42 protein-coding genes are annotated in these 52,262 nt (G+C 52.0%); 21 read left to right on the top strand and 21 right to left on the bottom strand.

The genetic code is table 11. The annotated features are described in order from the left end of the window. Nucleotides 1–176 precede the first annotated feature (176 nt). The gene (locus ACO0LK_RS26380) at nucleotides 177–1,502 is read right to left on the bottom strand and encodes a dicarboxylate/amino acid:cation symporter (protein WP_422980456.1); all 1,326 of its coding nucleotides are present in this window, start codon (nucleotides 1,500–1,502) and stop codon (nucleotides 177–179) included. A 288-nt stretch (nucleotides 1,503–1,790) separates the two neighbouring features. Continuing rightward, nucleotides 1,791–3,248, bottom strand: coding sequence for a PLP-dependent aminotransferase family protein (locus tag ACO0LK_RS26375; protein WP_422980454.1), 1,458 nt, complete (start codon nucleotides 3,246–3,248; stop codon nucleotides 1,791–1,793). Between the two features lie 185 nt (nucleotides 3,249–3,433). Here ACO0LK_RS26375 and ACO0LK_RS26370 point away from each other — a divergent pair, with 185 nt between their 5' ends. The 5 genes from ACO0LK_RS26370 (at nucleotide 3,434) to ACO0LK_RS26350 (ending at nucleotide 5,911) form a co-directional block, all read left to right on the top strand. Next, a complete protein-coding gene (locus ACO0LK_RS26370) occupies nucleotides 3,434–3,730 on the top strand; it encodes a hypothetical protein (protein WP_422980452.1) in 297 nt (98 codons plus the stop codon). Nucleotides 3,731–3,899: 169 nt separating this feature from the next. Then, nucleotides 3,900–4,241: a YciI family protein gene (locus ACO0LK_RS26365; RefSeq protein ID WP_422980450.1), complete on the top strand. Its 342-nt coding sequence runs from the start codon at nucleotides 3,900–3,902 to the stop codon at nucleotides 4,239–4,241. Between the two features lie 128 nt (nucleotides 4,242–4,369). After that, the gene (locus tag ACO0LK_RS26360; protein WP_422980448.1) at nucleotides 4,370–4,927 is read left to right on the top strand and encodes a GNAT family N-acetyltransferase; all 558 of its coding nucleotides are present in this window, start codon (nucleotides 4,370–4,372) and stop codon (nucleotides 4,925–4,927) included. A gap of 62 nt (nucleotides 4,928–4,989) precedes the next feature. After that, a complete protein-coding gene (locus ACO0LK_RS26355) occupies nucleotides 4,990–5,490 on the top strand; it encodes a hypothetical protein (protein ID WP_422980446.1) in 501 nt (166 codons plus the stop codon). A gap of 151 nt (nucleotides 5,491–5,641) precedes the next feature. Then, nucleotides 5,642–5,911: a DUF6959 family protein gene (locus tag ACO0LK_RS26350; protein ID WP_422980444.1), complete on the top strand. Its 270-nt coding sequence runs from the start codon at nucleotides 5,642–5,644 to the stop codon at nucleotides 5,909–5,911. 79 nt (nucleotides 5,912–5,990) lie between these two features. Here ACO0LK_RS26350 and ACO0LK_RS26345 read toward each other — a convergent pair whose 3' ends face one another. Continuing rightward, nucleotides 5,991–6,848: a hypothetical protein gene (locus tag ACO0LK_RS26345; protein WP_422980443.1), complete on the bottom strand. Its 858-nt coding sequence runs from the start codon at nucleotides 6,846–6,848 to the stop codon at nucleotides 5,991–5,993. A 316-nt stretch (nucleotides 6,849–7,164) separates the two neighbouring features. Here ACO0LK_RS26345 and ACO0LK_RS26340 point away from each other — a divergent pair, with 316 nt between their 5' ends. Both ACO0LK_RS26340 and ACO0LK_RS26335 read left to right on the top strand, forming a co-directional pair. After that, complete coding sequence (locus tag ACO0LK_RS26340) at nucleotides 7,165–8,943, top strand: DUF1800 domain-containing protein (protein WP_422980441.1); 1,779 nt, start codon at nucleotides 7,165–7,167, stop codon at nucleotides 8,941–8,943. Between the two features lie 19 nt (nucleotides 8,944–8,962). Beyond that, complete coding sequence (locus tag ACO0LK_RS26335) at nucleotides 8,963–10,363, top strand: DUF1501 domain-containing protein (protein WP_422980439.1); 1,401 nt, start codon at nucleotides 8,963–8,965, stop codon at nucleotides 10,361–10,363. A gap of 62 nt (nucleotides 10,364–10,425) precedes the next feature. On the opposite strand, the gene ACO0LK_RS26330 is transcribed toward ACO0LK_RS26335, so the two are convergent. From ACO0LK_RS26330 to ACO0LK_RS26320, 3 genes are all read right to left on the bottom strand, one after another. Beyond that, nucleotides 10,426–11,022 (bottom strand): chromate transporter, encoded by a 597-nt coding sequence (locus tag ACO0LK_RS26330; RefSeq protein ID WP_422980437.1) that lies wholly within the window; start codon nucleotides 11,020–11,022, stop codon nucleotides 10,426–10,428. Beyond that, nucleotides 11,022–11,588 (bottom strand): chromate transporter, encoded by a 567-nt coding sequence (locus ACO0LK_RS26325; RefSeq protein ID WP_422980435.1) that lies wholly within the window; start codon nucleotides 11,586–11,588, stop codon nucleotides 11,022–11,024. Before ACO0LK_RS26325 ends, ACO0LK_RS26330 begins: the two co-directional genes overlap by 1 nt. A 114-nt stretch (nucleotides 11,589–11,702) precedes the next feature. Next, the gene (locus tag ACO0LK_RS26320) at nucleotides 11,703–12,191 is read right to left on the bottom strand and encodes a phage regulatory CII family protein (protein WP_422980433.1); all 489 of its coding nucleotides are present in this window, start codon (nucleotides 12,189–12,191) and stop codon (nucleotides 11,703–11,705) included. Nucleotides 12,192–12,307: 116 nt separating this feature from the next. Between ACO0LK_RS26320 and ACO0LK_RS26315 the strand changes: the two genes are divergently transcribed. The 3 genes from ACO0LK_RS26315 (at nucleotide 12,308) to ACO0LK_RS26305 (ending at nucleotide 14,959) form a co-directional block, all read left to right on the top strand. After that, on the top strand, nucleotides 12,308–13,210 hold the full coding sequence (locus ACO0LK_RS26315) for a hypothetical protein (protein ID WP_422980431.1): 903 nt from the start codon (nucleotides 12,308–12,310) through the stop codon (nucleotides 13,208–13,210). A gap of 4 nt (nucleotides 13,211–13,214) precedes the next feature. Further along, nucleotides 13,215–14,039: a DUF2491 family protein gene (locus tag ACO0LK_RS26310; RefSeq protein ID WP_422980429.1), complete on the top strand. Its 825-nt coding sequence runs from the start codon at nucleotides 13,215–13,217 to the stop codon at nucleotides 14,037–14,039. A gap of 110 nt (nucleotides 14,040–14,149) precedes the next feature. Then, complete coding sequence (locus ACO0LK_RS26305) at nucleotides 14,150–14,959, top strand: hypothetical protein (protein WP_422980427.1); 810 nt, start codon at nucleotides 14,150–14,152, stop codon at nucleotides 14,957–14,959. Between the two features lie 4 nt (nucleotides 14,960–14,963). Here the strand turns inward: ACO0LK_RS26305 and ACO0LK_RS26300 are convergent, their stop codons facing one another. After that, the gene (locus ACO0LK_RS26300) at nucleotides 14,964–15,854 is read right to left on the bottom strand and encodes a methylglyoxal synthase (protein ID WP_422980425.1); all 891 of its coding nucleotides are present in this window, start codon (nucleotides 15,852–15,854) and stop codon (nucleotides 14,964–14,966) included. A gap of 191 nt (nucleotides 15,855–16,045) precedes the next feature. On the opposite strand from ACO0LK_RS26300, the gene ACO0LK_RS26295 reads away from it, so the two are divergent. Then, nucleotides 16,046–16,807 carry a tetratricopeptide repeat protein gene (locus tag ACO0LK_RS26295; RefSeq protein WP_422980423.1) on the top strand — a complete coding sequence of 254 codons (762 nt, stop codon included), beginning with the start codon at nucleotides 16,046–16,048 and terminating at the stop codon, nucleotides 16,805–16,807. A 27-nt stretch (nucleotides 16,808–16,834) separates the two neighbouring features. On the opposite strand, the gene ACO0LK_RS26290 is transcribed toward ACO0LK_RS26295, so the two are convergent. From ACO0LK_RS26290 to ACO0LK_RS26265, 6 genes are all read right to left on the bottom strand, one after another. Beyond that, nucleotides 16,835–19,231: a sensor domain-containing protein gene (locus ACO0LK_RS26290; RefSeq protein ID WP_422980421.1), complete on the bottom strand. Its 2,397-nt coding sequence runs from the start codon at nucleotides 19,229–19,231 to the stop codon at nucleotides 16,835–16,837. Further along, nucleotides 19,228–20,508 (bottom strand): HD-GYP domain-containing protein, encoded by a 1,281-nt coding sequence (locus ACO0LK_RS26285; protein ID WP_422980419.1) that lies wholly within the window; start codon nucleotides 20,506–20,508, stop codon nucleotides 19,228–19,230. The genes ACO0LK_RS26290 and ACO0LK_RS26285 overlap by 4 nt, the downstream gene beginning before the upstream one ends. 281 nt (nucleotides 20,509–20,789) lie before the next feature. Further along, complete coding sequence (locus ACO0LK_RS26280; RefSeq protein WP_422980417.1) at nucleotides 20,790–21,275, bottom strand: YybH family protein; 486 nt, start codon at nucleotides 21,273–21,275, stop codon at nucleotides 20,790–20,792. Between the two features lie 50 nt (nucleotides 21,276–21,325). Continuing rightward, nucleotides 21,326–22,114 carry a DUF4349 domain-containing protein gene (locus ACO0LK_RS26275; protein ID WP_422980415.1) on the bottom strand — a complete coding sequence of 263 codons (789 nt, stop codon included), beginning with the start codon at nucleotides 22,112–22,114 and terminating at the stop codon, nucleotides 21,326–21,328. A gap of 9 nt (nucleotides 22,115–22,123) precedes the next feature. Then, complete coding sequence (locus ACO0LK_RS26270; RefSeq protein WP_422980413.1) at nucleotides 22,124–23,143, bottom strand: transporter; 1,020 nt, start codon at nucleotides 23,141–23,143, stop codon at nucleotides 22,124–22,126. Nucleotides 23,144–23,299: 156 nt separating this feature from the next. Continuing rightward, nucleotides 23,300–24,259: a LysR family transcriptional regulator gene (locus ACO0LK_RS26265; RefSeq protein ID WP_422980411.1), complete on the bottom strand. Its 960-nt coding sequence runs from the start codon at nucleotides 24,257–24,259 to the stop codon at nucleotides 23,300–23,302. Between the two features lie 303 nt (nucleotides 24,260–24,562). On the opposite strand from ACO0LK_RS26265, the gene ACO0LK_RS26260 reads away from it, so the two are divergent. The 3 genes from ACO0LK_RS26260 (at nucleotide 24,563) to ACO0LK_RS26250 (ending at nucleotide 29,663) form a co-directional block, all read left to right on the top strand. Next, entirely contained in the window at nucleotides 24,563–27,445 is a 2,883-nt protein-coding gene (locus ACO0LK_RS26260; protein ID WP_422980409.1) for a TonB-dependent receptor plug domain-containing protein, read from the top strand. A gap of 271 nt (nucleotides 27,446–27,716) precedes the next feature. Next, the gene (locus ACO0LK_RS26255) at nucleotides 27,717–28,016 is read left to right on the top strand and encodes a hypothetical protein (RefSeq protein WP_422980408.1); all 300 of its coding nucleotides are present in this window, start codon (nucleotides 27,717–27,719) and stop codon (nucleotides 28,014–28,016) included. A 9-nt stretch (nucleotides 28,017–28,025) separates the two neighbouring features. Further along, a complete protein-coding gene (locus tag ACO0LK_RS26250; RefSeq protein WP_422980406.1) occupies nucleotides 28,026–29,663 on the top strand; it encodes a tetratricopeptide repeat protein in 1,638 nt (545 codons plus the stop codon). Between the two features lie 80 nt (nucleotides 29,664–29,743). Here the strand turns inward: ACO0LK_RS26250 and metH are convergent, their stop codons facing one another. After that, nucleotides 29,744–33,493, bottom strand: a complete 3,750-nt coding sequence (gene metH / locus ACO0LK_RS26245; protein WP_422980404.1) for a methionine synthase — start codon at nucleotides 33,491–33,493, stop codon at nucleotides 29,744–29,746. A 528-nt stretch (nucleotides 33,494–34,021) separates the two neighbouring features. Here metH and ACO0LK_RS26240 point away from each other — a divergent pair. After that, complete coding sequence (locus ACO0LK_RS26240) at nucleotides 34,022–36,328, top strand: DUF4214 domain-containing protein (RefSeq protein ID WP_422980402.1); 2,307 nt, start codon at nucleotides 34,022–34,024, stop codon at nucleotides 36,326–36,328. A gap of 118 nt (nucleotides 36,329–36,446) precedes the next feature. Here the strand turns inward: ACO0LK_RS26240 and ACO0LK_RS26235 are convergent, their stop codons facing one another. Both ACO0LK_RS26235 and ACO0LK_RS26230 read right to left on the bottom strand, forming a co-directional pair. Then, the gene (locus tag ACO0LK_RS26235) at nucleotides 36,447–37,400 is read right to left on the bottom strand and encodes a TerC family protein (protein ID WP_422980400.1); all 954 of its coding nucleotides are present in this window, start codon (nucleotides 37,398–37,400) and stop codon (nucleotides 36,447–36,449) included. A 2-nt stretch (nucleotides 37,401–37,402) separates the two neighbouring features. Beyond that, nucleotides 37,403–38,089: a Bax inhibitor-1/YccA family protein gene (locus tag ACO0LK_RS26230; RefSeq protein ID WP_422980398.1), complete on the bottom strand. Its 687-nt coding sequence runs from the start codon at nucleotides 38,087–38,089 to the stop codon at nucleotides 37,403–37,405. A 163-nt stretch (nucleotides 38,090–38,252) separates the two neighbouring features. Between ACO0LK_RS26230 and nhaR the strand changes: the two genes are divergently transcribed. Then, a complete protein-coding gene (nhaR, locus tag ACO0LK_RS26225) occupies nucleotides 38,253–39,167 on the top strand; it encodes a transcriptional activator NhaR (protein WP_422980396.1) in 915 nt (304 codons plus the stop codon). A gap of 86 nt (nucleotides 39,168–39,253) precedes the next feature. On the opposite strand, the gene ACO0LK_RS26220 is transcribed toward nhaR, so the two are convergent. The 4 genes from ACO0LK_RS26220 to def form a co-directional block, all read right to left on the bottom strand. Continuing rightward, nucleotides 39,254–39,817, bottom strand: a complete 564-nt coding sequence (locus ACO0LK_RS26220) for a FlgO family outer membrane protein (protein ID WP_422980394.1) — start codon at nucleotides 39,815–39,817, stop codon at nucleotides 39,254–39,256. 2 nt (nucleotides 39,818–39,819) lie between these two features. After that, on the bottom strand, nucleotides 39,820–40,497 hold the full coding sequence (locus ACO0LK_RS26215) for a hypothetical protein (protein ID WP_422980392.1): 678 nt from the start codon (nucleotides 40,495–40,497) through the stop codon (nucleotides 39,820–39,822). Nucleotides 40,498–40,703: 206 nt separating this feature from the next. Further along, nucleotides 40,704–41,657, bottom strand: coding sequence for a methionyl-tRNA formyltransferase (fmt, locus tag ACO0LK_RS26210; protein ID WP_422980390.1), 954 nt, complete (start codon nucleotides 41,655–41,657; stop codon nucleotides 40,704–40,706). Continuing rightward, the gene (gene def, locus ACO0LK_RS26205; RefSeq protein WP_422980388.1) at nucleotides 41,657–42,181 is read right to left on the bottom strand and encodes a peptide deformylase; all 525 of its coding nucleotides are present in this window, start codon (nucleotides 42,179–42,181) and stop codon (nucleotides 41,657–41,659) included. The genes fmt and def overlap by 1 nt, the downstream gene beginning before the upstream one ends. A 160-nt stretch (nucleotides 42,182–42,341) precedes the next feature. Between def and ACO0LK_RS26200 the strand changes: the two genes are divergently transcribed. From ACO0LK_RS26200 to ACO0LK_RS26180, 5 genes are all read left to right on the top strand, one after another. Further along, nucleotides 42,342–43,442, top strand: a complete 1,101-nt coding sequence (locus ACO0LK_RS26200; RefSeq protein ID WP_422980386.1) for a LysM peptidoglycan-binding domain-containing protein — start codon at nucleotides 42,342–42,344, stop codon at nucleotides 43,440–43,442. Nucleotides 43,443–43,469: 27 nt separating this feature from the next. Next, nucleotides 43,470–44,558, top strand: coding sequence for a DNA-processing protein DprA (gene dprA / locus ACO0LK_RS26195; protein WP_422980384.1), 1,089 nt, complete (start codon nucleotides 43,470–43,472; stop codon nucleotides 44,556–44,558). Between the two features lie 206 nt (nucleotides 44,559–44,764). Beyond that, entirely contained in the window at nucleotides 44,765–45,229 is a 465-nt protein-coding gene (locus ACO0LK_RS26190) for a DUF494 family protein (RefSeq protein ID WP_422980382.1), read from the top strand. 167 nt (nucleotides 45,230–45,396) lie between these two features. After that, the gene (locus tag ACO0LK_RS26185) at nucleotides 45,397–47,976 is read left to right on the top strand and encodes a DNA topoisomerase III (RefSeq protein ID WP_422980380.1); all 2,580 of its coding nucleotides are present in this window, start codon (nucleotides 45,397–45,399) and stop codon (nucleotides 47,974–47,976) included. 116 nt (nucleotides 47,977–48,092) lie between these two features. Then, nucleotides 48,093–50,873, top strand: a complete 2,781-nt coding sequence (locus ACO0LK_RS26180; protein WP_422980378.1) for a DUF1631 family protein — start codon at nucleotides 48,093–48,095, stop codon at nucleotides 50,871–50,873. A gap of 26 nt (nucleotides 50,874–50,899) precedes the next feature. Here ACO0LK_RS26180 and ACO0LK_RS26175 read toward each other — a convergent pair whose 3' ends face one another. After that, nucleotides 50,900–51,820: a cation diffusion facilitator family transporter gene (locus ACO0LK_RS26175; RefSeq protein ID WP_422980376.1), complete on the bottom strand. Its 921-nt coding sequence runs from the start codon at nucleotides 51,818–51,820 to the stop codon at nucleotides 50,900–50,902. Between the last annotated feature and the right edge of the window lie 442 nt (nucleotides 51,821–52,262).

Here is a 52,262-nt window from a genome sequence, read left to right as displayed (position 1 = left end):
TGCAATCACTTTATACCCTGCTTTATGAGCAAGATAATCCTGCACTACTTTTAACTTGAACTGCTCGTCGTATTTAGTCATGAAAAAACCCAAAAAGTTGGTGTCCAACTTTTTGGGTTCAGTTCACTTCAAGTCCGCTTTTTCATTGTGGCTGTTTGCGTCAATATGCGTCAATATCAACGCTGATTTGCCATGTGCAACTGTGTCTTGTCCAGCACCAGCTCAGGGTCATCGGCTTCTTCCGCCGATTCGTTGTTCAGGCGCTTTTGCATCTTCAGGATATCGACATCATTGCCCCATTTACCGACGACGATGGTGGCTACACCATTCCCGATCAGGTTGGTCAGGGCACGTGCTTCCGACATGAAACGGTCTATGCCCAGGATCAGTGCCAGGCCAGCAACCGGGATGCCACCAACAGCGGACAACGTTGCTGCCAGCACGATAAAGCCACTGCCGGTAATGCCTGCCGCACCTTTTGATGTCAGCAACAATACAGCCAGCAGGGTGACTTGCTGCATCAGGGTCATTGGTGTATCTGTAGCCTGGGCGATGAAGACGGCAGCCATGGTCAGGTAGATCGAGGTGCCATCCAGATTGAAGGAATAACCGGTAGGAATCACCAGGCCTACCACGGATTTTTTCACACCCAGATTTTCCAGCTTTGCCATCATGCGTGGCAAGACTGATTCTGAAGAAGACGTACCCAATACGATCAGCAATTCTTCCTTGATGTATTTGACAAATTTCCAGATGCTGAAACCATGTATTTTGGCGATAGTACCCAACACACCAAAGATGAAGATCAGGCAGGTAACATAGAAGGTCCCCATCAGGTAACCCAGTTGCACCAGGGAACCGACACCGTATTTACCTATCGTGAAAGCCATTGCACCGAATGCACCGATGGGCGCTGCCTTCATGATGTATCCAACGATGACGAACAGCACATGCGAGAGTTTTTCAACAAAGTCGAAAATCATTGTGCCGCGACCGCCAAAACGATGCAGTGCAAAACCAAAGAAGACCGAGATCATCAGCACTTGCAGGATTTCACCTTTGGCAAACGCATCTACCAGCGTGGTAGGAATAATCGCCATCAGAAATTCTGTCGTCGTCTGCATCTTGCCGGGACCGGCATAGGCCGTCAGCGCCTTGGTATCGAGCGTATGCACATCGATATGCATGCCGGCACCAGGTTGCACCAGGTTGACAATAATCAGGCCGACGATCAGTGCCAGGGTACTGACAACTTCAAAGTACAGCAGGGCCATGCCGCCGGTCTTGCCGACCTTCTTCATGTCTTCCATGCCGGCGATGCCGACCACGACAGTACAGAAAATGATCGGGGCGATCATCATCTTGATGAGTTTGATAAAGCCGTCACCCAGCGGCTTCATGGACGCGCCGGATTCAGGATAAAAATGGCCAAGCAACACGCCCAGAATAATGGCGGAGATGACTTGGAAATAGAGGGACTTATAGAGGGGCTGAGATTTCATCCTTGGTCTCCGTTGGATGTCATTAAATCCCGCTTTTCTGAAAAAGATTTTGGCGGGCAAGACGCGGAATTGAGTTCCGTCGATGGCGCCATTATCGAAAATGTCGCTGGGATGCACAATTGTGGCTTTCCACAGCTTCAGCCGGATGCACGAAAAAGAGGCATCCGTAAAAATTGTCACAGCACTGACTACAGCATAGTACGCAGACGGGGGTAACTCAACCGCAGGAATTGTGCGTCTGCAAGAGACCAGGTGCCCATTTAAACGCCCATTTGAGTGCCCAATAAGTCAGGCTGCAATATGCTGTTTGAGATGAGACTTGTGCTGAATGATACGCCCCAGGGTGCGCATGGCATCATCCAGGTCCTGGGTGTAGGGCATGCCGCAGTTGATGCGCAGGAAATGATCAAAACGATTTGAATTCGAATACAGCAAGCCCGGTGACACCAGAATACTTTGTTCCAGTGCAGCATCAAAAACCGCCTTGGATGAGGTGTTGGGCGGCATCTCCACCCAGATCGATACGCCACCGGCAGGCGTGTTCATGCGCGTGCCTTCGGGGAAATAGGTGGCGATGGCTTCTGCCGTCCTTTCTCTTTGCTGGGCCAGGGTGCTACGTAGTTTCCGCAGGTGGCGGTCGTAGGCAGATGACAGTATGAAGGTGGCCGCAACGATTTGCGACAATTCTTCGTTATAGCGGGTATGTGCATACTTGAGCATGTTGACGCGGGCTTGCCAGCGCCCACCCAGTATCCAGCCCACACGCAGGCCAGGTGCCAGGATCTTATGCACTGATGCGCAGAAAATCACATTACCGCTATGGTCCCAGTGCTTGAGTGCGGTCGGTATCTTGTCACCATCCACCAGCGCACTATACGAATCATCTTCAATCAGGGGAATCTGCTGCGCTTCGCACAGGGCCACCAGCCTTTGTTTGTGCTGTTCCGGCATGATACTGCCAAGCGGATTCTGCAAATGCGGTACCACCACCACCGCCTTGATATTGTCATAGGTGCGCATTGCCAGTTCCAGCGCTTCCAGTGAAATCCCGGTGCTGGGGCTGGTGGGGATTTCCAGCGCCTTCATGCCCAGGCTTTCCAGTACCTGCAACAAGCCATAAAAGGTCGGCGACTCGACAGCGATGACATCGCCAGCCTGTGCCACCGCTCGCAATGCCAGGTTCAGGGCTTCTATGCAGCCATTGGTGATCACCACTTCGTCGGCTGAAATACTGATGCCACAATCCAGCGCCCGCTTGGCCAGTGCCGCTTTCAGTTCACGGTTGCCGCCGGGTGAAATCGGTTTGGTCAATAATTCCGGATAACGCCGTAGCGTACTGACGGTCAGGCTGCGCAGTTGCTGATGTGGGTACAGTGCCGGCGCGCCAGTTGCCCGCGCCAGATTGCATTTAACTTGTCGTTGCCCTTGAGAAATGATTTCAGATACCCGCTCATGGATGCCGACAAACTGCGCCGGGTCAATCAGTTTGCCCACTGTTGGTTCCTGCGCCGGTATCAGCCGTACCCGGCGTGGCTGCCGCACGAAATAGCCGGAACGTGGACGTGCCTCCAGCCAGCCTTCGGTTTCCAGATGACGGCAAAGCTGCAATGACGTCGACAGGCTGACACCATGTACCTGCATCAGCTTGCGTACCGACGGCATGCGATCGCCCACTTTCAGCGTACCGCAACGTATCGCATTCAGGTAGTGGTCGGCCAGTTGCCGATAAAGCGGGATGGTTTGCATAGTCTCATCATGAGATGTTTAAGCCGTCGTGCACAGATACAGTTTTAGCCTATCTGCACGATAACAGATTATAAAACGAATATCTGATGCGATACAGATAGGCTTTTTCTGTGTCTGTGCGACATGCCCTTCAAGACCTATCCTGAAAGCCACATCAACCGTCTCAAGCATTCAGGAGCAGCATCATGCAATTCCACAAAATCCAGCCAGGCCAGCGCCTGCATTGTCTGTTAGTGCCCGGCAACAGCTTGCGTGTGCAATCAGGCAAGTTACAGATACAGGCAGCACCCCAGTTCCTGGAAGGCATAGCCTGGCAAGTGGATACCCTGCTTAGCGTGGGCATGTATTATCAACCGCAACATCATGGCTGGGTAGAAGTGCAGGCGCTGGAAGCGAGTGAATTGCTGATACAGCAAACCGAGCCGGCGGGATGGTTGCAGAAGTTGTCGCTGGTGTGGTGCAGGGCCTGGGTTTATGCGTAGTGAGAGTAATTCGCGAATGAAGCCCAGACAGCCTTTACGACGGATCCTAAGCACTAAAGCAGAAAAATATTTTGGATCAAATGTCGAATTTCACTCCAATCATTCGTCTATGTAATGAAGCTCTGGGTAAACGCCCTGCTGAAGTCCATTACCTTAGATTGGAGAATTCATGGCACAGTATCTGGTTGCTATTCATCACCCCGACGACTACGACCCTTGTATCGCAGAGGACGAAGCGATGTCCCGCGATATTGATGCGCTCAACGATGAGATGGTCGCTGTTGGTGTCAGAATTTTTGTTGGTGGCCTGCATCCGGCGAGCTGCGCGACCTCATTACTTGCGCTGCCTGATGGCGAGTTGTGCATTTCCAGTGGCCCGTATCTGGAGACCAGGGAGCATATGGGCGGTTTTTGGGTACTGGAAGCCACTGACATGGACGAGGCCCTGGCATGGGGTTGCAAAGCCGCTCTTGCCTGTCGGGCACCGGTCGAGGTGCGTCCGTTTTTTTGACGAAGCAACCGCCAACAGTCATGGCGAGGGCGGATTTTCTGCCCGTTACTGCACACAGACTTTATCTCAGTTCTGTCCCGTCAGGCGCGGTTATAATTTGCTGACTATTCTTCGCCTGAAAGTCTTACATGCCCGCTTTCGATCACGTCACCATCGACACCTCGCGCTTGCACTTGCGCCCCTTGTGTCTGGATGATGCTGCTGACATTTTGCGCATACGCTCCAATGCGGATGTCATGCTTTATATGAGCACGCCTCCATGGACAGACATCGCCCAGGCGATTGCCATGGTTGAGCGTGACCTGGCCGCCATGCCCAAGGGCGAATTTTTGCGTCTGGGATTGATACGCAAGACTGACCAGGCTTTCCTCGGCAGTTGTACCCTGTTCCACCTTGATGCCGGTTGTCGCCGTGCCGAAATCGGTTACGACATGGACGCTGCAGTCTGGGGCCAGGGCTACATGCATGAAGCCCTGGTCGCTTTGCTGAATTACGGTTTCAACGACATGAACCTGAACCGCGTCGAAGCCGACATAGATCCGCGTAATCTGGGTTCAGCCAAATCACTGGAAAAACTGGGCTTCATCCGCGAAGGCTTCTTGCGCGAACGCTGGATCATCGACGGCGTGGTGTCGGATACGGCGCTGTATGGTTTGCTGCGCAGTGACTGGCTGGCGCGGGGTTAAGTTTTGTCAGTTTTAACATTCACGTAGAAAACTGAGATTTTTATATCAAACCTAATTGGACGATGGCGATGCAAGCAACGATGGAGCTCAATTTTTTCGCGGCGAAGATAACGGATAGTGTAAAAAGAAAAGAATATTCTGAACTCGAAGTAATAATGCAGAGCATTTTTCTGCGAGAAAACAAGATAGTTCTTTTAGCTGGTTTATCTGATCGTTTGCCCTCCGTTGTTTTCGGGGCTTTCTTTTTATGTGGGCTGCCATATCTTCTTGAAATGCAGATAGAAGAGTACAGAAAACTGTATGACCTATCAAAAGAGCATGACATCGCGATGTATCAGATCAGCAGATTTTTGATAATTCATGGCGGTGCGAGGAAGCAAGTGCTGGAAACTTTGTGCGCAAATTATAGTGAGATTCACAGCGTAGAACAATTTAAGTATTATCTTGAAGAGATGGGGGACATGCCGCCGAATCAACTGAAAATGAATGACTTAATTTATCGAGATTATCAGGTTTCTGCGGAAAATATCAGCTTGTTTAAGGCGAAATTTTCACCTATGTAGCGACTCTTTTCAAAGCAATTCTTTGCAGGATTTTTAACCTTCCTTTAGTTATGAGTCATGCTCCCTATGAGATGGTCAACTGGCCTTTGCTACTTAAATTCAGCATGTAGAAAAACTGTCATACATTAATTTCCTCATTGAGGAAAAAGAAATGAATGAGGGCGTTTCTTTACTTAGCAAGCCGACCAATTTTTCTGTCGTGCAGCTTTTAGAAAGAAAATATCCTGGAGTAGTATTTCAGGGAGATAGCTTACACATTTTAGTCACTCGCCTGCAAAATCTGCAGCAGTTATTACATGGCAATCGTATCGACGATCTCAGTATGGAACTCAGCGAGATTTGCGAAGAAATGCTTGGTGTCTTGACGCACTATGAATCGGTGTGTAACAAACACAAAATCGCATTGCCGTACACCAAATAGAAGACTGCAGATCTGGGAGAATTACCGGGGAAATATTTTGTAGGAACTACAAAATACTAGCCCCGGCATACGACCTGTACTAAGGGAAAAACTCCTTCAACAAAAAACTTTCCAGTTCAGCGCTGTCCTCCAGGCGTGCTGATTTGCGGACGACCTGGCCCAGGCGTCTTGATTCCCAACTGAAATCGCCCTTGTATTCCATGCGTATGATTTCTATCATGCGGCGCACGACGGCCAGGTGGACGTCACCGCCCAGGCCGGCATCGACTTCGAAGAACTGTTTGCCGCCAGAGGGAATGGAGCGGGTATTCCAGCCACGGAAAGAGAAGGACGCCATCCGGGTACTGGTGCTGATCAGTTCGAATACGCCGCTGCCACCCTTGCCCTGGGCTTGCTGCATACTGCGGCGGACATTGGCTTCTGCCACTTCTTGTGGCGACATGCCGCGACCTGCCTGACGGGCACCTTCGTTTTCCTGGGCGGCGGCGGTTTCGGCGGCGCGGCGGCGTTCACGGGCAGCGTTGACCATGGCCATCATGTCCATTTCTGGTGGCGCATTGACCTGAGGTGGTGGCGGTTGCACGATGGTGGGTTCGGTGACGGCAACCACGGGCGGCAGTTTAGGCTGGGTAATGGTGTTTCTGGTTGGCGGTGTACGGCTTGGTGTTGGTTGCGCCTTCTGCTTTTTCGGCGACGTGGCTTGTTTAGGGGCCAGCGTAGTTTTGTCCATCAGCAAGACGATGGGATTGTCCGAGCCTGCATTCTCGCCCTTCTTTTTCTTGAGGACGCTCATGTTCAACAGGAAATAAAGTAAAAGCGCGTGGATGATCAATGCCAGCAGGATGCCGAACATGCTGGCGGGACGAAACCGGATGTGCAAATGAACTTCACCCGGTAGGGAAACTTCATCTTCTGGCGCTTCTATACTCAACTTCATGGGCAGTGAACCGGTATGCGGAATTTCAAGGTGGCAAGCATACCTCAAACTATGCTTAACGCCTGTAACAAAGATTGTCTACAGTGGGCTTTTCTATTTTAGACCACATGACGAAAAACGAAAGTGTAACAAATGCTGCTGTCAGTTTCATGTTTACGGCTGCTTATCGCATAAATATATGCAAAATCCTCACATCTCCTGACAACTGCTTACAAATCAGTAATGAGAGACTTGTCGGTTTCCTCTAATGTTAAAACCTGGAATTCAGTCAAGTCAGCCTGCGCAAGCCAGCCTGATTTTCAACCGGGGATAAAACATGGATGGGCAATTTACAAGTGTTAAGACAGACCGCAAGCTGGATCAGGAAACACCGGTTTATGTCAATAATGACCAGAATGGCACTAGCCACGCTGTCCTGACGGCGGCGGCCCTGGCATCCTGCGCTTTGCTGGCCGCCTGCGGTGGTGCTACTGACAGTCAGTCTGCCAATTCTGCCGCAGCAACAGCAGCAGGAGTACCACCTGTCCCACCTGCACCCCCGGTTCCATCAGCGGCTCCCGGTATCAGTATTTCTGCTGCTGAAGCGTCGCGCTTTCTGGCTCAGGCCAGCCTGGGGGCCAATCGTGAGCAGATTGCCCGCGTACAGGCGCTGGGTTTTGCGGCTTGGCTGGAAGAACAGTTCAGCCTGCCTGGTAATGGCAGCCGCTGGGATTGGCTGGTGTCCAAAGGCTTGAATGCGATCACTTATCGCAATTCCCAGGCGGGTTTTGATTCGACGGCCTGGCGCAAGCTCATCAGCTCACCTGACACCCTGCGCCAGCGTGTGACGCTGGCATTGTCAGAAATCATCGTGGTATCGATTGATGGTCTGATCGGTGGTGGCTGGAAAGCCTTTTCTGCTGCTGCCTGGCTGGACATGCTGGAAACCAATTGTTTTGGCAATTATCGCGATCTGCTGCAAATGGTGTCGACCAGCCCGGCCATGGGACAGTATCTGACTTTCCGTGGCAATACCAAATATGACCCAATCACAGGTGCACTACCAGATGAGAATTACGCGCGCGAACTGATGCAGTTGTTCAGCATCGGTTTGCTGGAACTGAACATCGACGGTACGCCACGTCTGGACAATGGCCAGCCCAAAGAAACCTATACCCTGGATGACATTACTGGCCTGGCGCGCATCTTTACCGGCTGGGATTTTGATCTGGCTGGCGGCAGGGCAGACACACCAGATTTTATGCGCCGGCCGATGATGCAGGTCGCCAGCAGACATGAAACCGGGGCTTCTACTTTTTTGAAAAATACCGTGCCCGCCGGACTTAGTGGTGCAGATGCATTGAAGGCAGCGCTGGATATTATTTTTGCGCATCCAAACGTAGCCCCTTTCATCAGCCGTCAACTGATACAAAGACTGGTGACCAGCAATCCTGCACCTGCTTATGTGGCCAGGGTGGCGGCAGTATTCAATAACGACGGTACTGGCACCAAGGGTAATCTGAAAGCAGTGATCAGCGCTATTTTGCTGGACGGCGAGGCACGTAGCAGCCTTAATCCCGGCGATGTGCAGTTTGGCAAACTGCGTGAACCCATGTTGCGTTTTCTTGGCTGGGCGCGTGCTTACAAGGCTACGGCATCGAATGACTTATGGAATCTTGGCAATACTTCAGACCCGGCGACCAAATTAGGACAAAGCCCCTTGCGGTCACCGTCGGTATTCAATTTCTTCCGGCCCGGTTATGTACCGCCAAACAGTGCGATTGCAAACGCTTCTTTGGTGGCGCCGGAGTTCCAGATCACCAATGAATCCTCGGTGGTTGGTTACGTCAATTACATGCAGCATGCAGTCAGCAATGGTGTCAGCGATGTGGATGCCGATTACAGCAGCCTGCTGCCACTGGCCGACACTGCCGGTGCGCTGCTGGATGAAATTAACCTGGTGCTGGCGTCCGGTGAATTGAGCAGCGATACCCTGCTGAGCCTGCGCTCGGCGGTGGACAGCATGCCGGCAGGAACCGATAACCGGCGCAAGCAGCGTGTGTATGCGGCGCTGACGCTGGTGCTGGCTGCGCCCGAATTCATCGTCCTTAAATAAATAGACAACAGGAATAATCATGAAAAATCCAAGCACGATGAATGCATCCCGCCGCGCTTTTTTACAGCGCGCTTCTGCCTTGTCGATAGCCGGTGTGGCTACGCCATGGGCATTGAACCTGGCTGCCATGGCCGAAGCGTCTGCCGCCAATGCCGATGACTACAAAGCCATCGTCTGTGTCTTTCTGTATGGCGGCAACGACTATGGCAATACCCTGGTGCCGTATGACAGCAGCAATTACAACGCCTATTATCAATTGCGCCCCACCCTGGCCTATAGTCGCGATCGCCTGGGTGGCACAGTACTGAACCCACTGGCTGCGCCGGTGGACAGTGCGGGTGTGAGTCACCAGTATGCGCTGGCCCCGGAACTGGCACCTTTGCTGCCGATTTTTAATGCCGGCAAGATGGGGGTGCTGCTGAATGTAGGCACGCTGGTTCAGCCTACCAGTAAACTGCAATACACCAACAAGACCGTGCCTTTGCCACCTAAGCTGTTTTCGCATAATGACCAGCAATCGGTATGGCAATCATCCGCGCCTGAGGGTGCGACATCTGGTTGGGGTGGTCGCATGGGTGATCTGTTTCAGTCGGGAAATGGCAATGCCACGTTCACCTGCGTCAACGTGTCTGGCAATGCAGTGTATTTGTCCGGCCAGACTGCGGTGCAGTATCAGGTGTCGACCAATGGGTCTGTGCCCATGAATGGTTTGCAGGCACCACTGTTTGGGTCCGCAGCTTGCTCTGCCGCCCTGCAAAACCTGGTGACGCAAAACCGTACGCATTTGTTTGAAAATGAATATACGCGGGTCAGCAAACGGTCGATTGATGCGAACGGTGTGCTGACTTCAGCTTTGGCTGGTGCACCGGCAATCACCACGCCATTTGATGAAAACAATAATCTGGCCCAGCAGTTGAAAATGGTGGCGCGCATGATTTCCTGTAACAGTGCGCTGGGTGCAAAACGCCAGGTGTTTTTTGTGTCGATGGGCGGATTCGATACGCATGACGGCCTGGTGTCGACCCATCCGGGTTTGCTCACTAGTGTGGCCGATGCCATGTCGGCTTTTTATGCGGCGACCCAGGAACTGGGCGTGGCCAACAAGGTGACCAGTTTCACGGCATCAGATTTTGGCCGCACCCTCAGTGGCAATAATGATGGTTCCGACCATGGCTGGGGTAGCATGCATCTCATGTTGGGCGGTGCGGTGAATGGCCAGCGCTATTATGGAACGGCACCCATCGTGGCAAGCAATGGGCCGGACGATGTGGGCCAGGGACGCTTGCTGCCAACAACTTCCGTCGATCAGTATGCGGCCACGCTGGGTAAATGGCTGGGGGTCTCGGACAGTGATTTGCTGATGTTGTTACCGAATCTGGTCAACTACAACGTCAGCGCACGCAACCTGGGTTTTGTGTGATTAAGCAGTAACTAATCAAGCACTAACTAAGCACTAACTAAGCAATGTAGCGGAGTGCCATTTCAGATCAGGCCAAACCAGCCAAGAATGGCACCCGCACCGAGCAGCCATAAGAGATGCAGACGGGTACGCCAGACCACGACAGTACAAACCAGCGTCAACACCCACAAGGGCCAGGCTTGCGCCGCTTTGCTGTGCGATGCTGCCATGATCCAGCCCGTGGCCAGCAACAGGCCGATGACGATGGGTGCCAGCCCCAGTTTGAATGCCCGCACACTGCGTAGTTCACGGTTGGCGTGGCCCCAACTGGCGGCCATGTAAGTCAGCGTGGTGCTGGGTAACAGGATGCCTGTCATGGTGACCAGCACGCCCAGCAAGCCAGTCCACATGCCGCCGGCATTCATGCCCACATTCCAGCCCATCAGGGCGATAAACAATACATTCGGGCCGGGCGCTGCCTGGGCTATTGATACCGATGCATTGAACTGTGCATCCGTTAGCCAGCCCTGTTGCGCCACCAGATAGCGGTGCATGTCGGGCAAGGTGGAAACGGCTCCGCCTATCGATAATAGCGATAGCATCATGTAATGCAGGAACAACTGTAACCAGTCATTCCAGTCCATGGAAATCTGCAAGACGGCGTGGGCGGTATCCGGCATTATTTCAATCTCCGGTACACCAGAGCAAAGGCCAGGCTACCCAGTACCAGCAGGACATAGGCCAGTGGCAGACGGAACAGGGCGATACCGACAAAGCAAACTGCACTGAAGGCCAGCGCTATATATTTGCCCATGGGGTTATTGTTCAATGCCGGCACCAGTTTCAATGCAGTGGCGATGATCAGGCCCGCAGTCACGGCGCTCATGCCGCGCAAGGCACCGACCACACTCGGGTATTGGGCAAACTGGGCATAGATCACCGCCAGCACCAGTACCAGCAACAGCGGGATGGACAGCATGCCGGCCAGTGCCGTCATGGCACCCGGCAAACCAAAGTGGCGGTGGCCTATCATCATGGACAGATTGACGACATTGGGGCCCGGTAATATCTGCGCCACGGCCCAGTCTTCGACGAATTCTTCTGAGGTCAGCCAGCGCTTGCGCTCCACCAGTTCACGCTGCACGATGGCGAGTACACCACCAAATCCTTGCAATGCCAGCAGAGTAAAAGAGATATACAAATCCGCAAGGGATGCGGGCCGCTGGCTCGTTGGTTCAGTGGACATGATGGTGGCAGCCTGGCGGCTGTTTTGTATTGAGGCAGGCCACTATTGTAAATCAGCAGAGGAAATGCTGCTGAGCAAAATTGTTTGCTTGCCTAAAAGACAGGTCAATCCGTACTAGTCTCTTTGCCTGTGATGTGCACGTATGCGCGCACGCCATTCACCCAGCACCGTCAACGCGCTTTGGAATTCTCTTTCTATCAGATCGGCTTCGGCATCGGTGATCACGCCATCGAGCAGGGCGGTAGATACCGCTTCGGCCACATCGCCAACACGGCTCATGACGCGGCATACGGTTTGCGACAAATCGTCTTCACTGACCTGGTCCGGTTCCGGAATGGCAAAGGCAGCCATGCCATGCCGGCTGAGCAGTGCATGCAAGGGCAGGTGGGCGTCTTTGACGCCAGCGTCGTGGCAATGCTCGACGATGATGGACAGTTCTTCAAACGATGGGTAATGCGACTCTATGCCGGGTGCCAGTTTATTGCGCAAGACATTCACCGAGACCCCCATCTTGCTGGCCAGTGCTTCCAAACCGCCAGGATATGCGCGCGCTATCTTGTACAGGGCGTCGTGCTGGTTCATATCCGAATATTTCCGTGTCATGGTGAATTCCCTAATTTATTACCGATGATCTTTGCATTTTTGCTCACTATGATGACATCCATCAAGCGATGAGGGATTGTACAGAGAGCTTAATCTTTTTTCTATAGACCAGGACCATGAACAATTTTTATCACAAGTTAATCATCATGATGGCACTGATTCTGCCCCTGATGGCCAATACGGTCAATGCGGCTGGCCGTTCCGGTGGTTCGTCTACGGGTTTCAAGGGCGGTTTCTCTTCACAAAGAAGCATGAGCAAGCCTGCACCATCGAAACCATCGAACACAGCGTTTGGCAGTTTCAACACGAGCAAACCGGCGACCAGCAGAAATTCTGATTCAGCCTTGAACCGTGACCTGCAAAAAAACCAGGCCCAGGCCAACGCCCTGAAAAGTATGGATGCGCGCAAGCAGGCCGCTACCTCGCCATCTACTCCGCCACCGCTGAACACGGCTAATGGTGCCACTAATAGTGTAGGTAACAGCGCTGGCAACAATACCAACAATAGTTTTGGCAGCAATGTCGGTAATGGTGGTGTGGGCGGCTATCAGGCCAACAACGGATTTTCCACTGCGAATACAGCCAACATGAACCGCCCTACCGGATTTAGCACTCCAGCACCTGCACCTGTGATCGTGCAGCGCAGTGGCATCGGTGGCGGAATGGCGGGTGCCTTCATGGGTTTCATGCTGGGCAGCATGATCAGTCATCCGGCGGCTGCCGAATCTGCCGGGCCACGTTCCAGCCAGCTGGAACCGATTGCTGGCCAAGGCAGTGTAGTCAGCGATGGTAGTAGCGCCAGTGGTACCAGTGGTATCAGTGATACCAGCCTGCCAGTCGCGAATGCCCAGCCTGCCAGTGTCGTACAGGAAGAAGGCACAGGCTGGAAGCTGCTGCGTCTGGCGATATGGAGCCTGATTCTGGGTGGCCTTGGTTGGCTCATTTACAAAATCTGGAGAGTTGTCAAACCAGTCCGTAAGCAGACATCTGCAGCACATTACAGTTTGGGAGGAAATTAATACCATGGCCTGGAAAGATGCATACCAATACGTAGGAAAAATTCTCGGCAGGCAGGACGCTGATCAGCAAAACCAGCAAAACCCCCAAGACAGGCATGCAGAAAGCGGCCGCCAGGATGCCGCCCTGCCCCTGGGTGCACGCCTGGGCAGCGTGGTGAATTTGCAGAAGACACCATTGATACGCGCTATCAGTCAGGGTTCGCTGATTGTCATGCCGGATGAAGCTGAAACCCGCATCGTGGCTATCAGTCGCGTGCAGTTGCCGGTCAGCGGCAAGATGTACCGCTATTACCTGAATGCCGATGCCGAAGGTGGTGAAAAATTCCTGCAATTGTATTGCGATGCCGATGACCAGTTGCAAGAGCTTTTGTATTGCAGTCACCTGACCCGCGTGATACCGGAAACGGTGGAAGACCAGCAAGCCTTCCTCGGCGAAAACGGGTCTGGCCTGGGTGACCGCAGTTATAGCCTGTGGCGTCAGCAACTGGCCGACATAGGTTGGGATGAGTCCAGTCTGGATGCTGTGTTTGCCGATGCTGACAGTTTGCTGTATGAGCGCGATATGGGTGACCCGGGGCTGGAATTTGTGGCACCTGTCAAAGGTATGGAAACCCGCATTGATGATGCCGGTGGCCAGCATGGCCTGCAACAGGAAGTGGTGTTCATGCCGTATCGCCGCAACCTGGGACCAGAGGGAGGACAGACAGAATTATTGCTGATCAGCACAGAGATATTGCGCAGCAAGGATGGCGACGCCACACAGCGCGGCATCCACGTCGATTTCATGATTGCCTTGCCGCTGGAAGCGGAAAGGCTACTGGTGCAATAGCACCGTTTTTATGCAGTACCGAACCTGAAGTAAAACCGCTGAAGTACAGCACTCACAGCACAACACTCGAAGCACAACACCGACCGCGTCACACACTGAAAGGAAGTAACATGAGTAACTTGAATGGCTGGGGCTTGACCGCACGTCTGATTTCCAAACACTTTGGTGCCCTGGGCGATAAAGTATCAGAAGCCATCGCCAATTTTGATCCGGAAACAGCAACAGAAGCCGATCGTGACCGACTGGCAGCCACCCTGCGCGAAACAGCGCAAAAACTGGCGGCAGCACGTGCCTCTTTCGACAAGGAACATGCCGATGTCGTGCGTCTGCGTGAGCTGATCGCCAATGATGAAAAAGCCTCGGCAACGCTGGCAGACCGTCTGGCAGCAGGTAAAATTTCTGAAGCAACAGTCAGCCTGTTTTGTGATGAGCTGGAAGCCAACAAGGCCCGTCTTCCTGTGGAAATGCAGGAAGAAGCCGATGCGCAGGAATACATGAACGAGTTGCAGAAAATCGTTGATGCCTTTTCCAGGCAACTGGCAGATTTTGATGCGGCGGCCAAAAAAGCTCTGCAAAATCTGGCAGCGGCAAAAGCCCAGAAAGACCTCCAGCAATTGCGGGTGGAAAGACAGGAACAACTGAGCAATCTGTCCGGTATGCAAAGTCATTCGACGGCGCTGAATGCGCTGACCCGGCGCGCCCAGAATGTCAGCAACGAAGCGGCTGGCTTGCGCATCGTCGCCGACATCACGCAAAAACCGCTGGATCAGGCAGCCGAGATCGATGCTATCCGTAAATCGGTTGCCCAGGGTGACACCAGCGGTGAAACCACGCTGGAAAGACTGAAACGTCTGTCGGGTCAGAACGCTGCTGCTGGCACTACGGCTGCTGCTACTGTCGCAACTGCTACGGCAGCCTGATCGTTCAGCCTGCCACTCTGTGGGTAAGCAAGCTGAGCCAGCGGTCCGCACCACTGACTTCACTGACAACCTGAGAAAAGTCAGTGACGGTGCGGGCTGCTCTTTCCAGTAACTGGATGTCGGCTTCATGCTGGCGTGCCACATGCGGGTCTTCCAGAAACAGGATGCGACGTATCTGGCGATCCAGCACCAGTTCTGCCAGTTGCGCGTCACCACCCAGGGGGCCGGACAAGAATGGTCGTGCCCAGTTTTTGCCAGCCTCTTTCCCCTTGATTTGTTGCGCCAGGCGGTTCAGCAAACCGCCGGTGGTGCCGGTGGCGTAGCGATAGGCAAAGCTGTCCAGCAGGGCGAAATGTTTTTCTGCCATGGCCAGCATGCTTTCTTTCATTGCATCATGGGCGATCAGGGCGATGCCTTCCTGTTCCAGTTGAAAACTGTCGTTCAGGCGGGTATCTATACTGGCTCCGGCTGCCGTGGCTTCCAGTTCCAGCCATTCGCGGGCGCTGGCCAGCGTAGCGAGAAAGGGTTTGCGATGAATGACGCACTGGCGTTTCAGCGCCTGCGCCTCGGGGAAAACAGAAGACGGATCAACCGGGTCGATCAGATAAATCACCGCATCCACCGCCCGTGCCGGATCGGTGTCGACGACACGGGACACCAGTTTCATCAAACCACCTTCCCTGCCGTAAGGAAAACGTTCTACACTGGGGCAAGCGTCCAGCAGGCCATGGGAAATGATTGCATCCAGAGTGCGGCCAACGATGACCAGTTCCGCCTGCAAATGCCTGAGTGCCGGACCAGCGCCGTGTAGTAGCTGTACCAGGGCAGAATTTGTTGCGTCCTGGTGCGAGCGGTTGGCGATTAATCCTATGCGTAGCTTTTTGGTGACGGTCACGTTGGCTATCCTTGTAAGTAAGTGCTGGCAGGGTCTCTTCGTCTGCCTAGTTTACCCTTTGTTCGCCTCTGCATACCGCAAATATGGGCTTTCTGGCTACATTTTGTTACCTATTCCAACAGTGGCGAAACACGCGAGAAATATGAGCAGCGTAGCATCGGGGTTCAGGCAATATGACAGGTGAGGACGATATGAAAAAGTGGCGACATCTGTTTGTGGTATTGACGATCATGCTGTCTTGCGCATCCGCCCTGGGTGACGATGACTTTGATGATGAAATGCAAGTTCGTCGCTGGGCCTTGCTGGGTGACACGCAGGCACAGAATATGTTGGGCCTGCTGTATCTGGACAGCGAAGAAAGCATGCAAAACCGCCAGGAAGCCGCTTACTGGCTAGAGCAGGCAGCCGATCAGGGACATGCTGGTGCTCAGGCGAACCTCGGTGTCATGTATCTGACGGGGGAAGGTGAAGAGGCTGACGAAGCCCAGGCTTTCCGCCTGTTCCGCCGGGCCGCAACACAAGGTATGGCATCTGCCCAACTGGCGCTTGGTTATATGTATGCGACCGGCAAGGGTGTCGAAGTGAATCACGAAGAAGCCGTATTCTGGTATCAACAGGCAGCCCAGCAGGGCAATGCCAGTGCCCAGCATCATCTTGCGATGGCGTATCAGGAAGGTGAAGGCGTAGATAAAAATGGCGATTTGGCGGCACACTGGGAAAGCCTGGCAGCAGATCAGGGCTTGTCTACAGCCCAGTTCCAGATGGGATTGCGCTACTTGCATGGCGACGGTGTAACGCGTGACATGATGACCGGTTATACCTATCTGTTGAAAGCCAGCATGAAGGTCGGTAGCATGGCCATGGACAGCCGTGAACTGGTCAGCAATGATCTGACTTCAGAACAAATTGCTGAGATACGTGATGATTCCCGTTACTGGAAAGCACCTTTATAAAAGAACCTATGTGTTTGAGTTGATTGCTCAGGACAGATAACGTTTTTCAAATTCCTCTGCCGATACAGCGGCAGAAAATAGATAACCCTGCATTTCATCACAAAGCATCTTTTGCAGGAAGTCGCGTTGCTCTATGGTTTCCACACCTTCTGCCAGGACGCGCAATTTCAGGGCCTGGGCCAGATGGATGATGGCTGTGACGATGGCGGCATCGCTTTCGTCGCTGGGCAAGGCATCGACAAACGAACGGTCAATTTTCAGTTTGTAGATAGGGAAACGCTTCAGGTAACTGAGGCTGGAATAGCCGGTGCCAAAATCGTCAATCGCCAGTTTTACCCCCAGGTCGGCCAGCGACTGCAATCTTTTCAGGGCTTCTTCAGCATCCCGTATCAGGATGGATTCGGTCAATTCCAGTTCTATGCATTCTGGCTTCAGGTCATTTTCCTGCAAGGCCAGGGCAATGCTTTCCACAAAATTCGATTGCTGGAATTGCAGCGCCGATACATTGATGGCGACCCGTATCTGCTTGCCATCTCTATTCCACAGCGCAGCCTGGCGGATGGCCGTTTGCATGACCCAGTTGCCGATGGGGACGATGACGCCGGATTCTTCGGCGATGGGGATGAACTGTGCGGGGCTGACTTCACCCAAATCCTTGTCGGTCCAGCGCAGCAGGGCTTCGACACCCAGCAGCCTGCCGGTTTTCAGTTCTATTTGCGGCTGGTAATGCAGACGAAACAGATTATGTTCCAGCGCCTGGCGCATGGCATGGTCCATCTTCATGCGTGACAGCAGGCCGATATTCATCTGGCGCTGGTAAAAGCGGAAGTCAGAACGGCCTCGTTCCTTGACGTAGTACATGGCGCTGTCGGCATTCTTGATCAGGTCAGCCATGCTGCTGCCATCGGCGGGGTACAGTGCGATACCGATGCTGGACGTGACGGTGAAGTTCATGCCATCCATGGAAAACGGTGCCGACAATTCATCCAGCACGCGCCGGGCACAGATCTCTGCCCCTTCGGCATCGGCTTCATGCAGCAACAGCACAAATTCATCACCACCCAGACGCGATGCCGTGTCCACCTGGCGTATGCATTTTTTTAGTCTTTCGGTGACTTGTTGCAAGACGCGGTCACCAAAAGGATGGCCTAGAGAGTCGTTGATTTGCTTGAAGTGATCAAGGTCAAGAAACAGCAGGGCAAACGTGCTGTTGTTGCGGCTGGAGATGGTGATGGATTGCTTGATGCGTTCTTGCAATAGCAGGCGGTTGGGCAGGCCGGTCAGTACATCAGAAAATGCCAGTTCCTCGATCTTTTGTTTGGCGGCATGGGTTTCTGTCCTGTCCTTGAAAAAACCGATGTAGTTCAGTGCCCTGCCCTGCATATCGACAACCCTGACCAGCGAGATCATGCACAGATAGGCGTGTCCATTCTTTCGCCTTATCCACAATTCACCTTCCCAGAAACCGAGGTTTTCCAGTTCCTTGAGCAGGTTTTCGACCTGTTCGGCATTGCCTTCTTCACAAAAGAAGTCTTTCGGCGTCTTGCCCACCATTTCCGCTTCGCTATAACTGCTCAGTCTTTCGAAGCTGGGATTGGTGGTGATGATTTTTTGTTGCGCATCGGTGATGAAGATCGCATCGGTGCTGGATTCAAAGACCTTGGCGGCCAGTTGCAGACGGGCTTCGTCGGCCAGCCTTTGGGTAATATCACGGTAGGAATAGACGCGGCCTATCGGTCGGCCCCGCGCATATTGCGGCAGGGTGACACGCTCCAGTATCTTGCCTGAACGCAGTACCAGTACATCGGTGGCTTCCATCAGCGGCGAACGGGTGATGGTGCCCAGTCTTTCGGTGTAGTGATTGGCGTCCAGCATGCATTTGTCCATCCAGGCATAGATGGCATCGTCATCACGCTGCGTCAACAAATCGTCGGGCAGGCCCCACAGTTCGGCAAACAGGTGGTTGTAACTGCGGATGGCACCGTCCAGATCAGTGACCAGGATGCCGTCTGCTGTTGATTCCAGGGTCGCCCTTAATTCTGCGATGAGTTTTTCCAATTCATTTTCCACCTGTCTCTGGCTGGAGCGATCATGGATGGCAACGACATAGATGGAACCATCCATGCCGACCTTGACCAGACTGACTCTTCTTTCCACCTGCACGATGGTTTCATCGGCACGTTGCAACAGGGTCTCTGAGTGGATGTTGTCGGACAGACCGGCGGCCACGTCTTCCCAAAAAAATACATCCTCCGGTGCCGCCGCCAGGTCTATGATGCCACGCCCGACCAGGGTGTCTGGTACCATTTTCAGCAATTGATGGACGGCGCGGTTGGCAGCGACTATGCGCAACTGTATGGGATCAACCAGCAGGATGGCTTCCAGCATGCCTTCTATCAGCGCCTGCCATTGATGGGCCTTCACGACGCCGCCTCGCTTTCGGTCTCTGGTCCCATTTCCAGACCACGCTCAAAGAAATAGCACAGGCGCTTGCGCGGTGACAGGTAGTCGTAGGCGGCTTTTGGCAATTGCAAGGGTTTCAGGCTGCGGTGTATGCACAGCGTCTTTTCGTGTTCCAGATTGATGACCAGGGCTTCTTCGCGCGGCACGGACGGGCTGTGGATGACGACCTTGGGTTTGATCGGGCGGGCAGAATTGACCGATACCACCATAGCATACCGTTCATCGGTCAGCTGTACTACGGAGCCCGGCGGGTAGATGCCCATCATGCGGATAAAGGCGGTCAGTGTGGCCGGATGAAATTGCGCTTTGCGCTGGGTGAAAATCTGTGACAGTGCTTCATGTGGCGTTACAGCCAGCGCCGGGTTGGCTGGATTGCATAAATTGTCATACAGATTCACCAGGGCCACAATACGACTGATAGGGCTGATTTTATCGCCGCTGACTTTGCGCGGATAACCGCTGCCATCGGCATATTCATGATGCTGCCCAACCAGCAGCATGGCGTTGGGTGACAGCCCCATTTTGCGCGCCAGATTCAGGCCATGCATGACATGGTCATGGTAGAGCTGGTTTTCGGCATGATTGAATTGTTCATCTTGCCAGCGCAGGCGGTCTGGTAATTCTATCTTGCCGATGTCGTGCAGGATGGCACCGATTCCCAGGTCCAGCATGTCGGCCTTGCTCAGGTGCAGTGCCCGCCCGAGCAACAGGGAAATGACGGTCACGTTGATGGAATGCAGCGAGGTTTTTTCTCCTGCTTTTTCTGACAGCAGGCGAATGGCGGCTTCATCTTCCCCCAGTATTTCTCCCAGAAAGCCCTGTATCAATTGCTCGGTCAGTTCCCTGGCCGTGACTGGCTGTGCATGGACGATATCCGTGACCTGTTTGAAGGTTTGGGCAGCGTGGGCGAATTGGCGTTCGCATACCTGTAGACTGGCTTGCTGGCTGGCCAGTAATTCCCGTCTTAGCCTGGCCGCATGGCTGGCCGCACTTTCTTGTGGACGTGGTTCAGGTGTTATGAGTGCTGTTTTGTCGCCATCGGTTTCGGGTGTACTTTTGTCCGGCGCATAGCGAATCCGCTCAAGACCCAGTGAACGTATGGTGTCGATTTGCGACTGATTGCTGATTTTGAAATTGGAAACGGGAAAAGGGTGGTCCATCCAGCCGACATCAAGATACACAAACATCCCTATGCGCAATTGGGAAAGCTCAATGAACTGTGTATGAATATCAGTCATGACGCCCGTTTCTTGATGACAGACCCTGTCATTTGATTTTTTATTCTTGCCAGACAGCTCATCTCTTGAGGTCCGGCGTCTTCACCCACTTTATATTGAACCCTCATGCAGTATAGTCATCCCTGTGCACAACATAAGTATGTAAGCATAAGTATGTAAGTTATGTATTGCACATGGTACAACAGTTTTTTGCAACAATAGCTATAAATACACCAAATTGTGGGTTTTATGCCCGAATTCCATCACATGTTGTGGATAAGTGCCGGTTTTTCCGCGATTAGTCAGGGTTTGGCGCAATCGCAGACATCATTGCCCTTGTCAAAGATGATGCGCCAGACGCCCGGGCTTTCCTGACGCCAGATGGAGGTGAAGGTGGCGACGATTTTGCCTTGCGGGTCTTTGACTGGCCCGGTACTGAGTGCCAGCTGGCCAGAATTCAGGACTTCGACGGTTTCCGGTGCCCAGGAAAAAGGCGCGGTTGAGCCTTCATAAAAGCGTTTCCAGGCGTTGGCAACTTCCTGCTTGCCATGCAGGACCTTTTTGCCTGAAAAGAATATGGTTTCTTCTGACAGAAACTGACTGAAGGCCTGGTGATCACGAACTTCCATGGTCTTGGCAAACGCGCGTTCGGTCTGCATGACCTGGCTGACCAGATCAGGAATGCTGACGGCAGCATCCGCTGCCACCGCAGCCATTGGCGTATAGGCAAGCAGTGCTGCGAAAGCCAGGTTGCTGGAAAAAAACAGGCGGGACAATATCTTGCGCATGGGATGCTCCTTCATGGAAATGAATGTGGCAGACCTGAAGACAATGGCTTTTATGGCTTGGGTGCCGTGGCTTTCTTCCTCCGCCACAACCAGCGTACTACCCAGGCGCAGAAAAACAGGACGATGGACCAGGGTAATAGATAGGCGATGCCGGTAATCGCGGCAGCGACACCCTGTGCCAGATTGCCAGCAAATCCGGACAGTGCCTGTCTGACGGGCTGGCTGAATGAGTGGCTATTGTCCGGCGTCAGTGTCACGCTCAGCAGTTCGGTGTTCACTCTCTGCATCAGTTGTTCGCGCTTGCCTGACAGGGATTCTATCTGTTCCTGCACACTGGCCAATTCCTTGTTGGTCTTGATGAGGGCGTCGATATCTGCGTTAGCACGGCTGCGCAGGGCTTCCAGCCGGGTGCGGTAATCATTCAGCATGGCCAGTTTTTTCTGGTTATCCTGGATGGGCGCGGCCAGGTCTTCAGCTGTGACGGATTGGTGAATGACATCGCCCTGCTTGTTCAAATTGGCCAGCAATTTCTGGATGCCAGCCGGATTGGCGCGAAATTTAAGGCGGGCGCTGGCATATCGTCCTGTATCGAGCTTGGCTTCCAGGATCACGCATTGTTCAGCTTGCAGGTTCAGGCAGAATTGCTGTGCTGCTGCATGCATGGGGCCGATTTTCTGTTCGTCCACTTCCAGTTCCAGGAAGTGTGCATAGGCCAGGGTCTTGTTGCTGCCGTCTGTTCTGCCCGCTTCGGCGGCATTGCCGCCGCCAGCGCTGCCTTCTTTTTTTCCGCAGGCCAGCAGGCTCAGACACATCAGGATGGCAAGAAAGGTGACGCGCATCATTTGCTCCTAGTCCTTGTTGTTTTTCTTGAATGCCAGCCAGCCGGCAATGACGGTAAAGGTGGCGACGATGGCAACCACGATCCAGAAACCGTCTTCATGCTGTGCCAGCGGTATGCCGCCGACATTCATGCCCAGCAGGCCGGCGATGATATTGATCGGCAGGGCCAGCACCGTGACGATGGTCAGCACGAACAGGGAGCGGTTGTTTTGTTCATTGACGCTGGCGGCAATTTCTTCCTGCAAGAGTTTGATGCGTTCCTGTAGCGACGCCATGTCGCTCAGCACGACCGCAAATTCTTCGGTGGATTGGCGCAATTCCTGCACATCGCTTTCTGCTACCCAGACTGGCGGTCTTTGCAGCAGGCGGAACAGGGCTGCCGGTTCTGGTGCCAGCAGCCTTTGCAGGCGTACCAGCACACGACGCAGTTCACCCAGGTTGGCGCGCTTGTGGTTCAGGCGGTCTGCCAGCAAATGGTCTTCGATGTCATCAATCTTTTTGATGACATTGCGTACGATGCCGATCAGGACGTCGGCCTGGTCACGCAATAAATGCGTCAGCAATTCGGTCGGTGAACTGAAATGCTCACCCTGGTTGACGGCATTGCGCAGACGGTCCACCGATTGCAGCGGCTTGCGCCTGGCGCTGATCATGATGGTGCCGGTGACATTCAGCCACAAGGTGGCAATGTCGGATGCTTCAAAGGCGAAGTCATGCAGCACATCATTCACCACCGCAATCAGGCTGTGATCGGCATGTTCGATGCGGGTGGAGCGAGAACCTTCGTGCAGGGTTTCATAAAATTCTTCGGGCAAATCGGCATGTTCATGCAGCCATTTTTCTGCCGCTACATTCGACAGATTGAAATGCAGCCAGATAAAGGAATTATCCGTAGCGCTATGTCTGGATTGCAGCCATTCGAGAGCATCTTTGGTCTGTATGAGTTTGCCGGGCTGCTCATGGGCAAAAACATAACCGCAGATGAGTCCTGACTGATCCGAACCGTAAGATAATTGATCTGTTTGCATTGACTGTCCAGGCGAAGAAACTGCCGACATTGTAAATCAGCACCGCTTTCTTCACGACAGACTTTCACCGCAATCTGTCGTGAACAGCTGGCTTGTGACGGTTTGCTGACTTTGGCTACCGTTCGGATCGTTCAGTATGCTCCGGTGATCAACTGATCAACTGATCAGCATGTTCTTATAAGTCAGTGAAGCCTGACGTACGCAATCCTGAAAAGTCAGCGCTGCATGGGACAATGGCCGGGTCTTGTTCCATATCATCCCGACCGGGCTGGGCAATGGTCCCAAATTTAGCGGCAGGATTTGCAATACCCCTTCCGCCACGGACTGGCGGGCTGCCGATAAAGACAGCAGACCCAGGCGTGGTGGCTCCATCAGCAATGGCAGGTTGACCGAACGGGATACCGATTCGATCACATCGGTTGGTTTACTGACCCCATTCTTGGCCAGCAGGTTGACCATGCGCTTGTAGGTCGGTGATTCTTCCACCGACAATATCCATGGCAGATTATTCAAATCCTTCCAGGTCAGATTGTCGCGATGTGCCAGCGGATTTTTACTGGACGTGACGATCACCAGTGGATCGTCGTACAGCACTTCTTCTTGCAGATGCTCGGCAGCACGTTCAGAAAACACACGGCCGATGACGATGTCAAGCTTGCCTTCGCGCAGATCCTGCAATTGCTGGTCTACAGTACCGTCCATGATGCGGATGGTCACATTTGGCCAGTTGGTTTTGAGTATCTTGACAGCCTTGGGAATGATGGTGGTTGACACCACGCTCAGAATACCCACCGTGACCTTGCCGACGGTGCCGGTGGCCAGCGAACGCATTTCCTGATGCGCTTTTTGCAAATTGAATAAGACTTCTCTTGCATGTTTGATCAGACATTCGCCCGAAGGTGTTGGTTTTATACCACGCCCAGCTCTTTCGAACAGTTTGACCCCTATCCCTTCTTCCATCTCGCCCAGCATCTTGGAAACGGCCGGTTGGCTGACATGCAAAGAAGCTGCAACCTGAGCAACCGTCTGCTTGTCAGCCAGTTCGACCAGCAAGCGAAGGTGCTTGATTTTGAGGTGGCGAGCAAAATACTTTTCTATGGGCAACGAATCAATCATAACGATATGGGTATATTTTTCTGCCAAATTCTCATTGGACGGTAATGAAACTGTAATGGGATCATACACGCATGAAACAAAGTGTAACAACCTGCTTGTAGTCAATGCGCTGATAAATATCAATTTTTATTAGTAAATTTGCAGGCTTTTTACACTTTTTTGCGCATCGTTGTGCATTTGCGCATCGTAGTTTAAGCATCGCTTTGGTTCGACCACGATCCGGCATCTCAGTTCATTAGAACTTGCCGGATTTGTCTTTTTTCGCAGTTTGAACCTATCCCCGATTTACCAAGGAGAGATTGAATGTTTTATCAAGAGAAGAAATGTGCTTACGCCGTAAAGCTGGCGTTGGCAATGCTGTCCAGTGGCGTACTGGCAAGTGCTCAGGCGCAAGACGTGAAATCTGAACCAGCTGAAAAAATTCAAAAAATTGAAGTAACGGGTTCACACATCAAGCGTATCGACAAGGAAGGTACATCTCCTATCCAGACGCTGACAGCAAAAGATATCAGCCAAAGTGGTGCCACCACGGTGGCCGAATTGCTGCGCACTATACCAGCTCTGGGTAGTGGCGGTGCATTTGACGCCGTTGATGGCGGTTTTTCTCGTGGTGTGGCAACAGCATCCCTGCGTGGTCTGGGTTCCAGTTCCACTCTGATTTTGCTGAATGGCCGTCGCATGACACCATCTGCATACGCTAACCCAAATCAGGGTCAGTCCACACTGTATGACATCAACAGTATCCCTCTGTCGATGCTGGAACGTGTAGAGATATTCAAAGATGGCGCTTCTGCCGTCTACGGTTCCGACGCGATTGCCGGTGTTATCAACTTCATCACCAAGAGCGATTACCAGGGCGTGCAGATGAACGCCACCATGGGCGCGAATGATGACAACCAGTTCAAAAAGAAAAGTGTCAGCGCTTCCGCCGGTTTTGGTAACTATGGACAAGACGGCTACAACGTCACTTTCAGCGCTGAATTTTCCAAGCGCGACCGCGTAGCGATCAAGGATGCCAACGACGTAGAAAAAGGCTTGTACAGCACGCTCAACAACCGTTTGTCCCCTTACTCCAGCAGCATCAGTAACCAGCCGTTCTTCTATCGCGAACGTACGCCAGGCAGCAAGACTTTCTTCTCTGCCAATGACGCCAACGTTGTCAACCGTACCAATTGCGATTCCTCACGTCTGATCACTGGCGGTGCACAATACAATATTGCCACGACCAGCGCATTGTACAATCGTCAATTCTGTAACTATAACCTTGACGATTTTGCCGAAGTTCAGGGCGCAGGCCAGGACATCAGCGCGATGTCTCGCGGCATCTATCAAATCAATGACACTTTGTCAGCGTTTGCCGAAGTGGCTTACAGCAAGACAGACCGTGATTACACCGGTGGTTCACGCTCTATCGATGGCCGTACACCTTCCACAGCATTTGCCTTGTCCGGCGCAGGTACACCATTCCAGGCAATTTTGCCGGTAGGCCATCCTGACAATCCTTTCCCGACCAGCCGTGCTGCAGTTGTTTATCGCTTTGAAAACGTCGCAGGTGGCACCAACACGACCAATGAAGCCCTGCGTTTTGCGTCCGGCCTGAAAGGTAGTTACAAGAACTGGGATTGGGAAACTGGCGTATTGTGGAACCGTTCCGAGCGTACTGATATTTCCAATGGCTTCCTGTTGCTGCCAGAAGTACAAAAACTGATCGATCAGAACATGTCTTTGGCCGACGTTGCCAAACAGCCTAACCTGAGCCGTGCATTGAAGAGCGTTGGTGTTGCTGAAATCGCACAAGCTGATTTCAAGGCAAGTACAGAATTCGGTAGCCTGCCAGGTGGCGCAATCGGTTTTGCATCTGGTCTGGAATTCCGTCAGGAAAAAATGACTTTGAAACCAGATAACCTGACCAGCTCTGGTCAGGTCCTGGGTCTGGCAAACCAGTTCATTCAGGGCCAACGTAATGTGACTTCCGCTTTCTTTGAAGTACGTACACCGTTCCTGAAAAACTTTGAAATGGATTTTGCCGGCCGTGTCGACAAATACCCTAGTTTCAAAACCAATTTCGTGCCAAAAGTGGGCGCAAAATGGACTGTGAATGATTCTCTGGCTTTCCGTTCGACTTATGCACAAGGCTTCCGTGCGCCGGCACTGGTACAGGTTACTGCTGGTGGTACACAGACCTTCCTGAACAGCCTGGTTGATCCTATCCGCTGCCCGGACGGCAAAACACCATTGACTGGTGCCGACAATACCGACTGCTCCAGAAGTATTTCGACGCTGATCCGTCAAAACCCTAACCTGAAGCCAGAAACATCCAGAAGCTTCTCGCTGGGCATGATCTTGTCACCTACACGTGATTTCGACATCCTGGTTGACTACTACAACATCCGTAAGGAAGATGAAGTGGCAGCCCTGTCGTCCACACTGATCCTGAACAACCAGGATGCATATCCAGGTACAGTGATTCGTGATACCAACCCTGTCAATTTTGTCAAAGACAAAAACGGCAATGTGATCCCGAATTCCGGCCCTTTGATTTCTCTGTTGCGTAACTACGTCAACCAGGGCAGTACCGTGGTTAGCGGCGTTGACGTCGAAATGGCGATGCGTAACAACCTGGGTGATAACGGCAAGCTCGATACCCGTTTCCGTACTTCCTACACGATAGAATTCCGTCGTGCAGAAAAACCGGGCGATCCTGAAACCAATCTGGTCGGTACACGCGGTGGTGTTTCCAACTTCTCTACCAGTGTTGGCGATATTCCTCGTTTGCGTGCCAGCCTGTCTTCTTCCTGGACCAAGCAAGCGCATACAGTCAACGGTGCGATCAACTTTGTTGGCGGCGTTTCTTTGATGCGTTACACCAATGCGGCTGAAACCTATCCTGTCGCTTACTGCAATTATGGCAGCGGCCAGCCAGCAACAGCCACTTCACTGGGTGGCGTTGCCAAGTACCTGACGTATGTGCCTGAATGTGCAGTAGCCAGCTGGACTACAGTAGATCTGGGATACACCTACAAAGGCTTCAAAGATGTGACGATAGGTGTGCGTGTACTGAACGCAATGGATTCCAAAGCGCCTTACGATCCTAGCTCCAGCTACACCACCAGCGGTTATAACGACAGCCTGCACAATGCCTATGGCCGTGCATTCCGTCTGAACGTCGGTTACGTATTCAAGTAATCAATGTAATAAGCAGCTAACGCAATTAACAAGCAGCAGGGGCGCAAGCCCCACTCCGATGCCGTTCAGTGAATCACTGAGCGGCATTTTTTTATGCAGGTCGTTTGTTGGGGCCAACGGCCAGCATTTCCCACACATGTTACCCGGCAGAATTATCCACTTGGGGCTTTTGATAAATTAGTATAATGATAGTGAGTGCAGGCGAGAGCATGGCGTCACCTGTCAACTATCGTTGCAATGAGTCGGTTTTGGTTACACAAAAGGGAAAGTCATGATTAGTTGGTTTAGCGCGAAAGAGGCAAAGGAATTTGGCCTGCAACTGGCTGAATTTGTGGTTGCTCAAATGCCAACAGAGCTTGCTGCAAAAAAAGACAAAACGTTCAAAAAGCGTATAAAAATCTTGCAGCAGCTGGAACAGAAAATACACAACTTCAGGCTTGAACACCGCCTGAACATTTATAAAAAAGCGCAATTCGGCAATGTTTTCAAATGGCATTTGCTGGAACAGGGCTTCGACAAGGATGTGGTGGAAGAACTGACCAACATCGTAATGAAAGAAATCGGGAAATAGAGCGACGGCATGTTCAAGTTAATTAAAAATCTATTTTCTGCCGACAAAGAACCCATCGCGACGGAACCGAAGGCAAGTCTGCTGACAGGTGCTGAGTTGCAAGAAAAAGCAAATCTGCTATTCAGTGATGGCCGGCTGATGCAGGCAAAAGACTTATATGAACGAGCTTTACAACTTGATCCAACGCTGGCAAAAGCGCATAGCATGCTGGGCTTTTTGTTTTTGGAAGAAAAGAATCTATTACGGGCGCAACATCACATAGTCAAGGCATTGGAACTTGATCCCACGCTTGCGAACGCACACTATTTGCAGGGTGGTATTTTGTATGACAAGGGTGAAATAGCGTCGAGTGTCGCCAGCTATCAACGGGCCATTGAACTTGATAATACTCTTCGGTTAGCATACCGGGACCTCGGTATGGCCTACATCATGTTAGGCCAGGCCCAAGAAGCGAATGTGATAGTTGACCGTGGCCTTGAGCTATTTCCCGATTTTTGTGACCTGCATTACTACAAAGGGAATTTGCAGTCGCTGGAATTGGACTATGTTTCGGCAGAGAAAAGCTATTCGCTAGCGCTTGTCGCCGAAAAAAAATCATTGATGCTGTATACCGATTTAGCCAATGCACAGGCACAGCAGAATAAAATCGAAGAAGCGATCAACACCTATCAATTGGCATTGAAAGAATTTCCAGACGCGTCTGAAGTCGAGCTTAGCGTGGGGATTTCCCAACTTTTGCTGGGGGATTATCCTCAAGGATTGAAAAGTTATGAGCGACGCTTAAAGGGTGTCATGCTGGAGTTTATGCTGAAACTCCCCAAGGAAGCACGCTGGACAGGCAAAGAGGATTTAACAGGAAAAGACATCCTGCTGATTACTGAGGAAGGTCATGGCGATACCATACAATTTATTCGCTATGTAAAGCTGCTTAAATCAAAAAAATGTAAAGTGATTGTTGTCGCCTCACCTCTACTAAAACGTCTATTGGCAACTATAGATGGTATAGATGAGGTGCGGGACTTTGTCGATGAAATTTCTTTCGATTGCTACTCGCCTTTGATGAGCTTGCCTTTATTGCTCGGCACCACGGTTGACACTATCCCTGCGAATATTCCGTATATCTCAAGCGAACCGGAACGCGCCGCAGTTTGGGGCAAAAGACTGGGACCGAAAAGGGCTAAACCTTTAGTGGGTATTGCACTGACCGGTAATCCTGAGCATAAAAGAAACAAGACCAGGTCACTGGATATGAAGTTAGCTGCCAGACTGTTTTCAGCCGATGCTGACTTTGTCATTTTGCAGAAAGATTTATCGGCGTATGACCGGGAGATACTCAGTCATTACCCCCATGTCAGACATTTTGGACCGGAAATGCACGATTTCTCGGATACGGCGGCTTTGGTAGAATTGATGGATTTGGTTATTTCCATAGACACTTCTATCGCACATCTTGGCGGTGCTATGGGCAAGCCGACCTGGGTTTTAATCGAATACAATCCAGATTGGCGCTGGCTACTGCATAGAACGGATAGTCCGTGGTATCCATCTGCACGTTTGTTCCGGCAACCCAAGGTAAGAGATTGGGATACTGTGACTGAAGACGTAAAGCAGGCGCTGGAGTCATTTGTACGAACTGTCCCTGCCTAAAATTCAGTCATGGCCTGGCGGGAAGGCTGTTCAAAAATAGAGCGGTAAGCAAATTTGAGAACAGCCTTAGTGGAAACCAGCTACAAATTCGGTGCCAGCCAGCGTTCCACTTCTTCCTTGGGTACATCGCGTCGTTCGGCCATATCGGTGACCTGATCATCCGCAATTTTACCTACGCTGAAATACTTCGATTCAGGATGAGCAAAGTAAAAGCCCGATACTGCCGCGCCAGGTATCATGGCCCATGATTCAGTGATGTACATCTCTATTTCTTCACACTGCATCTGCTTGAACATTTCGGTCTTGACCGTATGTTCCGGGCAGGCAGGGTAGCCAGGGGCGGGGCGTATGCCTTTGTAGTTTTCCTTGATCAGGTCTTCATTGGAGAGGGCTTCATCGGCGACATAACCCCACAGGTCTTTACGTACGCGTTCATGCAGGTATTCGGCAAAGGCTTCGGCCAGGCGGTCTGCCAGTGACTTTAGCATGATGCTGCTGTAGTCATCATGCGCATCTTCAAAGCGCTTTTCATACTTTTCTATACCAAGGCCAGCGGTTACCGCGAACATGCCTATATAGTCCTTGATGCCGCTGTCTTTTGGTGCGATGAAGTCTGACAGGCACTGGTTGGGTCTTTGCACGCCATCGATGATGGGTTTCTCTGTTTGCTGACGCGTGCCGTAATAAGTCAGGGCCACCTGGCTGCGGGTGTCGTCGGTATAGATTTCTATATCGTCATCATTCACGGTATTGGCAGGCAGCAGGGAGACCACACCATTCGCCGTCAGCCAGCGGCCCTCGATGATTTTCTTCAGCATGGCCTGGCCTTCGGCAAATACTTTGGTGGCTGCTTCTCCAACGACTTCATCAGTTAATATGGCAGGGAAAGGTCCAGCCAGGTCCCAGGTCTGGAAGAACGGGCCCCAGTCTATGTAATTGGCAATCGTCGCCAGATCAATATTTTTGAACAGGCGGCGACCTATGAATTTGGGTTTGACTGGCGCATTGCTGCCAGTGAAATCCACTTTCATTTTATTCGCACGGGCTTGCGCCAGCGTGACCATGGGTGTAGCTTTTTTATTCGCATGCTGGGTACGGATACGTTCGTAATCGCTACCGAGGTCAGCGATGTACTGGTCACGGCTTTCCGGTGTCAGCAGTGATTGTGCGACAGACACTGAGCGCGAAGCATCAGCCACATACACAACCGGGCCTTCATAATTCGGCGCAATTTTCACCGCGGTATGGGCGCGGCTGGTAGTTGCACCACCGATCAGCAACGGGATCTTGAGCATGCGGAAATGCGGGTCACGCTGCATTTCTTTGGCTACATAGGCCATCTCTTCAAGGGATGGTGTGATCAGACCAGACAGGCCGATGATGTCGGCATTTTCTGCCTTGGCCTTGGCCAGGATTTCTGAGCAGGGCACCATCACACCCATGTTCACCACTTCAAAATTATTACACTGCAAGACCACGGTCACGATGTTCTTGCCGATGTCGTGCACATCGCCTTTGACCGTGGCGATGACGATCTTGCCCTTGGGCTTGTTGTCACCGCTGCGTTTCTTTTCTTCTTCGATATAGGGGATCAGATGGGCAACTGCCTGCTTCATGACGCGGGCTGATTTCACCACCTGTGGCAAGAACATCTTGCCCTGGCCAAACAGGTCACCAACGATATTCATGCCTGCCATCAACGGGCCTTCAATGACCTGGATAGGGCGGCCACCTGCGTCCATGATGGCAGCGCGGGCTTCTTCGGTATCTTCGACGATCCAGTTGGTGATACCGTGTACCATCGCATGCGACAGACGTTTTTCTACTGGTTCGTTACGCCATTCCAGCGTGGCTTCTTCTTTCTTGCCGCCGGCTTTGAGCGTGGCAGCAATTTCTATCATGCGCTCGGTCGCGTCTTCCCGGCGGTTCAGCACCACGTCTTCAACACGCTCGCGCAATTCAGCGTCCAGCTCACTATACACACCGACCATACCGGCATTGACGATACCCATGGTCATACCCGCCTTGATGGCGTGGTACAGGAATACCGTGTGAATAGCTTCCCTTGCCGGGTCATTGCCACGGAAAGAGAAACTCACGTTCGAGACACCGCCGCTGATCTTGGCACCGGGCAGGTTTTTGTGTATCCAGTCAGTCGCTTCAATAAAATCAACGGCGTAATTATTGTGTTCTTCAATACCTGTGGCGACCGCGAAAATATTCGGGTCAAAGATAATGTCTTGCGGATCAAAATCCAGTTTCTCGACCAGCAGGCGATAGGCGCGTTCGCAAATTTCCACCTTGCGCGCATAGGTATCCGCCTGGCCTTTTTCGTCAAAGGCCATGACGATGACGGCTGCGCCATAACGCTTGCACAGCGTGGCCTGACGCAGGAATTCTGCTTCGCCTTCTTTCATGGAAATCGAATTGACGATAGCCTTACCCTGCACGCATTTCAGGCCAGCTTCGATGACTGTCCATTTCGACGAGTCGATCATGATAGGCACGCGGGCGATATCCGGTTCGGACGCGATCAGGTTCAGGAAGCGTGTCATCGCTGCCAGTGAATCCAGCATCGCCTCATCCATATTGATGTCGATGACTTGCGCGCCGTTTTCTACCTGCTGACGGGCGACAGCCAGTGCTTCATCGTATTGCTCATTCAAAATCAGGCGGGCGAAGGCTTTTGAGCCGGTGACATTGGTACGTTCACCAACGTTGACGAACAGCGATGTTTCATCAATCGTGAACGGCTCCAGACCAGACAGGCGCATGGCTGCCGGTACGGTCGGGATATCGCGTGGCGTGCGGGTTTGCAGGATGTCGGCAATCGCCTTGATATGATCAGGCGTGGTACCGCAACAGCCACCGGCGATATTGATGAAGCCGGCTTCGGCAAATTCTTTCAGCAGGGCTGAGGTATCGGCTGGCAATTCATCAAAGCCGGTATCGCTCATGGGATTGGGCAAACCGGCATTCGGGTAAATGCAGACAAAGGTGTCGGCAATTTTTGACAATTCTTCTGCATACGGGCGCATCAGGGCAGCACCAAGGGCGCAGTTCAGGCCGACTGTCAGCGGTTTGGCATGACGTACCGAATTCCAGAACGCTGGTACCGTTTGGCCCGACAGGATACGGCCAGACGCATCGGTTACCGTGCCAGAAATCATGATGGGCAGGCGGGTCCCGGTTTCTTCAAAAAACTGATCAATAGCGAACAGCGCTGCTTTACAGTTCAGTGTATCGAATATGGTTTCGACCAGCAGCACATCGGCGCCGCCTTCAACCAGACCACGGGTTTGTTCCAGATAGGCGGCCACCAGTTGGTCGAAGGTGACATTACGTGCTGCCGGGTCATTCACATCTGGTGAAATCGATGCTGTTTTTGGTGTAGGGCCAAGCGCACCTGCGACATAGCGTGGTTTGTCCGGTGTCGAATATTTGTCACAGGCAGCGCGTGCGATTTTGGCTGAGGCGACATTCATCTCATAGGCCAGATGCGCCATGTGGTAGTCATCCTGCGCGACAGTAGTGGCACCAAAGGTATTGGTTTCTATCAGGTCGGCACCGGCTGCCAGGTATTGTTCATGGATTTCGGCAATCACATGCGGCTGTGTCAGCGACAGCAGTTCATTATTGCCCTTTACGAAGAGTTCACGCACGGTTTCCGGACCGGTAAAGTCCTTGAAACGCTCGCCACGATAATCTTCTTCTGTCAGTTTGTAGCGCTGGATCATGGTACCCATGGCGCCGTCGAGTATCAGGATGCGCTTTTGCAACATCTCGCGCAAACGGGTTTCGAGGGCAGATACAGGCAGGGTCGTAGTCATGATGTTTACTCGCAATAAAACAAAACCCGATCAGCTTGTGTGTGCAGGCGGATCGGGCGACGTCCTTTTAGCAGCACTTATTACGCGCCCGCAATCTGAATCTCAAATCGGCGCAACAGAAGACAAATTATACGTCAAATCAAGGGCTTGCGTCGAGGGCACTGGCTTTGGGCAGCACACCGACAACACCGGATAAGGCAAATGGAAGTAGCTCTGGATACATAACTGAATATTTTTTGCCGTGCCCAGCGCGGGGTGAAATCATATGCGTCATTGTTGATATGGCAAATTTGTAATATTTTGTTACAATGACGGTCGAATAAAATCTGTTCGCATAGCGGATAGCTCGTTGAGCACGCTAGTTGACGCCGGTTGCAGGTATGGGCGCTTGCTATTTGTTTTGCCGGCCGCAAGCGCATTTCTTAGGCTCTTGGTGGCCGTGATGGCGTGCCTCCTACACGAATGCGTATTTTTATTGATTTGAAGTTATTTGGATATTGTCCTTTCCCCTTATAGAAAGCTTGTTTTATGGGTATTAACGCCAGCACCATACAAAAGTTGTATATCGCTTACTTCAACCGCCCTGCTGACGTGGCTGGTTTGCAATATTGGGAAGGGCAGCTTGATGCCAATAAAATTTCGCTGCCTAGTCTGGCGCAGTCTTTTAGTGAGCAGTCTGAGTACAAGCTGACGTATGGTGGCAAAACCACGGCGGACGTAGTAACCGCGTTGTATAAAAATCTGTTTGGGCGGACGGTGGATGCCGCTGGTTTGAAATACTGGACAACCCAGATTGATAGCGGCGCAGTGAACCTGGGCACCGCTGCATTGGCGATCGTCAACGGTGCGACACCACAAAGTCTGGATGGTGCGACCATAGACAGTAAGCTGACTTTTGCTATCAACTTCACGGCCAGTCTGACTACTACAGAAAAAGCAAGCCTGTATAGCTCTGCTTATGCCTTCGAAGTGATGCGTGGAATCTTGTCTGGTGTGACTGCAACAGACTTGCCTCCTACCCTGGTACCAAGTCTGCCGCTGAAAATCGCTGAGGCCACAAATGGCATTAGCAATGCCGAGAGAATTGCAGGGATGGATGTACTGGTTGACTTGAAAGGTGTGCAGGCAGGAGCTGGATACCTACTTGAGCTGATGAATGGCAACAGCTCATTTTATGCTCCGGTTACGCACATCCTGACTGCGGCGGAGGTGATTTCGCAAAAGGCTGTTATTCACATTCCGGCAGGCATCAACTGGGGCCCGGATGGCACGAAATTGTTGGGTGTCAAGGTGACCGATATTTTCGGTAATACAGGAAAGACCGGCGCGCTGACTACAGTTGTGCTCGATACGACACCGCCTGTGCTCCCAAGTAAGGCTACTTATGTAACGACCTTTTTCTTTCAGCCATCTACGAGCCTGGATTACGGGGTGGGTGAAATTCAATTCAAGATACTTCCGGGTGAAAATGCCGGAGGATCTGCAGTGCTGATGGAAAATGGTGTAGTGATAGGGAAGGTCAGCAACATTGCCGCCAATGCGGATATTCTTGATTTCATGATAGATCCAAAAATCATGAAGCAGGTGTACAGCGATGTCTACAACAATGCTTCAAATGGTCTGAGTCTTGTCCTGACAGATGCTGCAGGCAATGCTAGCACGACCATGTTAAAGGATTACAAGATCAAATATGCAGGCAAGGACAAGGATGGTACGCCAGCTACAAATATCAGTATTTCTACGGACAGCAAAAGCGGAACACTGCTGGTAAAGGCGACGATTAACAGCCTTGAATACTTTGGTAGTCAGGCATTTTTGAAAATCAATGGCCAGGTCATTGCATATGATCTCAAGATTTCCAGCGTTGATACATCAGTAGATTTTAATGTGACTGCTGTAAGCAGTGCTCAGATACAGAGTTTGATCAACAATGGTGGGGTTGTGTCAGTTGTCATGGTTGACATGAATGGAAATGCAATTGAAAGCGTGAATAATCCCACTCTGGCAAGCAATCAGTATGGTAGCAATGCTTATGTTGATTCCGCTATATTTAAACCTGTACTGCCAAATACAGGTGTTGTATACGATTCAATTGACCAGGGTCTACAGATCAGGGAGATCACATTTCCAATTGCGCCTGGCCTGCATACAGGCGGGACGGCGGCGATCTTGGAAGATGGAAAGGTCATTGCCAAAGTTTCAAACATATCGGCTACTTCCAATATGCTCGATTTTGTATTTGACACAACTATAGCCTCACAGGTCTATAGTGATTACTGGACAAAGCAAAACCTGAGTCTTGTGATGACAAATACAGCGGGATATTCATCCAGCATTTCCCTGAAAACCCCAGATATTTTCTTGACCTCAAAATACGTTAATGGTTCTCCAGCGACCAATATTGCACTGACACCTCTGGGTGGCAATGTAGTGGCAAACACGGTCAATAGCTCAAATACCAATTTATTGGTGACAGCAACTATTGCGCCTGGATTCCAGTATTTCAGTAGTACCGCGTATTTGAAAATTAATGGCAAGGTTATTGCTACTGATGATCTTATTGGCATTTCGGATACCAAGGTGGACTTTAACCTCGGCACAACTGACTCATTGCAGTTGCAAACACTATTGAAATCTGGCGGCGTTGTTTCTGTATTGCTTGTTGACAGGAATGGCAACTTTGTGGAGAGCGTGAATAACCCATATCTGACAACCAATTTTACGACATCCTCGATTGTTGACGATTCGCATACCCACTTGCTCAATGCTGACGGTGCTGCACCGCTGATCGTGATCGGGCAAGCACCTCAGGTGGTAAATGTGGGATTAGCTTAATCCATAAAAAAAAGCACATCACGGTCAAGCTGTGATGTGCCAAAGGGACTCATGTATTGGTTACTGCGCTAGCGCTTTAGCGCGTGGATTACTGCCTTAATTCTGTTTTAGTTCGCTTTTAATTGTGCTTCCTGCTGACAAACAGGCTGGCGATGATTGAAGTGCCAAGCAGGCCGGCGATCACCATCAGCGATATGCTGGTGGGCACATGCATCCATTTCACGATCAGCATCTTGATACCCACAAACATCAGCACAAATGCCAGGCCGAATTTCAGCAAATGGAAGCGGTCTGCCATATCTGCCAGCAAGAAGTACAGTGCACGCAGACCCATGATGGCGAAAATGTTGGATGTGAAGACAATGAAGGGATCTGTCGTCACTGCAAAAATCGCCGGGATGGAATCCACTGCAAAGATCACGTCAGAAATTTCTATCAGTATCAACACCAGGAACAGCGGCGTGAAAAAACGCTTGCCATCTACCTTGACGGTGAATTTTTCCCGGTGAAATTCTTTGGTGAACGGCAGTATCTTTTTCGCCAGGCGCAATACCGGATTGGCTTCCAGATCAGGCTCCTGTTCAGCCGCCACCAGCATGCGCATACCGGTCACCAGCAAGAAAATGCCGAACAGGTACAACACCCATGAGAACTGGGCAACCACCCAGCTACCTGCCAGTATCATGATGATGCGCATCACAATCGCGCCCAGTACGCCATACAGCAAAACCTTGCGCTGATATTGGGGCGGTACCGCAAAGTGACCAAAGATCAGCAGGAAGACAAACACATTGTCGACTGACAGCGATTTCTCTATGACGTAGCCGGCCAGGAATTCCATGGCCTTGGCCGTTGCAATTTCACGACCTACGGTGTCCGACAGATAAATCCACAAACCGAAATCGAATAACAGGGCCAGACTGACCCAGACGATGGACCATGCCGCCGCTTCCCGGATGCTGACTTTGTGGGCGCGCGAGCCACCAAGGGCCAGCACGTCGATTGCCAACATGAGTAAAACAAAGCCGATAAATACTGCCCACATCCAGGGCTGAGCGACGGTATGCAACATTATTATTCTTTCTCAATAACACCCAGCAAATGCAGCAGGCTGGTGAACAGGTTAAATATCGTGACGTACAGGCTGACGGTTGCCATGATGTAGTTGGTTTCACCGCCGTGGATGATATTGCTGGTTTCAAACAAAATCATGCCGGACATCAGCAACACCATGACTGCGGAAATCGTCAGTGACAGGGCCGGAATCTGGAAGAAAATCGCGCCCAGGCTAGCAACAAAAGCCACCAGCATACCCACCATCAAAAAGCCGGCCATGAAGCTGAAGTCACGCTTGCTGATCAATACATAGGCAGACAGACCCATGAAGATCAGACCTGTCATGGCCATGGCTGTCATGACGATGCTGGTACCGCCGGGCATGCCCAGATAACGGGTCAGAATAGGCCCCAGGGTATACCCCATGAAACCGGTCAGTGCAAAGACTGAAGCAATGCCCCAGGCGCTATTTTGTAATTTGGTGGTGGCGAACAAGAGGCCAAAGTAGCCAACCAGGGTCAGCAAGATGCCTGGGCCCGGAATGGCGAAGGTAACGGTGGCTGCGGCAGTCAATGCTGAAAACAGCAAAGTCATCGACAGCAACATATAGGTATTACGCAAGACCTTGTGGCCAGCACTGATGCTGCCATCCACATAGGACACTGTTTGCGCTTCACCGTGGGTGGAACGACTGACAATTTTCATGCTTCTCTCCTGAAATGTTGAGGTAATTCATCAACAGTGAATGACCTCACCTTCTCAACAGAAGGTAATGAAAGTGTAGACCGTGCTAACAAACAATAAAAGTCGAATATAATTGAATTTTACTTCGTTAAAACAGATGTATTGACAGCCTGTACATTTTTATATGCCCGCACTCAATTACAAACACTTGCATTACTTCTGGATGGTTGCCAAGGCTGGCAGTATTGCCCGCGCCAGTGAGCAATTACACCTGACGCCACAAACCATCAGTGCGCAGTTAAGTCTGTTTGAAGAAATTCAGGGGGAGGCCCTGTTTCGCAAGAGCGGACGCAATCTGGAACTGACCGAGGCCGGTCGCCTGGTACTGAGTTACGCAGAAGATATCTTTGCTTTGGGACAAGAGCTGGAAGAAGTCTTGCACCACAGACCAACAGAAAGAACGGTGCAGCTAAGGGTGGGGGTATCGGATGCGCTGCCCAAGGCACTGGCTTATCGCTTGCTGGAACCGGCCTTGAAATTACCCCAGACTTTGCGTATTAATTGCCGTGAAGGCAAGATGGAAGTCCTGCTGGGTGATCTGGCGACCCATAAACTGGATGTGGTCATGTCTGACAGCCCCATGCCGACCACGGTGAATGTACGCGGATATAGCCATTTGCTGGGTGAATGTGGCATCAGTTTTTTTGGTACGTCTGCCTTACTTCAGCAATATCCGCGCAATTTTCCGCACAGCCTGGAAGCTGCGCCATTTTTGTTGCCAGGGGAAGATGCGGCCCTGCGGGCCAAGTTGCTGCACTGGTTTGATCAGCAGGACTTGCATCCACGCATCGCTGGCGAGTTTGATGACAGTGCGCTCATGAGTGCTTTTGGCCAGGCGGGTGCCGGCTTTTTTGCCGCCCCCACTGTGATTGCTGACATGCTGATACGCCAGTATGACGTGCAGTTGCTGGGGCAGACCGATGATATTCGTGAACAGTTCTATGCCATTTCAGTACAGCGCAAACTGACCCACCCGGCGGTACTGGCAATCAGCCGGGCGGCACGTAGTGATTTGTTTGGGAGCGATACCGAGACTTAGCTTGCGGGTCAGTGTTTCTGAGTCATGGAATACAAAAAGGCGACAGTGCTGACACTGTCGCCTTTTTATTGACAAGCTATTTGGGATTAACGACGACCCAGCAAAGCCTTGACTGTCTTGTCCATAGGGACGGCGTAATCAAAGGTGCTGATGACCACGTTGTCTACCGGGCGTATCAGCTTCAGGTTAACAAACACCAGTTTGTCGCTTTCCGCATAGGTACCAACGATGACAGCCTGGGCACTATGGTTTTGGGCGACATCCTTGATTTCCCGGGTCAGCAGGAATTCACCAACGTTTTGGCGGATGAAAACCTTCTCACGGAATTTCATCTCTATCATCTTGTAGCCGCTACGGGTAAATTGCCCCGATACCTGCTCGGCGATGATACGGCCAAATGTGGAAGAATCTTCCAGTGAATTGATATTGGCCAGGGTGGCGACGATCAAAGGACGGGAAGGATCAATTTGCTGGCCAGCCGCCGCGATCAATGCCGATGCTGCACGTTGATTGGCGGGAATAAATTCATTGGCTTCGGCATCTTTCCAGGTGGGCACAGGTGCAGCCGTGACCGGCGCATTGTTGAAACCCAGGCTGGAACAGGCGCTCAGCGCCACGACAGATGCGATTGCGAGAGCTGCTCTTTTCATCATTATTGGCCCCCAACGACACGGAAATTGAAGTCGGTTTCTTTGTTATACAGTGTCCAGTCGTAATCGCTGACATAGTAGGCATCAGTACGACGCGCTACAAACTGCAGATTCTTGACCAGCGAAGTGGTGACGATCAGTTCATAAGTTGGCGTAGGACCTTTCGCATATTCCTGGTTAACCCAGTGGGTCCAGTCATACGCAGCAGCCAGGCCCAGGCCACCCAGTACGTAATCGGTTTTTACCGGAATACCCAAGCCATGAACGGCAGCAATGCCTGCACCAATCGCAGTGACACTGACAAAGCGCGTGTTTTGATGACGATTGGGAGAGAAACGAACCAGTTCGGTTTCGATATCGATGACCTGTGCCGTACCGTCATTTACTTTTCTGACGACCACACCCTGATTCACCAGCGAAGTGATGATCTGATTGTAGAAGGCCAGTGTGAATTTGCTGTTCTGTTGTGGTGGAGTAACATAGACCGGCGCGCCTATCTTGTCAGTACCAAGCTTGATTTGATCGGCGACATCTTTTGCAATCAGGAGCCAATGCGACGCAGCCTGCAATTTATTTTGCGTGGTCGTCGGGAAATTGCCCGCCAGCGGAGTTTCACTGTATGGAGTTGTACAACCTGCCAACAGTCCAGCTGCCAGGGCAATGGGAAGAAGTTTCTTCATGAGCTCACCTTTTTTAGGTCTTTGTCAGAGTTTTTGTTATCGAAAACAATAATGGCAATAATTCAGTGTAAGAGAATACAACAAGTAGCGGCAGGCAACAAAGATTTTGCTTGCAACCAGGCATTAATTGGACTATTCCCCGCTATATAACGCATATCAGGGCCCTAAACGGGCCAAGATGTAGCTTTTTTGCTTCATTTCTTGATTCAATCGAAACAATTGCCAACGATAAAATCAAAGCCTTTCAGGAATTCGCTCACCAAAAGACGCTTGCCCCCGGGTTTTTGCAATTCGATTAATTCTAACGCACCTTGCCCGCAAGCAACCAGAATTCCTGTCGGGCTGGTGGCCAGTATCTGCCCTGGAGCCGCCGGTGTGGACGTTTGTATGGCCCGGGCACCCCAGATTTTGAGGGTGGCACCTGCATAGTCCGCATGCGCGCCGGGGAAGGGGTTGAATGCCCGGATCTTGCGTTCCAGCACATCAGCGGGCAGCTTGAAGTCCAGTGCGGCTTCGGCCTTGCTGATCTTGGCGGCATAACAGACGCCATCTTCCGGTTGTACTGTGGCATGCAAGGTATCTTGCTGCAAACGTCTGAGGGCATCGACTATCATCGCTCCCCCCAGGTCTGCCAGTTTGTCATGCAGGCCACCTGTAGTATCGTCAGTAGCAATCGGTATTGATTTCATCAACAGCATGGGGCCTGTGTCCAGGCCTTCTTCCATCTGCATGATGGTGATACCGGTTTCGCTATCGCCTGCTTCTATGGCACGGTGTATGGGCGCCGCACCACGCCAGCGTGGCAGCAAAGAACCATGAATGTTCAGACAACCCAGGCGGGGAATGCGCAGTACCGATAACGGCAGTATCAGGCCATAGGCTGCCACTACCATGACATCATGTGGTGTGGAAAGCAGCAGGTCGTGTATCTCTTTTGCAACATCCGGGTATTTGCCATCAAGTCGCAGGGAAACCGGCTGTGCCACCGGTATGCCATGTTGTTGCGCAAATTGCTTGACGGCCGAGGCATGCAATTGCATGCCGCGCCCGGCGGGACGGTCAGGCTGGGTTAATACCAGTGGTATGTCGAAGCCGGCTGCGTGCAGAGCCTGTAGTGCTGTTGCCGCAAATTCGGGCGTGCCCGCAAAAATGACACGCATCAGCGTTCAGCCCGCTTGCGCTGTTCTTCGCGTTCTTCCTTCAGCATCTTGGTTTTGATGCGATTGCGCTTCAGCGGCGACAGGTATTCGACAAATACCTTGCCTTTCAGGTGATCCATTTCATGTTGTATACATACAGCCAGCAATTCCGTGGCATGGACTTCGAATGCCTTACCTTCGGCATCAAAGGCACGTACCTTGACCTCTGCCGGACGTTCTACGCCATCATAAATACCGGGGACGGACAGGCAGCCCTCGTCGTAAATCTTTCTTTCTTCACTGGCCCACAGAATTTCAGGGTTGATGAATACCTGTAGCTGGTCATTGGTCTCCGACACGTCGATGACCACGATCTGTTCATGCACATCGACCTGCGAAGCAGCCAGCCCTACGCCGGGGGCGTCGTACATGGTTGCTGCCATATCGGCAACCAAAGTCTTCAGGCGTTCATCAAATTGTGTTACCGGTTTTGCCACTTTATGGAGGCGCGCATCGGGGTAGCGCAGTATATTTAGTATCGTCATAAGACATTTCACAACAAGCCATGGGACTTATTGCGCAGTTTTTCTTGCTAGTTCAAGGATTTATGGGCAGAATTTGATTCAATTTGGCAAGTTTTGCAAGTTTGCGCCTGCCTGCGCGCATTGCTTGCGGTATTGCGGTATTTTGCATCGGACATTATTCATGAAAAAGTTTAGCACAATCGCTTCCATCCTCGCTGTCAGTTTGCCTTTGATGTCAGCTGAAGTCTTTGCCGCAGGGGCACAGGCGACTACTGCTCAGGCGCAAGCCATCGCCAGTAAAAGCAAGTGCGAATTTCTGCCGGACGCACCGGACAAGCATGTGGTTGTGCGTGGAGATACCCTGTGGGGCATTTCCAGTATTTTCCTGAAAAACCCATGGTGCTGGCCTGTAGTCTGGGGCATGAATCAGGAAGAAATTCGTAATCCGCACTGGATTTATCCTGGGCAGATTGTCTACTTTGATCGTGCCAATGGTCGTTTGCGTCTGGGCAACCCTGGTGGCATACAGACCGAAAAATGGACGCCGCGTTCCCGTAACCAGGGCCTCGGTGACAACGCCATCCCGGCCATCCCGGCATCAGTGATAGAGCCTTTCCTGTCGCAGCCGCTGATCGTGGAAAAGAATGAGCTTGCTTCTGCACCCCGCATTATAGGCACCAAAGAGGGCCGCGTGAATTTGGGTCAGGGTGAAAAAGCCTATGTCCGTGGCGATCTTGACGGCGGTACTTCATTCCAGGTGTTCCGCCCGGGCGTGCCCCTGCTTGATCCGGAAACCAAGGCCATCATCGGCTACGAAGCCGTGTATCTGGGTACAGTCAAGCTGGACAAGGAAGCCGATGACGAGGTCAGTGACGTGCATACCTTCCTGGTCGTCAATTCTAAAGAAGAGATGGCAGTCGGTGACCGTCTCATGCCGATTCCACCGTCACCTATCCTGAATTACGTACCCCATGCACCGAAAGATGAAGTCGATGCCAGAGTGGTTGCCGTATATGGCGGTGTTGGTGTGGCTGGGCAGAATCAGATTATTTCCATCAATCGTGGTAAGGATGATGGCCTCAACATTGGTACTGTATTAACATTGTTTAACTACGGACCAGTCATTGTGGACAAGACAGATAACAACAAACGCGTCAAGTTGCCTGATGAGAAGATTGGTCATTTGTTTATTTTCCGCGTGTTTGACAATATTTCTTATGGCTTGATCATGCAGGTTACCGATGTGGTCAAAATTGGTGATGCTGCCCGTTCACCCAAGTAACGCTCACCTACATAGTTATCGCGATTTGTGAGTCTGAATCTGGATTTGAGGGATTGGTTAAGGCTGGTGCAGACCCCCGGTGTGGGGAATGAAACCGCACGCAAATTACTTGCCAGATTCGGTCTGCCACATCAGGTATTTGCAGCCAGTCATGCGGCCCTGACAGAAGTCGTGACCGACAGGATCGCCAGCGCCGTGCTGGCACCTGCCTCCAGCGAGCTCTTGTTACAAATAGACAAAACCCTGGCCTGGTGTGAGCAGGCAGGCAATCTGATACTGACATTGGCAGATACCGCTTATCCGCCAGCCCTGCTTGAGATCCCCGATCCACCGGTACTGATTTACCTCAAGGGCCGCACCGACCTGTTGACGGCCAGCACGATTGCCGTCGTTGGCAGCCGGAACGCGACTACTCAGGGCATCAAGAATGCCGAACAATTTTCCGAAGCCCTCAGCAGTTTTGGTCTGACCATCAGTTCTGGCCTGGCGGCAGGCATTGATGCTGCTGCCCATCAGGGGGCTTTGCGTGGCATGGGCTCTACGATTGCCGTCATCGGTACCGGGGCCGATATTGTTTATCCCGCACGCAATCGCAGTCTGGCCCATCTGATTGCCGAAGGTGGCTGCATTATCAGTGAGTACCCACTAGGCATGCCAGCCATTGCGGCCAATTTTCCACGCCGTAACCGGATTATTTCCGGATTGGCGAAAGGGGTGCTGGTAGTGGAAGCTGCGGCACAATCGGGCTCACTCATTACGGCGCGCATGGCGGCGGAACAGGGGCGGGAAGTATTTGCCATTCCCGGCTCCATACATTCACCCTTGTCCCGGGGCTGCCATCAATTAATCAGGCAGGGTGCCAAGCTGGTCGAGTCGGCACAAGACATCCTCGAAGAATTGCAACTTCAATTGCCTATGCCATTCGATGCCCCAGCTGCGCCGGAAACGGAGCCAACAGGCATCTTGCAGGCGATAGGCTATGACCCTGTGCATATCGATATGCTGGCACAGCGCCTGGGCCAGGATGTCGCCAGCCTGCATGCAGAATTTTTGAATCTCGAGCTGATGGGCCAACTGGAATCCCTGCCGGGCGGGTATTTCCGTCGCCTGGGCTGACACGCCCGTTTTGCCAGCCGGCAGCAGCATTTCTCCGCTTCGTATATATTAGAACGCAGTTCGCAAACAGGAACGAGTTCTGCTGGGCTTATCGCCCCATGTCACCAATAAGGTGTTAATCCGGCAAATAATTCAGTAAGCAGACAGATAACAAGTCTCTTTCATGGGGGCTTGTCTGAAATCGCAGCAAAGGCTACAGTAGTACTATGTTTGATATTCTTGTTTACCTCTACGAAACTTATTACCGTCCGGATGCCTGTCCTGACGCGGCTGCCCTGACAAAAAAATTATCGGCGGTCGGCTTTCCTGAGGATGAAATTTCCGAGGCATTGAGCTGGCTGACTGGTCTGGCCTTGACTTCAACAGAGCCTGGCACCACACCGGCCATGTCCACTGGTTTTCGTGTGTATGCGCAGCAAGAGATTGCCGCACTGGGTACGCCGGCAATAGGTTTTATCCAGTTTCTTGAGTCTGCGGGTTTGCTGAATGCACTCCAGCGGGAAATCGTGGTCGAAAGAGCATTGGTGGTGAACGAGTCACCCATGCCTCTGGATAAACTGCGTATCATTGTGCTAATGATGTTGTGGAGCCAGGGTGCGGAACCAGACATGCTCATGTTTGACGAGTTATTGTTGTCAGATGACGACAGCATCGTAAGGCTTTTGCACTAATCATTTCCTAAATGGAAGATTTATGGCAAAAATCCGCTGAAGATTGCGATTTTTCGCCTATCACGTTTATCATTCCCCGCTAATTTAGGTTAGTCTTACGCTTATTTTGCGAAATGTTGCCTATTAGACATTGGCAGCAACGCTTTACACTATTCGAGAATCCCGAAATGACAAAAACGCTCATCATTGCCGAAAAACCCTCAGTCGCTAATGACATAGCGAAAGCGCTGGGTGGCTTCACCAAGCATGATGATTATTTTGAATCGGATAACTACGTATTGTCTTCCGCCGTAGGTCATTTGCTGGAAATCACGGTTCCTGAAGAATACGATGTCAAGCGCGGTAAATGGAGTTTTGCCCACTTGCCCATGATTCCGCCACATTTTGCCCTGAACCCTATCGCCAAGACCGAATCACGACTCAAGGTCTTGAACAAACTGATCAAGCGCAAGGATGTCACCGGTCTCATTAACGCATGTGACGCGGGCCGCGAAGGGGAGTTGATTTTCCGCCTGATAGCGCAAAATGCGAAAGCCAAGCAGCCGGTTAGCCGCCTGTGGTTGCAATCCATGACCACCGGTGCGATACGCGATGGTTTCCAGAAGTTGCGTAGCGATGCAGAGATGTTGCCTCTGGCCGATGCTGCGCGTTGCCGCTCGGAAGCTGACTGGCTGATTGGTATCAATGGCACCCGTGCGATGACTGCCTTCAATTCAAAAGAAGGTGGTTTTTACCTGACCACCGTGGGCCGGGTACAGACACCTACCCTGTCCATCGTGGTTGAACGTGAAGAAAAGATCAAGAAATTCGTCTCCCGTGATTACTGGGAAGTGAAGGCAGAATTTGTCTGTGCTGCCGGTATTTATGAAGGCCGCTGGCAAGATCACCAGTTCAAGAAAGATGAACACGACCCAGAGAAGCGGGCAGAGCGTCTGTGGAGCAAGGCAGCTGCCGAATCCATCGTGGCCGCTTGCCGTAATCGCCAGGGCAGTGTCACCGAAGAATCCAAACCGGCCACGCAAATCGCGCCGCCACTGTTTGACTTGACCAGTTTGCAGCGTGAAGCGAATGCCCGTTTTGGTTTTTCAGCCAAGAATACCCTGGGCTTGGCCCAGGCCCTGTATGAAAAACACAAGGTGTTGACGTACCCGCGTACTGATTCCCGTCATTTGCCGGAAGATTATCTGCCGACAGTGAAAGAAACCCTGGGTACAATAGCCGATACCAATAATTACCATCAATTTGCTTCGCAAATCCTGAAGAATAATTGGGTCAAACCGAACAAGCGTATTTTTGACAACACCAAGATCAGTGATCACTTTGCGATCATCCCGACTGGTCTGGCACCAAAGAATCTGTCCGAGCCTGAGCAAAAGCTGTATGACCTGGTGACACGCCGCTTCCTGGCAGTGTTCTTCCCGTCAGCAGAATTCCAGGTGACTACCCGCATTACCGAAGTATCCGGCCATCAGTTCAAGACGGAAGGCAAGGTCATGACCAGCGCGGGCTGGCTGGCGATTTATGGCAAGGATGCGCTGGAAGAAAAAGACGGCGAAAGCAAAGGCACGCTGGTTGCTGTTGCCAAAGGTGAAAAAGTCCTGACTGACCAGATCACCGCGAATGGCCTGGTGACCAAACCACCTGCACGCTATAGCGAGGCAACCTTGTTGTCCGCCATGGAAGGTGCCGGCAAGCTGGTCGATGATGGTGACCTGCGTGAAGCAATGGCTGGCAAGGGCCTGGGTACACCAGCCACTCGTGCCGCCATCATCGAGGGTTTGCTGAACGAGAAGTATCTGCTGCGCGAAGGCCGCGAAATGATGCCTACCGCCAAAGCCTTCCAGTTGATGACCTTGTTGCGCGGTTTGGGCGTAGATGAATTGACATCACCCGAACTGACGGGTGAGTGGGAATATAAATTGTCGCAAATGGAAAAAGGCAAAATCAGTCGCGAGGAATTCATGCGCGAAATTGCCCAGATGACCCAGATCATCGTCAAGCGCGCCAAAGAATACGACAACGACACCATCCCTGGTGATTATGCAACCTTGCATACCCCTTGCCCGCATTGCGGTGGCGTGGTCAAAGAGAATTACCGTCGCTTCGCCTGTACCAAGTGCGAATTCTCCATGAGCAAGACCCCCGGTAGCCGTCAGTTTGAAGTGGCCGAGGTGGAAGAATTGCTGGCCAAGCGTGAAATTGGTCCACTGCAAGGTTTCCGTTCCAAAATGGGGCGGCCATTTGCTGCTATATTGAAAATAGTTGCCGATGCCGATCACAATAACCTCAAACTGGAATTTGACTTTGGTCAAAATCAGGACGACGGTGAGGATGGGGAAGGCGTCGATTTTTCTGAACAAACTTCACTTGGCCCTTGTCCAAAGTGCGGTAGTGGCGTGTATGAAATGGGTCTGGCCTACGTTTGCGAGAAGACCGTTGCCAAGCCAAAGGCTTGTGATTTCCGTAGTGGGCGAATTATCCTGCAACAAGAAATTTTGCCTGAACAAATGGGCAAGCTGCTCAATGATGGCAAAACCGACTTGTTGCCGGGCTTTATTTCCCAGCGCACGCGTCGGCCATTCAAGGCCTTCCTGGTACGTGGTAAGGATGGCAAGGTCAGCTTTGAGTTTGAAGAACGTAAAGCAAAAGCCCCCGCTGCTGCCAAGACCAAAGCCAAAGCAGAACCTGAGGCAGAAGCAGCCGTACCGGTGAAAAAACCGGCCGCCCGGAAGAAAAAAGCAGCCTGATGGCACGACTGCGCCACTGTGAGTCATGCCTGCCTTAACGGCAGGGATGCAGGGCGCTGGTAGTTAAGCTCAGTCTCGCGTATTGTTTACAGTGTTCTTCATGTCATAGGATGCACATGGTCGCAAACGAGTCCTTGTCCAGCACTCGCGCTGAATTTACTCATGCATTTCAACTTGCAGTAGACGGTGTGATGCCCGCTGCTGCAGAGACCCTGTTGTCAAAAGCATCTGCCAGTGGCATTTCAACATCAGAACAACGGCGCATGGTCAGTGCGCGTGGCACTTTGCAAGACAGACGCGATGAAATCGCCAAAGCCTTGCAGATCAATATGGAACAGTTGCTGGATCGTAGCCTCAGTACGGCCTACAGTACCTTCCGCCCTGCGTCTGCGCTTGAACAGAATAAAGAGCTGGCCCTGCTGGACTCGTCCACCTTTGAAACTACCTTGCGTTTCAATGAAATGACGCAAAACTTTCGCAACAGGTCGGAACAACTGATCATCGATCTGAATATACGCATCGCCGTGCTGTTTGGGCAGGACGATATACGTGAACGTGAAAATCCTTTTCGCCCCTACCTGGTATCACGCTGCATTTTTTTGGCCATAGAAGGCCTGAAGCTGTTGCCGGAAACCGAGGCGATACTCATAGAACAATTGGGTGAAAGCCTGTCCACCGCGATGTCAGCCGTGTATCAGGCGGCCAATAATGCGCTCGAAAAACAGGGTATCAGCGCCCACCTCTCACTGAAAATCACCAAGGCACCAGAAAAGCCACAGGCGCGCGGGGCTGCCCCTGGTTTTCCTCCTGGCGCTGGCCAGGCAGCGCCGGGGCAGGGTTATTCTTCGATGCAGACAGGTATTTTCCCTGGCGTGCATTCGGCAGCGCAGGTCGGAGTATCGACGGTAGGTGGATTTGGTGCTTTCGGTGCACCCGGTGCTTCCGGTCAGCCACAGGTGATGCAAAATCCTGGTGTGCGGCTGGAACAGCTGTTTCAGTCTGTGCGTGGCAAATCCGCTCCCGCCATGGCGCAGGGCCAGGCCGCCGCATTGGCGCCGGTTCCAGCGCAGGGTGGGCAGATGCCTATGACGTATAGTGCAAGCCTGCCGCCGATTTCCATGCCACCAGCGGCGCCTGTCAGTCCGGCACCTGCCTGGTTACAGGGGGCAACCGCTCTGGGTGGGGCCTTGCGCCGTGCTTTTGGTGAGGCTTCTGCCGCGACTGCGCCAGTGCCGAGCCATACCGATTCCGATGCCCTGCCTTACCATGCACCCGCAACCGCTGCCACTGGCGGTGTGTCGACCCCGACCAATCTGTTTCAATCTGCCCAGCCAGGCAATGCCGGTTTCGGCGACCGCGAAATGGTACAGGTGCCAGCTGCCTTGCTGGCAGCACATCTGCAAAACATAGAAAGCCAGCTCAGGCAGAAAATTGAACCCAGTGCGGCACCAGGCGCATCAATTGCCCTCGGCAAGGTGCTTGGACAAATGCATAAAGTCATGGCGCCGGAAAGCGCCGCTATGGCAGATGAGCATGGAGATATACGCAATTTGCTGCGCGAGCAGAAAGATGCCCTGTACAGTCTGGCACAGGACAGCGATGAGCAGATGACAGTCGATATCATCTCCATGCTGTTTGAGTTCATGCTGTCTGATGAACTGGTGCCGCTTTCCATGCGGGTGGAGCTGGGACGCCTGCAATTCATGATCTTGCAACTGGCGCTGAAGGACAAAGACTTCCTCACCAACGAAAAACATCCGGCGCGCCTGCTGTTCAACCGTATCTGCTCGGTCGCCTTCTGTGCTGAGCAGATTGATGATGTTGAACCTATCACAGAAGAAATTTCCCGCATCATCAAGACCCTGTTGCGGCATGATTCGGAAGTGCCCGAACTGTTTTCGCGTATACAAAACCGTTTTGAAACCTTCGTCACCAGAGAGTTGCGGACCAATCAGTCACCCATCCGGCGTACCGTCAAAGCCATAGGCGAAGCAGAAATCCGTTTCATGCGTTTTGCCTGCATTGCTGCCGTCATGAGCAAGGCCCTGTCGAAGCTGACGGTGGAAGCATCCTTTCGCAGTTTTCTGCGTATCAACTGGGTCGCCGCCATAGAAATTGCCGAGCGCACCGATTCCATACAGGCACGGCGTTATCGTTTGCTGGTGCCAGATTTGTTGTGGAGCGTTTATCCCAAGACAGATGCCGATGACCGTAATCTCCTGTCTTCCATGCTGCCGGTGATGCTCAGTACCCTGCGCCATGGCTTGGAATTGATAGGCTGGGAAAAAACCAAACAACAAAAACTCATGAACTGGCTGGCAGAGGCGCATTCGAATGCCTTGCGCGGCATGACGGAAGGCAGGGCGCCGCAGCCGGTCAGCCTGCCGCAAATGCATGAACGCTTTGAACAGTTCACCAACCAGGCTGACACCATAGAGCATTCAGAAATCCAGGAACATGATTTTGCGCGTGAGCAATTCCTGGTTGAAGTGCTGGCAGAACTGAGCTTGCCAGCAAAAATACTCGACAAGGAATTGAAAAAACAAAGCGCGGCGACAGAAGGCTTCATCGCTATGGAAGTCAGCCCGGAAAAATCTGATAAATCTGATAAAGCGCAGCAGGAACAATATCAGGACCGCATCGTCAGTGCCGCCATGCTGGAATTCAAAACCCCGCAGTACAAGGGGCGCGCCTGCATACGCTGGGTCAATCCGAATGGCAACAATGTGGTGCTGAGCATGAGCGGGGAAGAATTTCCTGGCGTACTCAGCATGCCTATCCTGTGCGAATTGCTGGATCAGGGAAAAATACGCTTTGTCGAAACCGAAGCCATGTTCGAGCGCGCCATTCATTCCCTGATCAGGTCCGCTGATGCCATGGACAATGAAGTGAGCTGATCAGGGAATCATTGATTCCCCCTGCCCTAGTCCGTCGTATTGTCCACATCCGGTTCAAAGAAACACCATTTGGCCTGCGGCCATTCGGCCTGTATGCTTTCCTCTACTTCGTTGATGGCAGCAATCAACGCCTGATCCGATCCCTGACGCTGCATCTTTGCCTGCACCGCAATCATCAATTGTTCACCCCATTGCAGGGTAATCAGGTTGATGACGTGATCGACATGCGGATGAGATTCGATATGCTTGCGGATCGCTTCATTGACCTCGGGCGCAGCAGATTCGCCGGTAATCATCGCCTTGACTTCCCTGATGACAAAGAATGCCACCACCATCAAGAGTATGCCCACAACGATGGAACCTATCGCATCCCAGACCGGGTTGCCAGTCACCACAGACAACACGACCGCAACAAAGGCTACTGCCAGGCCAGCCAGGGCAGCAATATCTTCACCGGCCACCACCATCAATTCAGACTGTCGGGTTTCGCGGAACCAGCGAAAGAAAGACTTGCCACCGGCTATCTTGCGTATTTCCAGCATCGCCCCATACAGTGAAAAGGCTTCCAGGGCGACAGAAATACCCAGCACCACCAGCGCCACCATCGGGTTCTTCAGTGGCTCCGGATGTTTCAGGCGTTCCACGCCTTCCAGGACAGAAAACGCACCGCCCAAAAAGAACAACAGCAAAGCCACCATCATGGCCCAGAAATAAACGACACGCCCATACCCCATGGGGTGAGAAGCATCCGGTGCCCGCTTGGCTTCCTTCAAACCCACCAGCAAGAACACCTGGTTGATACAGTCCGCAGTGGAATGAATCGCCTCCGCCAGCATGGCTCCCGATGCCGTAAAAAACGCTGCACCAAATTTAGCCAGAGCAATACCGCCATTGGCACCCAGCGCATAAAAAATCGCTTTGGTAGAACCTTCTGAATTCGCAGACATGAGAATATTTAAAAGTGAGAAAAACCTAACCTTACTTGATTTCTCTGTAAATAATCAATTAGCTAATCTTGATGCCCGGTTTTGTGGGCGCAGCAGACCTGCAGTAATTACATACATAGAGACATCACTCGCTCTGCCAGGCAAAACGCAATCAATAAAGACAGCCTCCCAATCGTCGCTCCTGCGCAGGCAGGAGCCCAGAGTTGCCTGTTGATGAGCGGCGAGGCAAGCTACCCAGTCATACGCCAAACACCAAGAATAGTAGGGTGCGCCACGCGCACCATTGCATCTAGATATAGAAATGGTCAACCAAAGAGCCGGTGCGCGGAGCGCACCCTACAAAACCAGCAGCACCCAGGAACCTGCTAAATAATTTACGGCAAAGGCTTGCAAAGAGGGCGGGTAGTTTGCTATAGTTCGCCTCCCGCTGAAGAGCGGGGAG

The organism is Undibacterium sp. Ji49W (assembly GCF_049340205.1).
GTDB lineage: Bacteria > Pseudomonadota > Gammaproteobacteria > Burkholderiales > Burkholderiaceae_D > Undibacterium.
Note: the sequence above shows the minus strand (reverse complement) of the source record. Positions and strands in the feature narration are given on the sequence as shown.

Excerpts from the sequence above, each read along its gene's own strand:
- ACO0LK_RS26265 (WP_422980411.1), bottom strand. The coding sequence starts at position 24,259 with ATGATTGATTCGTTGCCCATAGAAAAGTATTTTGCTCGCCACCTCAAA.
- ACO0LK_RS26190 (WP_422980382.1), top strand. The coding sequence starts at position 44,765 with ATGTTTGATATTCTTGTTTACCTCTACGAAACTTATTACCGTCCGGAT.
- ACO0LK_RS26310 (WP_422980429.1), top strand. The coding sequence starts at position 13,215 with ATGGCCTGGAAAGATGCATACCAATACGTAGGAAAAATTCTCGGCAGG.
- fmt (WP_422980390.1), bottom strand. The coding sequence starts at position 41,657 with ATGCGTGTCATTTTTGCGGGCACGCCCGAATTTGCGGCAACAGCACTA.
- ACO0LK_RS26200 (WP_422980386.1), top strand. The coding sequence starts at position 42,342 with ATGAAAAAGTTTAGCACAATCGCTTCCATCCTCGCTGTCAGTTTGCCT.
- ACO0LK_RS26365 (WP_422980450.1), top strand. The coding sequence starts at position 3,900 with ATGGCACAGTATCTGGTTGCTATTCATCACCCCGACGACTACGACCCT.
- ACO0LK_RS26275 (WP_422980415.1), bottom strand. The coding sequence starts at position 22,114 with ATGCGCGTCACCTTTCTTGCCATCCTGATGTGTCTGAGCCTGCTGGCC.
- ACO0LK_RS26315 (WP_422980431.1), top strand. The coding sequence starts at position 12,308 with ATGAACAATTTTTATCACAAGTTAATCATCATGATGGCACTGATTCTG.
- ACO0LK_RS26285 (WP_422980419.1), bottom strand. The coding sequence starts at position 20,508 with ATGACTGATATTCATACACAGTTCATTGAGCTTTCCCAATTGCGCATA.
- ACO0LK_RS26320 (WP_422980433.1), bottom strand. The coding sequence starts at position 12,191 with ATGACACGGAAATATTCGGATATGAACCAGCACGACGCCCTGTACAAG.
- ACO0LK_RS26260 (WP_422980409.1), top strand. The coding sequence starts at position 24,563 with ATGTTTTATCAAGAGAAGAAATGTGCTTACGCCGTAAAGCTGGCGTTG.
- ACO0LK_RS26360 (WP_422980448.1), top strand. The coding sequence starts at position 4,370 with ATGCCCGCTTTCGATCACGTCACCATCGACACCTCGCGCTTGCACTTG.
- ACO0LK_RS26335 (WP_422980439.1), top strand. The coding sequence starts at position 8,963 with ATGAAAAATCCAAGCACGATGAATGCATCCCGCCGCGCTTTTTTACAG.
- ACO0LK_RS26220 (WP_422980394.1), bottom strand. The coding sequence starts at position 39,817 with ATGAAAAGAGCAGCTCTCGCAATCGCATCTGTCGTGGCGCTGAGCGCC.
- ACO0LK_RS26230 (WP_422980398.1), bottom strand. The coding sequence starts at position 38,089 with ATGAAAATTGTCAGTCGTTCCACCCACGGTGAAGCGCAAACAGTGTCC.
- ACO0LK_RS26330 (WP_422980437.1), bottom strand. The coding sequence starts at position 11,022 with ATGCCGGATACCGCCCACGCCGTCTTGCAGATTTCCATGGACTGGAAT.
- ACO0LK_RS26340 (WP_422980441.1), top strand. The coding sequence starts at position 7,165 with ATGGATGGGCAATTTACAAGTGTTAAGACAGACCGCAAGCTGGATCAG.
- def (WP_422980388.1), bottom strand. The coding sequence starts at position 42,181 with ATGACGATACTAAATATACTGCGCTACCCCGATGCGCGCCTCCATAAA.
- ACO0LK_RS26215 (WP_422980392.1), bottom strand. The coding sequence starts at position 40,497 with ATGAAGAAACTTCTTCCCATTGCCCTGGCAGCTGGACTGTTGGCAGGT.
- ACO0LK_RS26250 (WP_422980406.1), top strand. The coding sequence starts at position 28,026 with ATGTTCAAGTTAATTAAAAATCTATTTTCTGCCGACAAAGAACCCATC.
- ACO0LK_RS26350 (WP_422980444.1), top strand. The coding sequence starts at position 5,642 with ATGAATGAGGGCGTTTCTTTACTTAGCAAGCCGACCAATTTTTCTGTC.
- ACO0LK_RS26380 (WP_422980456.1), bottom strand. The coding sequence starts at position 1,502 with ATGAAATCTCAGCCCCTCTATAAGTCCCTCTATTTCCAAGTCATCTCC.
- ACO0LK_RS26235 (WP_422980400.1), bottom strand. The coding sequence starts at position 37,400 with ATGTTGCATACCGTCGCTCAGCCCTGGATGTGGGCAGTATTTATCGGC.
- nhaR (WP_422980396.1), top strand. The coding sequence starts at position 38,253 with ATGCCCGCACTCAATTACAAACACTTGCATTACTTCTGGATGGTTGCC.
- ACO0LK_RS26175 (WP_422980376.1), bottom strand. The coding sequence starts at position 51,820 with ATGTCTGCGAATTCAGAAGGTTCTACCAAAGCGATTTTTTATGCGCTG.
- ACO0LK_RS26355 (WP_422980446.1), top strand. The coding sequence starts at position 4,990 with ATGGCGATGCAAGCAACGATGGAGCTCAATTTTTTCGCGGCGAAGATA.
- metH (WP_422980404.1), bottom strand. The coding sequence starts at position 33,493 with ATGACTACGACCCTGCCTGTATCTGCCCTCGAAACCCGTTTGCGCGAG.
- ACO0LK_RS26375 (WP_422980454.1), bottom strand. The coding sequence starts at position 3,248 with ATGCAAACCATCCCGCTTTATCGGCAACTGGCCGACCACTACCTGAAT.
- ACO0LK_RS26270 (WP_422980413.1), bottom strand. The coding sequence starts at position 23,143 with ATGCAAACAGATCAATTATCTTACGGTTCGGATCAGTCAGGACTCATC.
- ACO0LK_RS26370 (WP_422980452.1), top strand. The coding sequence starts at position 3,434 with ATGCAATTCCACAAAATCCAGCCAGGCCAGCGCCTGCATTGTCTGTTA.
- ACO0LK_RS26280 (WP_422980417.1), bottom strand. The coding sequence starts at position 21,275 with ATGCGCAAGATATTGTCCCGCCTGTTTTTTTCCAGCAACCTGGCTTTC.
- ACO0LK_RS26305 (WP_422980427.1), top strand. The coding sequence starts at position 14,150 with ATGAGTAACTTGAATGGCTGGGGCTTGACCGCACGTCTGATTTCCAAA.
- ACO0LK_RS26295 (WP_422980423.1), top strand. The coding sequence starts at position 16,046 with ATGAAAAAGTGGCGACATCTGTTTGTGGTATTGACGATCATGCTGTCT.
- ACO0LK_RS26240 (WP_422980402.1), top strand. The coding sequence starts at position 34,022 with ATGGGTATTAACGCCAGCACCATACAAAAGTTGTATATCGCTTACTTC.
- ACO0LK_RS26185 (WP_422980380.1), top strand. The coding sequence starts at position 45,397 with ATGACAAAAACGCTCATCATTGCCGAAAAACCCTCAGTCGCTAATGAC.
- ACO0LK_RS26255 (WP_422980408.1), top strand. The coding sequence starts at position 27,717 with ATGATTAGTTGGTTTAGCGCGAAAGAGGCAAAGGAATTTGGCCTGCAA.
- ACO0LK_RS26180 (WP_422980378.1), top strand. The coding sequence starts at position 48,093 with ATGGTCGCAAACGAGTCCTTGTCCAGCACTCGCGCTGAATTTACTCAT.
- ACO0LK_RS26345 (WP_422980443.1), bottom strand. The coding sequence starts at position 6,848 with ATGAAGTTGAGTATAGAAGCGCCAGAAGATGAAGTTTCCCTACCGGGT.
- ACO0LK_RS26325 (WP_422980435.1), bottom strand. The coding sequence starts at position 11,588 with ATGTCCACTGAACCAACGAGCCAGCGGCCCGCATCCCTTGCGGATTTG.